This window comes from Micromonospora sp. NPDC047467 (assembly GCF_040643095.1).
Classification (GTDB): domain Bacteria; phylum Actinomycetota; class Actinomycetes; order Mycobacteriales; family Micromonosporaceae; genus Micromonospora.
This window is the reverse complement of sequence record NZ_JBEYTO010000002.1, coordinates 785836-843506: the sequence shown is the minus strand read 5'-3', so window position 1 is coordinate 843506 and position 57671 is coordinate 785836. Positions and strand designations below refer to the sequence as shown.

General features: G+C 71.7%; 48 protein-coding genes and 3 pseudogenes (2 of these 51 only partly in view). 22 read left to right on the top strand and 29 right to left on the bottom strand.

Annotation, left to right across the window (positions count from 1 at the left end):
- Together ABZ780_RS08140 and ABZ780_RS08135 are read left to right on the top strand one after the other, a co-directional pair.
- Window positions 1–383 carry the 3' end of a serine/threonine-protein kinase gene (locus ABZ780_RS08140; RefSeq protein ID WP_357485158.1) on the top strand. It extends 1675 nt beyond the left edge of the window, so only the last 383 of its 2058 coding nucleotides appear in the window; the start codon falls outside the window, past its left edge; its stop codon occupies window positions 381–383.
- Window positions 384–431: 48 nt separating this feature from the next.
- A complete protein-coding gene (locus ABZ780_RS08135) occupies window positions 432–2099 on the top strand; it encodes a phospho-sugar mutase (RefSeq protein ID WP_357485155.1) in 1668 nt (555 codons plus the stop codon).
- Between the two features lie 12 nt (window positions 2100–2111).
- Here the strand turns inward: ABZ780_RS08135 and ABZ780_RS08130 are convergent, their stop codons facing one another.
- Together ABZ780_RS08130 and upp are read right to left on the bottom strand one after the other, a co-directional pair.
- Window positions 2112–2789, bottom strand: coding sequence for a GPP34 family phosphoprotein (locus ABZ780_RS08130; RefSeq protein WP_357485153.1), 678 nt, complete (start codon window positions 2787–2789; stop codon window positions 2112–2114).
- Window positions 2790–2862: 73 nt separating this feature from the next.
- Window positions 2863–3495 carry a uracil phosphoribosyltransferase gene (gene upp / locus ABZ780_RS08125; RefSeq protein ID WP_357009184.1) on the bottom strand — a complete coding sequence of 211 codons (633 nt, stop codon included), beginning with the start codon at window positions 3493–3495 and terminating at the stop codon, window positions 2863–2865.
- 134 nt (window positions 3496–3629) lie between these two features.
- On the opposite strand from upp, the gene deoC reads away from it, so the two are divergent.
- The 10 genes from deoC to ABZ780_RS08075 all read left to right on the top strand — a co-directional run bounded on the left by deoC (window position 3630) and on the right by ABZ780_RS08075 (window position 15335).
- Window positions 3630–4658: a deoxyribose-phosphate aldolase gene (deoC, locus tag ABZ780_RS08120; protein ID WP_357009187.1), complete on the top strand. Its 1029-nt coding sequence runs from the start codon at window positions 3630–3632 to the stop codon at window positions 4656–4658.
- A 6-nt stretch (window positions 4659–4664) separates the two neighbouring features.
- Entirely contained in the window at window positions 4665–6095 is a 1431-nt protein-coding gene (locus tag ABZ780_RS08115) for an aldehyde dehydrogenase family protein (protein ID WP_357485150.1), read from the top strand.
- Complete coding sequence (locus ABZ780_RS08110; protein ID WP_357485147.1) at window positions 6088–6912, top strand: aldehyde dehydrogenase family protein; 825 nt, start codon at window positions 6088–6090, stop codon at window positions 6910–6912. Before ABZ780_RS08115 ends, ABZ780_RS08110 begins: the two co-directional genes overlap by 8 nt.
- 207 nt (window positions 6913–7119) lie before the next feature.
- Window positions 7120–7584: a BlaI/MecI/CopY family transcriptional regulator gene (locus ABZ780_RS08105; protein WP_357485144.1), complete on the top strand. Its 465-nt coding sequence runs from the start codon at window positions 7120–7122 to the stop codon at window positions 7582–7584.
- 6 nt (window positions 7585–7590) lie between these two features.
- Window positions 7591–8496 carry a M56 family metallopeptidase gene (locus tag ABZ780_RS08100; protein ID WP_357485141.1) on the top strand — a complete coding sequence of 302 codons (906 nt, stop codon included), beginning with the start codon at window positions 7591–7593 and terminating at the stop codon, window positions 8494–8496.
- A gap of 354 nt (window positions 8497–8850) precedes the next feature.
- Window positions 8851–10101: a cytochrome ubiquinol oxidase subunit I gene (locus tag ABZ780_RS08095; RefSeq protein ID WP_357485139.1), complete on the top strand. Its 1251-nt coding sequence runs from the start codon at window positions 8851–8853 to the stop codon at window positions 10099–10101.
- Between the two features lie 10 nt (window positions 10102–10111).
- On the top strand, window positions 10112–11119 hold the full coding sequence (locus ABZ780_RS08090) for a cytochrome d ubiquinol oxidase subunit II (RefSeq protein WP_357009205.1): 1008 nt from the start codon (window positions 10112–10114) through the stop codon (window positions 11117–11119).
- Complete coding sequence (gene cydD / locus ABZ780_RS08085; RefSeq protein WP_357485136.1) at window positions 11116–12780, top strand: thiol reductant ABC exporter subunit CydD; 1665 nt, start codon at window positions 11116–11118, stop codon at window positions 12778–12780. The genes ABZ780_RS08090 and cydD overlap by 4 nt, the downstream gene beginning before the upstream one ends.
- Complete coding sequence (cydC, locus tag ABZ780_RS08080) at window positions 12777–14585, top strand: thiol reductant ABC exporter subunit CydC (RefSeq protein WP_357485133.1); 1809 nt, start codon at window positions 12777–12779, stop codon at window positions 14583–14585. Before cydD ends, cydC begins: the two co-directional genes overlap by 4 nt.
- A 69-nt stretch (window positions 14586–14654) precedes the next feature.
- Window positions 14655–15335 carry a permease prefix domain 1-containing protein gene (locus tag ABZ780_RS08075; protein ID WP_357009214.1) on the top strand — a complete coding sequence of 227 codons (681 nt, stop codon included), beginning with the start codon at window positions 14655–14657 and terminating at the stop codon, window positions 15333–15335.
- 17 nt (window positions 15336–15352) lie between these two features.
- On the opposite strand, the gene ABZ780_RS08070 is transcribed toward ABZ780_RS08075, so the two are convergent.
- Complete coding sequence (locus ABZ780_RS08070; RefSeq protein WP_357009217.1) at window positions 15353–15694, bottom strand: helix-turn-helix transcriptional regulator; 342 nt, start codon at window positions 15692–15694, stop codon at window positions 15353–15355.
- A 109-nt stretch (window positions 15695–15803) separates the two neighbouring features.
- Here ABZ780_RS08070 and ABZ780_RS08065 point away from each other — a divergent pair, with 109 nt between their 5' ends.
- Together ABZ780_RS08065 and ABZ780_RS08060 are read left to right on the top strand one after the other, a co-directional pair.
- Window positions 15804–16805, top strand: a complete 1002-nt coding sequence (locus tag ABZ780_RS08065; protein WP_357009219.1) for a DNA primase — start codon at window positions 15804–15806, stop codon at window positions 16803–16805.
- 39 nt (window positions 16806–16844) lie between these two features.
- Window positions 16845–19280, top strand: a complete 2436-nt coding sequence (locus ABZ780_RS08060) for a transposase (RefSeq protein ID WP_357485332.1) — start codon at window positions 16845–16847, stop codon at window positions 19278–19280.
- A 252-nt stretch (window positions 19281–19532) separates the two neighbouring features.
- On the opposite strand, the gene ABZ780_RS08055 is transcribed toward ABZ780_RS08060, so the two are convergent.
- From ABZ780_RS08055 to ABZ780_RS08040, 4 genes are all read right to left on the bottom strand, one after another.
- Entirely contained in the window at window positions 19533–20126 is a 594-nt protein-coding gene (locus ABZ780_RS08055) for an ATP/GTP-binding protein (protein WP_007455465.1), read from the bottom strand.
- Between the two features lies 1 nt (window position 20127).
- Complete coding sequence (locus tag ABZ780_RS08050; protein WP_355592580.1) at window positions 20128–20505, bottom strand: DUF742 domain-containing protein; 378 nt, start codon at window positions 20503–20505, stop codon at window positions 20128–20130.
- A 97-nt stretch (window positions 20506–20602) separates the two neighbouring features.
- On the bottom strand, window positions 20603–21007 hold the full coding sequence (locus tag ABZ780_RS08045) for a roadblock/LC7 domain-containing protein (protein WP_007455462.1): 405 nt from the start codon (window positions 21005–21007) through the stop codon (window positions 20603–20605).
- Entirely contained in the window at window positions 21004–24645 is a 3642-nt protein-coding gene (locus tag ABZ780_RS08040; RefSeq protein ID WP_357485129.1) for a nitrate- and nitrite sensing domain-containing protein, read from the bottom strand. Before ABZ780_RS08040 ends, ABZ780_RS08045 begins: the two co-directional genes overlap by 4 nt.
- Before the next feature lie 460 nt (window positions 24646–25105).
- Between ABZ780_RS08040 and ABZ780_RS08035 the strand changes: the two genes are divergently transcribed.
- Window positions 25106–25441: a hypothetical protein gene (locus ABZ780_RS08035; RefSeq protein WP_357485126.1), complete on the top strand. Its 336-nt coding sequence runs from the start codon at window positions 25106–25108 to the stop codon at window positions 25439–25441.
- Window positions 25442–25444: 3 nt separating this feature from the next.
- Here the strand turns inward: ABZ780_RS08035 and ABZ780_RS08030 are convergent, their stop codons facing one another.
- Window positions 25445–26524 (bottom strand): adenosine deaminase, encoded by a 1080-nt coding sequence (locus ABZ780_RS08030; protein WP_357485123.1) that lies wholly within the window; start codon window positions 26522–26524, stop codon window positions 25445–25447.
- A 99-nt stretch (window positions 26525–26623) separates the two neighbouring features.
- On the opposite strand from ABZ780_RS08030, the pseudogene ABZ780_RS08025 reads away from it, so the two are divergent.
- A pseudogene (locus ABZ780_RS08025) lies at window positions 26624–26884 on the top strand (putative RNA methyltransferase); the annotation flags it as partial.
- 168 nt (window positions 26885–27052) lie between these two features.
- Window positions 27053–27622, top strand: a pseudogene (locus tag ABZ780_RS08020) (methyltransferase domain-containing protein); the annotation flags it as partial.
- Between the two features lie 13 nt (window positions 27623–27635).
- Here the strand turns inward: ABZ780_RS08020 and ABZ780_RS08015 are convergent.
- The 9 genes and pseudogenes from ABZ780_RS08015 to ABZ780_RS07975 all read right to left on the bottom strand — a co-directional run.
- Window positions 27636–28316, bottom strand: a complete 681-nt coding sequence (locus ABZ780_RS08015; protein ID WP_357009233.1) for a DUF4272 domain-containing protein — start codon at window positions 28314–28316, stop codon at window positions 27636–27638.
- A gap of 112 nt (window positions 28317–28428) precedes the next feature.
- A complete protein-coding gene (locus ABZ780_RS08010) occupies window positions 28429–29709 on the bottom strand; it encodes a thymidine phosphorylase (RefSeq protein ID WP_357485120.1) in 1281 nt (426 codons plus the stop codon).
- A 34-nt stretch (window positions 29710–29743) separates the two neighbouring features.
- A complete protein-coding gene (locus tag ABZ780_RS08005) occupies window positions 29744–30448 on the bottom strand; it encodes a cytidine deaminase (RefSeq protein WP_357485118.1) in 705 nt (234 codons plus the stop codon).
- 73 nt (window positions 30449–30521) lie between these two features.
- Window positions 30522–31802: an ABC transporter permease gene (locus ABZ780_RS08000; RefSeq protein ID WP_357009246.1), complete on the bottom strand. Its 1281-nt coding sequence runs from the start codon at window positions 31800–31802 to the stop codon at window positions 30522–30524.
- Between the two features lie 3 nt (window positions 31803–31805).
- A complete protein-coding gene (locus ABZ780_RS07995; RefSeq protein WP_357485115.1) occupies window positions 31806–33167 on the bottom strand; it encodes an ABC transporter permease in 1362 nt (453 codons plus the stop codon).
- A gap of 156 nt (window positions 33168–33323) precedes the next feature.
- On the bottom strand, window positions 33324–34988 hold the full coding sequence (locus ABZ780_RS07990) for an ABC transporter ATP-binding protein (protein ID WP_357009253.1): 1665 nt from the start codon (window positions 34986–34988) through the stop codon (window positions 33324–33326).
- Window positions 34989–35110: 122 nt separating this feature from the next.
- Entirely contained in the window at window positions 35111–36178 is a 1068-nt protein-coding gene (locus tag ABZ780_RS07985) for a BMP family ABC transporter substrate-binding protein (RefSeq protein ID WP_357009578.1), read from the bottom strand.
- Window positions 36179–36453: 275 nt separating this feature from the next.
- On the bottom strand, window positions 36454–36795 hold the full coding sequence (locus tag ABZ780_RS07980) for a hypothetical protein (RefSeq protein WP_357009580.1): 342 nt from the start codon (window positions 36793–36795) through the stop codon (window positions 36454–36456).
- A gap of 434 nt (window positions 36796–37229) precedes the next feature.
- Window positions 37230–38570: pseudogene (locus ABZ780_RS07975) on the bottom strand (hypothetical protein); the annotation flags it as partial.
- Between the two features lie 415 nt (window positions 38571–38985).
- On the opposite strand from ABZ780_RS07975, the gene ABZ780_RS07970 reads away from it, so the two are divergent.
- Window positions 38986–39705, top strand: a complete 720-nt coding sequence (locus ABZ780_RS07970; protein WP_357009256.1) for a DUF305 domain-containing protein — start codon at window positions 38986–38988, stop codon at window positions 39703–39705.
- A gap of 29 nt (window positions 39706–39734) precedes the next feature.
- On the opposite strand, the gene ABZ780_RS07965 is transcribed toward ABZ780_RS07970, so the two are convergent.
- Genes ABZ780_RS07965 through ABZ780_RS07950 form a run of 4 tightly spaced genes read right to left on the bottom strand, consistent with a single transcriptional unit; the run spans window position 39735 to window position 45377 of the window.
- On the bottom strand, window positions 39735–41561 hold the full coding sequence (locus ABZ780_RS07965) for a glycoside hydrolase family 13 protein (RefSeq protein ID WP_357009258.1): 1827 nt from the start codon (window positions 41559–41561) through the stop codon (window positions 39735–39737).
- A gap of 5 nt (window positions 41562–41566) precedes the next feature.
- Entirely contained in the window at window positions 41567–42448 is an 882-nt protein-coding gene (locus tag ABZ780_RS07960) for a sugar ABC transporter permease (RefSeq protein ID WP_357009583.1), read from the bottom strand.
- Window positions 42449–42492: 44 nt separating this feature from the next.
- Window positions 42493–44130, bottom strand: a complete 1638-nt coding sequence (locus tag ABZ780_RS07955) for an ABC transporter permease subunit (protein ID WP_357009261.1) — start codon at window positions 44128–44130, stop codon at window positions 42493–42495.
- Entirely contained in the window at window positions 44130–45377 is a 1248-nt protein-coding gene (locus tag ABZ780_RS07950; RefSeq protein WP_357009264.1) for a maltose ABC transporter substrate-binding protein, read from the bottom strand. The genes ABZ780_RS07955 and ABZ780_RS07950 overlap by 1 nt, the downstream gene beginning before the upstream one ends.
- A 198-nt stretch (window positions 45378–45575) precedes the next feature.
- Between ABZ780_RS07950 and ABZ780_RS07945 the strand changes: the two genes are divergently transcribed.
- A complete protein-coding gene (locus ABZ780_RS07945) occupies window positions 45576–46622 on the top strand; it encodes a LacI family DNA-binding transcriptional regulator (protein WP_357009267.1) in 1047 nt (348 codons plus the stop codon).
- A 32-nt stretch (window positions 46623–46654) separates the two neighbouring features.
- Window positions 46655–48274, top strand: a complete 1620-nt coding sequence (locus ABZ780_RS07940) for a glycoside hydrolase family 13 protein (protein ID WP_357009270.1) — start codon at window positions 46655–46657, stop codon at window positions 48272–48274.
- Window positions 48275–48432: 158 nt separating this feature from the next.
- On the opposite strand, the gene ABZ780_RS07935 is transcribed toward ABZ780_RS07940, so the two are convergent.
- The 6 genes from ABZ780_RS07935 to ABZ780_RS07910 all read right to left on the bottom strand — a co-directional run bounded on the left by ABZ780_RS07935 (window position 48433) and on the right by ABZ780_RS07910 (window position 53260).
- Window positions 48433–48870: a hypothetical protein gene (locus ABZ780_RS07935; RefSeq protein ID WP_357009272.1), complete on the bottom strand. Its 438-nt coding sequence runs from the start codon at window positions 48868–48870 to the stop codon at window positions 48433–48435.
- Window positions 48871–49070: 200 nt separating this feature from the next.
- On the bottom strand, window positions 49071–49439 hold the full coding sequence (locus tag ABZ780_RS07930; RefSeq protein WP_357009275.1) for a GntR family transcriptional regulator: 369 nt from the start codon (window positions 49437–49439) through the stop codon (window positions 49071–49073).
- Window positions 49440–49458: 19 nt separating this feature from the next.
- The gene (locus tag ABZ780_RS07925; protein WP_357485112.1) at window positions 49459–50382 is read right to left on the bottom strand and encodes a YhjD/YihY/BrkB family envelope integrity protein; all 924 of its coding nucleotides are present in this window, start codon (window positions 50380–50382) and stop codon (window positions 49459–49461) included.
- 78 nt (window positions 50383–50460) lie between these two features.
- The gene (locus tag ABZ780_RS07920; protein WP_357485109.1) at window positions 50461–51030 is read right to left on the bottom strand and encodes a 2'-5' RNA ligase family protein; all 570 of its coding nucleotides are present in this window, start codon (window positions 51028–51030) and stop codon (window positions 50461–50463) included.
- A gap of 25 nt (window positions 51031–51055) precedes the next feature.
- Window positions 51056–52081, bottom strand: a complete 1026-nt coding sequence (trpS, locus tag ABZ780_RS07915; protein WP_357009283.1) for a tryptophan--tRNA ligase — start codon at window positions 52079–52081, stop codon at window positions 51056–51058.
- A gap of 33 nt (window positions 52082–52114) precedes the next feature.
- The gene (locus tag ABZ780_RS07910) at window positions 52115–53260 is read right to left on the bottom strand and encodes a hemolysin family protein (protein ID WP_357485106.1); all 1146 of its coding nucleotides are present in this window, start codon (window positions 53258–53260) and stop codon (window positions 52115–52117) included.
- A gap of 188 nt (window positions 53261–53448) precedes the next feature.
- Here ABZ780_RS07910 and galE point away from each other — a divergent pair, with 188 nt between their 5' ends.
- On the top strand, window positions 53449–54435 hold the full coding sequence (gene galE, locus ABZ780_RS07905; RefSeq protein WP_357485104.1) for a UDP-glucose 4-epimerase GalE: 987 nt from the start codon (window positions 53449–53451) through the stop codon (window positions 54433–54435).
- Window positions 54432–55601 carry a galactokinase gene (gene galK, locus ABZ780_RS07900; RefSeq protein ID WP_357485101.1) on the top strand — a complete coding sequence of 390 codons (1170 nt, stop codon included), beginning with the start codon at window positions 54432–54434 and terminating at the stop codon, window positions 55599–55601. The genes galE and galK overlap by 4 nt, the downstream gene beginning before the upstream one ends.
- Before the next feature lie 161 nt (window positions 55602–55762).
- On the opposite strand, the gene ABZ780_RS07895 is transcribed toward galK, so the two are convergent.
- Both ABZ780_RS07895 and cysD read right to left on the bottom strand, forming a co-directional pair.
- Window positions 55763–57016 (bottom strand): GTP-binding protein, encoded by a 1254-nt coding sequence (locus tag ABZ780_RS07895; RefSeq protein ID WP_357009585.1) that lies wholly within the window; start codon window positions 57014–57016, stop codon window positions 55763–55765.
- A gap of 74 nt (window positions 57017–57090) precedes the next feature.
- Window positions 57091–57671 carry the 3' portion of a sulfate adenylyltransferase subunit CysD gene (gene cysD, locus ABZ780_RS07890; protein ID WP_357009293.1) on the bottom strand. Its footprint extends 331 nt past the window's final position, so 581 of the gene's 912 nt are visible here — the last part of the coding sequence; its start codon lies beyond the right edge, outside the window — the gene reads right to left on this strand; its stop codon occupies window positions 57091–57093.

Sequence of the window (57671 nt, the reverse complement as noted above, 5' to 3'; positions counted from 1 at the left end):
AGGCCACCGGCGGCTCGTACACCGACTACATCGACCCGGAGGACAGCGGCCGCAAGGTGCGGATCATCACCGAGAAGTGGTCCAGCAGCTCCACCCGGTGGGCCGAGACGGCCGAGAACGGCCTCAAGACCAAGAGCACCTCCTGCGTCAAGCCGTACAACCAGGTCTCCTCCACGGAGACCGAGCTGGCCAGCAAGCCGGCCGCCGAGTTCGAATACACGTGCGGCGAGGGTGACGCCATGCGGCACGGCGTCTGGCGTGGCGTCGCGCAGGACGGCAAGGCGTACTCGTTCTACCTCACCTCGACCGACGCCAAGTTCGCCGAGAGCAAGCCGATCTTCGACGAGATGGTGCGGACGTTCCAGCTCACCGGGAACGGCTGAGCCGGAGGGAACCGACAGCGGTGATCCGCCGCCGTGCTATCAAGGGGCATGGCGGCGGACACCTCTGAGATCGACGACATTCGCGAGCAAGCCCGACGCTGGCTGGCCGACGACCCCGACCCGGCCAGCCGGGACGAGCTGACGGCGGTGCTCGACGGACTGCCGGCGAGCGCGCCGGAGCTGGCCGACCGGTTCGCCGGGCCGCTGACCTTCGGCACCGCCGGCCTACGCGGCCCGCTGCGCGCCGGCCCGAACGGCATGAACCTCGCCGTGGTCACCCAGGCCGCCGCCGGGCTGGTCGGCTGGCTCGCGGCCCAGGGTGGCACCGGCCCGCTGGTGATCGGGTACGACGCCCGGCACGGCTCCCGGCAGTTCGCCGAGCGCACCGCCCAGGTTGCCACCGGCGCCGGCCGACCGGCCCTGGTGCTGCCCCGCCCGCTGCCCACCCCCGTGCTCGCGTACGCGGTGCGCCAGCTCGGCGCGGTGGCCGGCGTGATGGTCACGGCCAGCCACAACCCGCCGCAGGACAACGGCTACAAGGTCTACCTCGGCGCGGAGCTGGGCGGTGCGCTGGGTGCCGGCGCACAGATCGTGCCGCCGGCCGACGCCGGCATCGAGGCGGCCATCCGATCGGTCGGCCCGCTGACCCAGGTGCCGCTAGGCCCACCCGGGCAGGTGCTCGGTGACGACCTGGCCGCCTCGTACGTCGAGCGGGCCACCGCGGTGATCGACCCGGACGGGCCCCGCGACCTGACGGTGGCGTACACGCCGCTGCACGGGGTGGGCGCGGCGGTGCTCACCGCCGCCTTCGCCAGCGCGGGTTTCCCGGTCCCCGGTGTGGTGCCCGACCAGGCCGAGCCGGACCCGGCGTTCCCCACCGTGTCGTTCCCCAACCCGGAGGAGCCGGGGGCCGTGGACCGGCTCATCGCGCTGGCCGACTCCACCGGCGCGGACCTGGCCATCGCCAACGACCCGGACGCGGACCGCTGCGCGGTGGTGGTCCGGGAGAGCGCCGGTGGCTGGCGGATGCTGCGCGGCGACGAGGTGGGCGTGCTGCTGGCCGACCACCTGATGCGCCGTGGGGTGACCGGGCTCTACGCCACCACCATCGTGTCGTCGTCGCTGCTGCGGGCGATGTGCGCGGCGCGGGGCCTGCCCTACGACGAGACGCTGACCGGCTTCAAGTGGATCGTCCGGGCCGGCGGCGGGAGCGCGCCCCTGGTCTTCGGCTACGAGGAGGCGCTGGGCTACTGCGTCGCCCCCGAGCACGTCCGGGACAAGGACGGCATCACCGCCGCGCTGACCGTGGCCGAGTTGGCCGCCGGCCTCAAGGCGCAGGGCCGCACGCTGGCCGACCGGCTGGACGAGTTGGCCGCCGAGTTCGGCGTGCACCACACCGACCAGCTCTCCGTCCGGGTGGACGACCTGCGGGTGATCGCCGACGCGATGGCCCGAATCCGGGCGGCCACCCCCACCACCCTGCTCGGGCAGCAGGTCGACAGCGTCCGGGACCTGCTTCCGGAGTCGGATGTGGTGATCCTGCGTACCGGAACGGCCCGGGTGGTGATCCGCCCCTCCGGGACCGAGCCGAAGCTCAAGGCGTACCTGGAGGTGGTGGAGCCGGTGCCCGACGGCGAGGTGGCCGCCGCACGCGCCCGCGCGGGCACGGCGGTCGCGCAGCTCCGCGCCCAGATCGCCGCCGCCCTCGGCGTCTAGCCCCTCCTGACGTCAGCGGCGGGGGCCGAGCGCCTGGTCGACGGCCCGTCCCAGGGCGGCCACGACCAGGCCCACCGACGGGCGGACCACCGAGTCGTCGATGCTCACCTCGCCGGAGAACCCGGCGCCCGTGGCGATCTCCTCCAGCCGCCGGCGGGCGTCGGCGGCGGCAGCGCCGCTCATCCCCAGCGCCGCCTCCATCCGCAGCACCACGACCAGGGTGGCCAGCGCGGCGGTCCGCTCGTCCGGCGCCACCGAGCCGGTCAGCGCCCCGGTCAGCCGCTGACGGGTGTCGGCCTCGACGGAGGTGTCCACCACCGGGTAGCGGTGCACGTGGATGAAGCCCAACTCGGTCTCGTCGACGTCCCGCACCACGCCCTGCCGGCACAGGTCACCGAGGATGCGGTCGCGCAGGCCGTGCCGCAGGCGCTGCACCCAGGAGGCCGGGGTGTGCGGAGTGTCGGCCGCTATCCGGCCGAGCACCTCGTCGGCGACGGGCTCGCCGGTGGGCGTCGGGTCGACCACGGTCAGGGACCCGTCGGCGTACGCGAGCCGCCCGGCCAGGGCCAGCTCGACCAGCACCGCCGCGGCCATGCCGAGGTCCAGGCTGATCCGCGGCATGGTCGCCTTGCCGGTCGTGTCGTCGTAGGCGAGGAGCAGCAACTCCTCGGCGAGCGCAACACCAGTCATGGCCGGAGACGGTAGCGGGTCCGTGCACCACCGCGCACGGACCCGCCGGAGGGGGCACCAACCGGGTAACGCCTCAGAACCGGGGCATGCCACCGAACTGACGGTCACCGGCGTCGCCGAGCCCGGGGACGATGAACATGTTGTCGTTGAGCCCCTCGTCGATCGAGGCCGTGACCAGGCGCAACGGCAGGCCGGAGCGTTCCAGTCGCTCGATGCCGACCGGCGCGGCGAGCACGCAGAGCACGGTGATGTCGGTGCAGCCGCGGTCGGCCAGCAGCCGGCAGCAGTGCTCCAGCGAACCGCCGGTCGCGAGCATCGGGTCGAGGACCAGCACCGGCAGGCCGGCCAACTCCCGGGGCAGCGACTCCATGTAGGCGCGCGGCTCGTAGGTCTCCTCGTCGCGGGCCAGGCCGACGAAGCCCATCGACGACTCGGGCAGCAGGCCGAGCGCGGCGTCCGCCATGCCCAGGCCGGCCCGCAGCACCGGCACCAGCAGCGGCGGGTTCGCCAGCCGGGTGCCGACCGTGCCGGTGACCGGCGTCTGCACCGGGTACCGCTCGACGGGGAAGGAGCGCGCCGCCTCGTACACCAGCATGGTGGTCAGTTCGTGCAGCGCCGCCCGGAACGTCGAGGAATCGGTGCGCGCGTCCCGCATGGCGGTCAGCCGAGACTGGGCCAGCGGGTGGTCAATGACGTGTACGTCCACGATCGCTCAACCTACCGGGCGGGCCGGCCCGGTGGTGCGGGTGCGGTCGGACCAGCGACGCCGCTCACCTGAGCCGCCCAGCCCGACCGACGTGAGCAAGATCACGCAGTCGTTCCGTGCGTAGACTTCGGGGCATGACGGCGACAACGACGTCGGCCCGGTCGGACCTCTCCGAGCTGGGACGATCCGAGACCGCTCTGCGGACCTTCCTGCACGGCCTGCCCGGCGTGGACCAGGTCGGCGCTGAGCAGCGGGCGGCACAGCTCGGCACCCGCTCCATCAAGACCACCGCCAAGGCGCAGGCGATCGACCTGGCGATCCGGATGGTCGACCTGACCACCCTGGAAGGGGCGGACACTCCGGGCAAGGTTCGCGCGCTGGCCGCGAAGGCGCTGCGCCCCGACCCGGCCGACCCGTCCTGCCCGCACGTCGGCGCGGTCTGCGTCTACCCGGCCATGGTCCCGTACGTCGCCGAGGTGCTGCGCGGGTCCGGTGCCGGGTCCGGGCGGCCATCCGGCGGACCGGGACATGCGGGCGGCGCCGCGCCGGCCGGACTTGGCATTGTGCACCTGGCGAGCGTGGCGACCGCCTTCCCGTCGGGCCAGGCGCCGCTGGAGATCAAGCTGGCCGACACCCGGGCCGCCGTCGCGGCCGGCGCTGACGAGATCGACATGGTGATCAACCGGGGTGCGTTCCTGGCCGGTCGGTACAAGGAGGTCTACGACGAGATCGTGGCCACCAAGGACGCCTGCGGGGACGCCCACCTCAAGGTGATCCTGGAGACCGGCGAGCTGGCCACCTACGACAACGTGCGCCGTGCCTCCTGGCTGGCGATGCTGGCCGGCGGCGACTTCATCAAGACCTCCACCGGCAAGGTCCCGGTCGCGGCGACGCTGCCGGTGACCCTGGTGATGCTGGAAGCTGTCCGTGACTTCCGCGCGGCGACCGGGCGGCAGGTCGGCGTGAAACCGGCCGGCGGCATCAAGAACACCAAGGACGCGATCAAGTACCTGGTGATGGTCAACGAGACCGTTGGCGCCGACTGGCTCGACCCGGACTGGTTCCGCTTCGGCGCGTCCAGCCTGCTCAACGACCTGCTGATGCAGCGCACCAAGCTGACGACCGGCACCTACTCCGGTCCCGACTACTTCACCCTGGACTGAGAGCCGATGTTCGAATACGCACCCGCCCCCGAGTCCCGCTCGGTGGTGGACCTCAAGCCCTCGTACGGGCTGTTCATCGACGGCAAGTTCGTCGACCCCACCGACGGCGGCAGCTTCAAGTCGATCAATCCCGCCTCCGAGGAGGTGCTGGCCGAGATCGCCGAGGCCGGCGCGGCGGACGTGGAGCGTGCGGTGCGCGCCGCGCGGAAGGCGTACGACAAGGTCTGGGGTCCGATGCCGGGCCGGGACCGGGCGAAGTACCTGTTCCGGATCGCCCGCCTCATCCAGGAGCGCTCCCGCGAGCTGGCCGTGCTGGAGTCACTCGACAACGGCAAGCCGATCCGGGAGTCCCGCGACGTCGACCTGCCGCTGGTCGCCGCGCACTTCTTCTACTACGCGGGCTGGGCCGACAAGCTGGAGCACGCCGGGTTCGGCCCGAACCCGCAGCCGATCGGCGTGGCCGCGCAGGTCATCCCGTGGAACTTCCCGCTGCTCATGCTGGCCTGGAAGATCGCCCCGGCCCTCGCGGCGGGCAACACTGTGGTCCTGAAGCCCGCCGAGACCACCCCGCTGACCGCGCTGCTCTTCGCCGAGATCTGCCAGCAGGCCGACCTGCCGGCCGGCGTGGTCAACATCGTCACCGGCGCCGGCGACACCGGCCGCGCCCTGGTCGAGCACCCGGGCGTGGACAAGGTCGCGTTCACCGGCTCCACCGAGGTCGGTCGCGCCATCGCCCGATCCGTCGCCGGCACCCGCAAGAAGCTCACCCTTGAGCTGGGCGGCAAGGCCGCCAACATCGTCTTCGACGACGCCCCCATCGACCAGGCCGTCGAGGGCATCGTCAACGGCATCTTCTTCAACCAGGGGCACGTCTGCTGCGCAGGCTCGCGCCTGCTGGTCCAGGAGAACGTGGCCGACCGCGTGCTGGAGTCGCTGAAGCGACGGATGGCTCTGCTCCGGGTCGGTGACCCCCTGGACAAGAACACCGACGTCGGCGCGATCAACTCCGCCGCCCAGTTGGAACGGATCCGCGAGCTGTCCGACGCCGGCTCGGCCGAGGGCGCCGAGCGCTGGTCGCCGCCGTGCGAGCTGCCCGAGCGGGGCTTCTGGTTCGCGCCCACCATCTTCACCGGCGTCACCCAGGCGCACCGGATCGCCCGCGAGGAGATCTTCGGCCCGGTGCTGTCGGTGCTCACCTTCCGCACGCCGGCCGAGGCCGTCGAGAAGGCCAACAACACGCCGTACGGGCTGTCGGCCGGGATCTGGACCGACAAGGGCTCCCGGATCCTGTGGATGGCCGACCGGCTGCGCGCCGGGGTGGTCTGGGCCAACACGTTCAACAAGTTCGACCCCACCTCGCCGTTCGGTGGCTACAAGGAGTCGGGCTACGGTCGCGAGGGCGGCCGGCACGGGCTGGAGGGATACCTCAATGTCTGAGCGGGTCGCGGTACGCAAGACGTACAAGCTCTTCATCGGCGGGAAGTTCCCGCGCAGCGAGTCGGGACGGTCGTATCTCGTGCAGTCCTCGAATGTGTCACTGGCCTCCCGCAAGGACGCCCGGGACGCGGTGGTCGCCGCCCGCGCCGCCGTGAAGGGCTGGGCCGGCGCGACCGCGTACAACCGGGGTCAGATCCTCTACCGGGCCGCCGAGATGCTGGAGGGCCGCCGCGAGCAGTTCGTCGCCCTCGGCGTGCCCGGCGACGAGGTGGACGCCGCGGTGGACCGCTGGGTCTGGTACGCCGGCTGGGCCGACAAACTCGCCCAGGTGTACGGCGGTGCCAACCCGGTCGCCGGCCCGTACTTCAACATCTCCGCTCCCGAGCCGACCGGCGTGGTCGCGGTGGTCGCCCCGGAACGCCCGGCGCTGCTCGGCCTGGTCAGTGTGATCGCCCCGGCGATCGTCACCGGCAACACGGTGGTGGTGGCAGCGTCGGCGACCGAGCCCCTCGCGGCGGTGACGCTGGCCGAGGTGCTGGCCACCTCCGACCTGCCCGGCGGGGTGGTCAACATCCTCACCGGCGCGATCACCGAGACCGCGCCGACGCTGGCGGCGCACATGGACGTCAACGCGATCGACCTGACCGGGGTGAGCGACCCCTCGCTCGCCACCGACCTGGAGGTCAAGGCGGCGGAGAACCTCAAGCGGGTGCTCCGGCCGGCGCTGGCCGAGCAGGACTGGTCCGCCGACCCGGGCCTGACCCGGATGACCGCCCTGTTGGAGACGAAGACGGTGTGGCATCCCAAAGGGGTGTGATCGGTCGCGGCCTGTTGGTTTTCCGGGGGAGCCCGCCCACTCCGGGCGGTCAGGGTTGATCCCTGCGTGGGCGGGCTCCCCCGGAAAACCTGACCTGGGTCCGGTCCGTCGTGATGGTGGATCTCGGGGGTCCTGCCTCGGGGGGAGTTGATCCTGGGGGTGCTGCCTCGGGGAGGGTTGATCTACTACCGGGGGTAGGATTGTGGCGTGACTCGGTTGGGCGATCTTGAGCGTGCGGTGATGGACGTGCTGTGGGACGTGGTCCCGGGCACGTCGGACGGTGTGACCGTGCGCGAGGTGGCCGACGCGCTCGAAGGCCGCGAACTGGCGTACACCACGGTGATGACCGTGCTGGACCGGCTCGCCGGCAAGGGCATGGTGCAGCGGGAGCGGGAGGGTCGCGCCTGGCGCTACCGGCCCGCGGCCAGCCGTGAGGCGCACATCGCCCAGCTCATGCTCGACGCCCTCGACCTGGGCGGCAGCCGGGACGCGGCGCTGGTGCGCTTCGCCCGCTCGGTGACCGGCACCGAGGCAGAGGTGCTGCGGGCTGCCCTCGGCAGCGAGGCCGGCCTGACCGGGCCTGCCTCCACGGGTGGGGCGGATGCGGAACTGACGGACCGGGTGGACGGGCCGACTGGCCGGCGACCGGCCGGCGAGGCAGCGGAGCGGTAGCGCGTCATGGCCTACGCCGCGCACTTCGCCGCCACCATGCTGGCCTGCTATCTGACCGCTCAGGTGCTGGCCCGCTCCACCTGGACGTGGCGCAGCCCCCGGGTGGCGATCATCTGTTGGCAGGCCGTCGGGTTGGCGTTAGGCCTCTCCGCGATGGGTCTACCGATGGCGCTCGGTCTGTCCGCGTACGACCTGCCGACCGGGCGCGCACTGCTCGCCCTGACCAGCGACCTCGTCCACGGCACCCTGCCGGCCGGCGAGACCGCGTTCCACCTCGCCGGGGTCGGGGTCGGCTTCGGCATCGGGGCGGTGCTGCTCGGCACGACCCTGCGCAGCATTCACGGCGCCGTCCTCGCCCAGCGCCGGCACCGGGACCTGCTCACCCTGGTAGCCCGCAACGACCCGGCCGCGCCCGGCGCGCTCGTGCTGGATCACCCGAGTGCCGCCGCGTACTGCCTGCCAGGTGTCCGGCCACAGGTGGTGGTCAGCGCCGGCACGCTCAGCCTGCTGGATCGGGCCGAGTTGGCGGCGGTGCTCAGCCACGAACGCGCGCACGCCAACGAACGGCACGACCTGGTGCTGCTGCCGTTCACCGCGCTGTGCCGCGCGTTGCCGTGGTTCGGCTGGGTGCGTGACGCGCACGAGCGGGTCGCCCTGCTGGTCGAAATGCGCGCTGACGACAAGGCGCGCGAGCTGCACGCCGAGGCGCCCCTGGCGGGTGCGCTACGCCGGTTCGCCGCCGCCGGCCACCGGATCACACCGGCCGGCGCGCTGGGCATGGGCGATCGGGACCTGGACGTACGGATGCAACGCCTCCTGATCAGCGACCAACCGCCCCGGGTGCTGGGCGCCATCGCCCTGGCGGTCGCCACCACCCTGGTAGCCCTCCCGATCAGCCTCTTCCTGAGCTGACCCCCGGCACACACCCGCACACCCCACACCGCGCGACTCCATACCGGGCGCAGCGCGCCCCACACCGCGCGCCCCCACACCGCGCAGCGCGCCCCCACACCGCGCCGCGGGACTCCGCACCTGCCGCAGCGCGGCCGGACCGCGCCCCGCGTCTGACCGCGCGGCCCTCCCTCAAGATCGCGCTCGATCCAGGATCGAGTGGCATCTCGCGGCCCACGAGGCCACTACATCCAGGATCGAGCGCGATCTTCAAAGCCATAACCACTACATGGTGTCATCGACGCTGGATCGATAGGTAGAGAGGCTACGTGTAGGGTTGCTATCTCAAGGGAGACTATCTACGGGGAGCTGGCCATGGACACGCTGCTCATCGCCCGCCTGCAGTTCGCCACCACCACCTCGATCCACTTCCTGTTCGTGGTCGTCACGCTCGGGCTGGTCACCCTGCTGGTCGGGATGCAGACCGCCTGGGTGCTCACCGGCAACCCGAGGTGGGAGCGGCTCACCCGCTACTGGGGTCAGCTCTACGTGATCAATTACGTGCTCGGCATCGCCACCGGCATCGTGATGGAGTTCCAGTTCGGGCTGAACTGGAGTGGGCTGTCGCGCTACGTCGGCAACGTCTTCGGCGCTCCGCTGGCCATCGAGACGCTTGTGGCGTTCTTCCTGGAGTCCACGTTCCTCGGGATGTGGATCTTCGGCTGGCACCGGCTCCGCAAGGGTGTCCACCTCGCGCTGCTCTGGGGCGTGGCGCTCACCGCGTACGCCTCGGCGTTCTGGATCATGGTGGCCAACTCCTGGCTCCAGAACCCGGTCGGCTACGAGGTCCGCGACGGGATCGCCCACCTCACCGACTTCGGCGCGCTGCTCACCAACCCCAGCCTCGGCATGGCGTTCGGGCACGTGGTGTCCGCCGCGCTGCTGGTCGGCGGGATGCTGATGGCGGCCGTGAGCGCCTGGCACCTGATCCGGCGTACCCCCGACTTCCTGCTCTTCCGCACCTCGCTGCGGATCGGCCTGGTCACCTCGGCGCTGGCGATCACGCTGGTGCAGGGCTTCGGCTTCGCCCAGTTCGGCCCGGTCGGCGACGTGCAGCCGACCAAGTTCGGCCAGGGTCCCGGGGCGCAGGCGCTGATCGCCGACTGGACCGCGCGGTTCGGTCCCGGCGACTACACCCCGCCCGTGCTGGCCAATGTCGGGCTGGGCTTCATGATCCTGATCGGCTTGACCCTCGGCTGCGTCTGGCTCCTACTCCCCCTGCTCTTCAAGGACTGGATCATCCGGCTGCGCTTCCCGCTCTGGCTGATCCTGCTCGCCCTGCCGCTGCCGTTCGTCGCGGTGATCCTCGGCTGGATCGCCCGGGAGGTCGGCCGCCAGCCCTGGGTGGCGTACGGGCTGCTCCCCACCGAGCAGGCGGTCTCCCCGGTCGGCGCGCCCATCATGCTCGCCTCGCTGATCGGCTTCAGCCTGCTGCTGGGCACCCTCGCTGTCACCAACTGGGTGCTGCTCGCCCGGCACGCGGCGCGCGGCGCGGCCGACCCGGCTCTCGGCCGCCCACCGGCGCCGACCGACGAGCCGGCCCACCCCGAGCCCACCCTCGTCTGAGGAGATCACCGTGGCCCTCGCCTGGTACGCCCTGCTCGGCCTCTTCTTCGCCACCTACCTGGTGCTCGCCGGCTACGACTACGGCGTCGGTCTGCTGCTGGCCCGCGGCATCGGGCCCGCCGGTCGGCGCGGCGCACTCAACGCCCTCGGCCCGTTCTTCCTCGGCAACGAGGTCTGGCTGGTCGCCGCCGTCGGCATCCTGTTCGGCGCGTTCCCGCTGCTGGAGGGCGAGCTGCTCGCCGGCTGTTATCCGGCCGTCGCCGGCGCGCTGGTCGGGGTCGTCCTGGTCACCGCCGGGGTGCAACTGCGCAGCCGACCGGGCGACCAGCGGACCCGCGCCCGCTGGGACCGGGTCGTGATCGTCGGCAGCACGCTCGCCGCGCTGGGCTGGGGCGTGCTGCTGGCCGCCCTGCTGCAGGGCGTACCCCGCCAGGCCGACGGGCACGTCGCCGGAGTGTCCCACCTGGCCACCCCGTTCGCCGCCGCCGCCGGGCTGGCCATGGTCGCCCTCGTCGCGGTGCACGGTGCGACGTTCCTCACCCTGCGACTGCCGGTGGCCGACGCCGCCGTGGTCGGCCGCACGGCCCGCCGGCTGGTGCCGGTGGCACTGTCCGCGATCGCCCTGGCCACCGTCGTGGGCCTGCTCTCCGCTCGGGTACGCGACACCGTGCAGCGGCCGGCGGTGGGCGTACTCCTGCCGGTGTTGCTGGTGGGGGCGCTGCTGGCGGCCCGCGCGGCGCTGGCGCGGCGGCGGCCGGGGTGGGCCCTGGTCGCCACCGGCGCGGCCCTGGCGCTGCCGGTGGTGCTGGTGGGTGCGGCGCTCTGGCCCTACGTGCTGGTGTCCACGGCCGACCCGAATGCCTCGCTGACGGTGGCCGACGCCGCCGCGAGCACACCGACGTTGCGGCTGCTCGGCTGGGTGGCGCTGCCGCTGCTGCCGGCCCTACTAGGCTTCCAGGCGATGTGCTGGTGGGTTTTCCGGGGACGGACCGACGGCAGGGCACCGGTGTACTGGTGAACCGTCGTCCCTTCGACCCGCGTCTGCTGCGTCGGGTCCCTGCGGCCCGGCGCGACCTCGCCGTGCTCGCCCTCCTCGGCGTGCTCGCCGCCGGGTTGATCATCGCGCAGGCCACCGCGCTGGCGGCGGTGCTGGCCACCGCCTTCGACGGGCGGCTGAACCGGCCGGCGCTGGCGGGGTTCGTGGTCGCGGTCGCCGCCCGTTCGGCGCTGGTCTGGGCACAGGGCACGGTCTCCGCGCGGGTCGCCGCCACGGTCAAGGCCACGCTGCGGGCCGACCTGTTCCAGGCCGTGGGCCGGCACGGGCCGGGGTGGGTGGCCGGTCAGCGGGCCGGTCAGCTCGCCACCCTGGCCGGCCGCGGGCTGGACGCGCTGGACGCGTACTTCACCGGGTACCTGCCGCAGCTGGTGCTCAGCGTCACGGTGCCCGTGGCGGTGCTGGCCCGGGTCGTCTTCGCGGACTGGAGTTCGGCGCTGATCATCGCGCTGACCCTGCCGCTGATCCCGATCTTCGGCGCGCTGCTCGGCTGGCAGGCGCAGGCCGCCACCGAACGGCAGTGGCGGCGGCTCTCCCTGCTCGGCGGGCACTTCCTGGACATGGTCGCCGGGCTGCCCACCTTGCGGGCGTTCGGCCGGGCGCGGGCGCAGACCGAGGTGGTGCGCCGGATGGCGGACGGGCACCGGGTCGCCACCATGAAGACGCTGCGGATCGCGTTCCTCTCCGCTCTGGTGCTGGAGCTGGTCGCCACCCTGTCGGTGGCTCTGGTGGCGGTGCCGGTCGGCATCCGACTGCTCGGCGGCGGGCTCGCACTGCAGACCGCGCTGCTGATCCTGCTGCTCACCCCGGAGGCGTACCTGCCACTGCGGGCGGCCGGCAGCCGTTTCCACGCCAGCATGGAGGGGCTCACCGCGCTGGACGAGGCGCTCACCGTCTCGGCCGCCCCCGCGGCCCCCCGCGCCAGCGAGGGCGCAACCACCCCGCACGGGCGAGGCGAGATCCGGTTCGAGGGCGTGACCGTGGCGTACGAGCGGACCACCGCACTGCGCGACGTGACCCTGACCATCCGGCCCGGCGAGCGGATCGCCATCATCGGGCCCAGCGGCGCCGGCAAGAGCACCCTGCTCGGCCTGTTGCTCGGCTTCGTGACACCGACCAGCGGCCGGGTCACCGTGGACGGCGTCGACCTCGCCAGCGCCGACCCGGACGCGTGGCGTCGACAGGTCGCCTGGGTGCCGCAGCGAGCCCACCTCTTCGCCGCCTCGCTGGCCGACAACATCCGGCTCGGCGCGCCGGACACCCCACCGGAGGCGCTCGCCTCGGCGGTGCACGACGCGGCCCTGGACGACGTGGTGGCCGGCCTGCCGGACGGGCTTGACACGCTGCTCGGCGAGCGCGGGCACGGACTCTCCAGCGGGCAGCGGCAACGTGTCGCCCTGGCCCGGGCGTTCCTGCGGGACGCCCCGCTGGTGCTGCTCGACGAACCCACCGCGCGACTGGACACGGCCGCCGAGACGGTGGTTCTCGACACCACCCGCCGGCTGGTCTCCGGGCGGACCGCGCTGCTGGTCGCACACCGGCCGGCGCTGCTGGCCGACGCCGACCGGATCCTGCGCATCGAGGACGGCCAGGTCACCGAGCTGACGCCGAAGGTGGCCCGATGAGCGCGGCACCAGTGCCACCGGCGACCGAGCCGGCCCCCGCCGACGCGACCCCGGCCGGGCGGATCGCCGCCGAGCGGGCGGTGCTGCGGCTGGCCCGCCCGTACCTGAACCGGCTGGTCGGCGCGGGGTTGCTCGCCGCCACCACGGAGTTCGCCGGGCTCGCGCTGATGGCCACGGCGACCTGGCTGCTGATGAGCGCCGCGGGCCAGCCTCCGCTGGACCGGCTCACCGTGGCGATCGTGGCGGTCCGGGCGCTGGCGATCAGCCGGGGCGTGTTCCGCTACACCGAACGGCTCGCTGGGCACGATGCCGTCCTCCGCATGATCACCGACGTCCGGGCCCGGGTCTTCGCCACCCTCGCGGCCCGCCGCACCACCGGGCACCGCTCCGGGGACGTCCTGAGTCGACTGGTCTCCGACGTCGAGGCGGTCCAGGACCTGCTGCTGCGGGTGCTGGTGCCCGGTGCGGCGGCGGCCCTGGTCGGTGTGCTGGCCGTGGGTGGCGCGGCGCTGATCTCGCCGCCGGCCGCCGGGGTGCTCGCCATCGGCCTGCTCGTCGCCGGGGTGGCGCTGCCCGCGCTGGCCACGGCGGTCACCCGACGCAGCGCGGCAGAGGTGGCCCCACTGCGTGGTGCGCTGGCCACCGACGCGGTCGACCTCACCCACGGCGCCGCCGACCTGGCCGCGTTCGGCGCGACCGACGCCGCGCTGCGCGCCGCCGAGCACCGCGCCGACCGGCTGGCCCGGCTGGAACGCCGGCTGGCCGCCACCGGATTCGCGGTGGACGCGGCCGGGGTGCTGACCGCCGGGTTGACGGCCGCCGCCGTGGTGCTGGTCGCGCTCGCCGCCGACGTGCGGGGGGTACTGATCGGCGTGCTGGCCGTCGGCTCACTGGCCGCCGTCGAGGTGGCGCTGGCCCTGGTCGCGGCGGCCCGGCAGTGGACCCAGCTGCGGCCCGGCCTGGCCCGGGTGGCCACCCTGCTCGACGCCGAGACGCCGGCTCCCGAGCCCGTCGAGACGGATGGCGGCGTCGCCCGCGACGTCCCGCACGAGCTGCGGTTCACCGACCTGACCGTGCGGTACCGGGCCGGTGCCGCACCCGCGCTGGACCGGCTGAGCCTGGACCTGCCGGCCGGCCGGCGGATCGCGGTCGTCGGCCCGAGCGGCGCCGGCAAGAGCACCCTGGCCGCCGTGCTGACCGGCGCGGTCCGGCCCACCTCCGGCCGCGTCACCCTGGCCGGCCGCGACCTGTCCACGTACGCCGAGGAGGACCTGCCCCGCACGGTCGGTGGGCTGCTCGCCGAGGCGTACGTCTTCCACGCCACGGTGCGGGAGAACCTGCTGCTCGGTCGGGCCGGTGCGAGCGACGACGAGCTGGCCGCGGCGACCGCCGCCGCCGGCCTGCTCGACTGGGTACGCGCCCAGCCGGCCGGCTGGGACACAGTCGTCGGCGAGGAGGGTGGTCAACTCTCCGGCGGCCAGCGGCAGCGGCTCGCACTCGCCCGGGCCCTGCTCGCCGCGCCCCCGGTGCTGGTGCTCGACGAACCCACCGAAGGGCTGGACCCGGCCGCCGCGGACTCGGTGCTCGCCTCCGCCCTCGCCGCCACCCCCGCCGGGCACTCGGTGCTGCTGATCAGCCACCGGCTCAGCGGGCTGGCCGAGCTGGACGAGATCGTCGTCCTGGACGGCGGCCGGGTGATCCAACGCGGCCGACACGCCGAACTCGTCGCCTCCCCCGGCTGGTACCGGGACCAGTGGCTGCTCCAGGCGGCGGCCGAGCGCGGATATCTGGCGCTCGCCCCCTGAGCCGGCTCGGGGACGGACCAGGGTTCTCCCCGACGTGAGGACGTTGCCGTCCGTGGCAGGGTGGTTGTCATGCCACGCGCTGAGGACGTCCTGGTGGAGGAACACCTGCGGGAGTTGGCCTCCCGATTGCACGGGCCGGCGCGGCTGAAGTCCGACCTGCTGACCGAGGCGCGACACGACCTGCTGGACGTCGTCGACGCGTACCGCGAAGACGGGGTGCCGCCCACGGAGGCGCAGCGGCGAGCGGTGATCGAGTTCGGCTCACCGGCGCAGCTGCTCCCCTCCTGGCAGGCCGAACTGGCGGTGGCGGCCCTGCGCGGGCTCTCCCTGCGGATGCTGGCCGTGGCCGGGGTGGCGGTGGTGGCCGGCGACCTGACCTGGCGCGGGTCGAGTTGGAGTGACGGCGCGCCGCCCCCGCCGGCCGCCTATCGTCTGCTGTCCACATCCGTCGACTGGATCTGGATGGGCGCGCTGCTGCTCGCGGTGGCCGGCCTGCTGGTGGTGGCGGCGAGCGCCCGGTCGCCGCGACCGGGTCTGGCGGCCGCGCAGCGGGCGGTGGGTGCCGGTCTGACCGGCACGCTGGTGCTCGGCATGCTGTCCGGTGGCGCACTGTTCGCCTGGTCGCTCGACCGGTGGGACGCCGCACTGACCTGGCCGCCGATGATCATCGGGCTGGTGCTGGCCGGCGCGGCGTACTTCTCGCTGACCCGCGCGGCGCGCGGCTGGCTGCGGGCCGCCGTCGCCCGCTGACCCGCGGCTCGGTGCGTTCAGGCCGGGGTGGTGGGCGGGGTGCCGGGGTCGAGGAACCTGCCGACCGTCACGCGGAACTCCTGCCACCCGGCCCGCTCCCCGGCCAGCGCCCGACGGCCGGAGTCGGTGAGCTGGTACGTGCGCCGCTCCCGCCCGTTGACAGTGCTCCAGGTGCTCGCCACATGCCCGGCGCGCTCCAACCGGCGCAGCGCCGGATAGATGGTGCCGGTGGGCAGATCGAGACTGCCGTCACTGCGTGCACGCAGCGACTCGATGATCGCGTAGCCGTGCAGCGCACCCTGTTCGAGAACGGCGAGCAGAAGGGCGTCGAGGTGGCCGTGCAGCGACTGGGCCTTCATGCGTAGCAACGCTACTTGTCAGGCGGCCTGCGCGCCACCGCCACTCACCCGCAGGCCCGGCCGGTCATCGGGGTGCGGGCTCCAAGCTTCCCGAGCCGCCGACTAGGGTATGTGCCCAGAGTCACTCGTCGGTTCGAGACGCCGACGGGTCAGCAACCCGAAGCACACGGAGGTCAGCGTGGCCCGCCAGTCGCCCCAACGGCCCGACGCCGACGAGCCCGAGCTCGACGACACCACCGGCCCCGAGCCCGACGAGGCCGACGAGGCCGACACCCCCCGCGCCGCGATCGACCGGGCGCTCTGGGAGGAACTGCGGATCGACCCGGTGGAGATCGCCCTGCCCGCCGGCACCGGCTTCACGCTGCGGGCGTACCGGCCTGCGGGGTCGCTGACCCCGACCGACGTGACCGAGCGCGACCAGGACGACCCGTTCCTCGCCCGCCGCCAGGCCATCGAGGAGGAGGACGACGAGGAGGTCGTCATCCTCGACGAGGAACTGGCCGAGGAGTTCGCCGACAGCGACGAGGACGAGCCGTCGCGTCGTCGCCGGGGCGGCACCACGGACGCCGACGCGACCGACGACGACGAGGCCGACGACGAGGACGCCACCGACGAGGCGGACGACGAGGAGGTGCCGGCCTTCCTCAGCCACCGGGGCAAGCTGCTGCTGTTCAAGACCCCCGAGTCGTTGGTGAGTTTCATCCGTTCCGGCGCACCGAACGACCTGTCCCAACTGGACAGCTGGAATGAATTGTCCGAACGGGTGGAGCCGGCCGATATCGTGCCGCTCGACGAGGACACCTACGAGCTCGACCTCGTGGTGGAGAACCTGCGCGGCGGGCACGACGCCTGGGATTCGACCCTGCTCATCGAGGCCGGCGAGGTCGCCCGTGACCTGGCGTACGCGTTGCGGCTGCCCGCGGTCCTGGACATGCTCTCCGCCGGTTCCAGCCTCGACAACCTGGACGAGGCACTGCGGGCAACGGTCAACGGCGGGATCGGCGGTTTCATGGGCCGGCGGCGGTTGAAAAAAATCGGGGCACAAACCGCAAGTCTGGGTTGGCGCACCATTGTCGGCAAGATCTCTGCGGTCGTGGACTGGCGCGACTGACCCGTACCGGGGAGCATCAGTTGCTGGCAGTAGAAAGACCTGTCCCGGGAGGAGGACGACGCCTTGGCGCTCGTGCGCGTGTACTGCGGTCTGGCCTCGGCGGATTCGGCTGACCGACCGGCTCCGGTCAGGTCGACGCTGACGTCCGCGGTGGTTGACGACGCAGGCCGTCTGCTTCATGTCAGCGAGATCAGTGATGACGCGGCTGGCTACGCCCAGCTCGTCGCGCTGCTCGTGGAGCGGTCGGGCGGGCCGAGTGGTGCGGCCATCGCCGCCGACAGCGACGACCACACGGTCACCTCGCTGTTGAGCGCGGCGGGTCGCCCCCTGGCGATCGCGGACGACGACTCGGTGGACGACTTCGCCGAGCGGTTCGCCGACGACGACTCGCTGGAGGAGATGCAGTCACCGCCGGCCGAGCGGCGTGCCGTCGGTCTGGCCCGTGCGTTGCAGGCGGGTGCGCTCTCCGCTGTCACGCTGCCGGCGCCCCGGGACCTCGCCGGCTACAAGCAGGTGCTCGCCGCGCACGCCGCCCTGGCCAGCGGTCGGCACTCCGCCGCGGTGGCGCTGCGTGAGGTGCTGCGGGAGCTCTACCCGGCGGCGCTGCGCGCGTACCCGGATCCGGCCGAACCGGTCTCGCTGGCGGTGCTGGACGCACTGCCCGAGCCGGGCATGCTCGGCGGCACCGTCGCCCGGGGTCGTGAGGTGTCCGTCGCCGCCGACGCCATTGCCGCGCACCTCGCTGCGGACGGGGTGGCCGACGCCGAAGAGATCAACGAGGCGGTCACCGCGCTGCGGGTCGCCATCTCGGAGACGCCGCGCCGCGCCACGGTCAACCGGGCACTCACCTCCGCCGTGGCCGAGACGGTCCGGCAGGCCGTCGCCTCCGTACGCGCCTGCGACGCCGGTTGCGAGGCGCTGGTGAGCGCGCTCAGCGCGCGGGTCAGGACGCCCGCTCCGGCTCCCGGTCGCCGGGCCGCCACCCGTCGTGGCGACTCGATCGGCGAGCTGGCCGGCCTGACCAACGCCGACACCGGCCTGACCAACACCGGCGCCAGCCTGACCAACACCGGCGCCGGCCTGCGTGCCGTCCGACCGACCCCGACCGCCGCCGAGCCCACACCCGTCGTCGGCCGACGCAGCCGCCCCGAGCCGGCCCCGGGCAGCGCCCCGCTGGCGTCACCGCGTCCGCTCGGCCCGCCGCCGGTCGCCCCGGCCCCGATCACTCCGCCGCCGGTCGCACCCGCACCGATCGCACCGGCCGCCGCGATGGCCGGCCCGCCGGTGTCGGCGCTCCCCGGCCGCGCCGAGCCGCTCCCGAGCCGGATCGACGGCCCGACCAACCGCCCGGTCTCCTCGCCGCCGCCCCCGCCGCCCGGGATCACCCCGATCGCTCCGGCGCAGCGTGGCACCGTCCCGCCGGCCGAGGCGGGCGAGCCGTTCCGGCCGACCCTGACCACCGCCGCGATCAACAACGCGCGGGCCGAGAGGCAGCGCACGGTCATCCCGCCCCGCCCAAAGACCAACGGCGAACGGCCGAGTCACCTGCAGCGGCCGGTCGACGAGCCGCCCACCGGCGGGTTCAGCGCCACCGACCTCAGCATCCCGGTGCCCGCCCCCCGGCCGGGCCAGGAGCAGGCGCCTCCGGGCTCCCGGGCGAACTGGCCGCTGGTCAACAATCCGGAGGACCCGGCCGACAGTTCGCCGAACAACCCGGCCGCCTACTCGTACGGCGGCGGCCGTGGCATCGACGCCCCGACGGACCCGGGGCGGGCCGACGGTCGGGTCACCCCGCCCTGGCTCGCCGACGACCTGCCGCAGGAGCCGCCGATGTTGCGGCTCGTCGAGCCGCCACCGCTGGCCGACCGGGCGCTGCGGGAGGGGCTCAACCCGTCGACCGACCCGCGCCTGGAGACGCCGCCGCTGCGGCTCGTCGACCGGGAGCAGGCCGCCCGCAACGGCCGCCCCGCGCCTCGCGTCGACCGTGCCCCCGAGCACCGGCCGGCACCGCCGGTCGAGCACCGGCCGCCGCCGGTGGCCGACGAGGGCGACGGTGACCTGCTGATCTTCGCGCAGGCCAAGTCCGCCTGGTTCGTCGGGCAGGCCGAGGAGTCCGACCTGGACTGGTCGACCACGGCCGACACCGGTTGGCAGGCCGCCGAGCAGGCCGCACGCCCCTTGGTGGGCGCCGAGACCAACGCCGGGCTGCCGAAGCGGGTGCCGCAGGCCAACCTGGTCCCCGGTTCCCCGATACGCGAGGAGCGTCCGCTGCGGATAGTGCGTGACGCGGCAAGCCTCGCCGAGAACACCACCGGCTACTTCCGCGGCTGGCGTCGCGGGCAGGAGATCGGCGGGTTCGCGGTGGGCGGCCGGCCGGGTCGCGAGGCTGCCGGCGGCTGGGATTTCAGCCGCGACCACGGCGACCGCGACGACGACCGCGAGTACGAGTACCGCTCCGCCGGCTACCAGTCCTGACCGACCGGCAGTCCCGGCTCCGCCACACGTGCCCGTCCCGCCCTCAGACATCGAACCTGAGGGCGGGGCACCGGGTTCGGCACCTCTCCCCCACCAACGCAAAAGATCTTGGACATGAGTGGCCCCTGTCGGGGCGGCTCCCATCCAAGATCTTTTTGCGTTGCGCAGGCGCGCCCGGGAGGGGTGTCGGCTCGGGCAGCACTCAGCGCCCGGTGGCGGCCAGGGCCACCACCGGGCGCGGGATCGTCCCGGTCAGGCCGGGGCGACGGCGCGCGTACGGCGCATGGTGAGCACGTACTCGACCAGCGAGATCAGCACGTGCTTCGTCGACTCCCGGTTACGGGCGTCGCAGGCCACCACCGGCACGTCGCTCGAGATCGCCAAGGCGTCCCGAACGTCCTGCGGGTCGTGGTACTGCATCCCGTCGAAGCAGTTGATGGCCACCAGGTACGGCAGCCGCCGGTGCTCGAAGAAGTCGATCGCCGCGAAGCAGTCGGCCAGCCGGCGGGTGTCCACCAGCACGACCGCGCCGATCGCGCCCCGGACCAGTTCGTCCCACATGAACCAGAATCGGGTCTGACCCGGCGTACCGAAGAGGTACAGGATCAGGTCACGGTCGATCGAGATCCGGCCGAAGTCCATGGCCACCGTGGTCGTCGTCTTGCCCGGCACCTGCCGGGTGTCGTCGACGCCCACGCCAGCGGAGGTCATGATGGCCTCAGTGGTCAGCGGCGTGATCTCCGAGACCGAGCCGACCAGCGTCGTCTTACCGACGCCGAACCCACCGGCAATAACGATCTTCGCCGACGTCACGCGCCCGCTCGGGTTCGGCGGGCGGTGCGACATGTCAGAGCCTGCGAAGTCCACTCAGCACCCTCTCCAGCAGTTCAGTGCCCACCGCGTCGTCGGAGTCGTCCAGGATGGTCGGCTCGTGGACCGCGACCAGGCCGTCCGTCGCCATGTCGGCGATGAGCACCCGGGCCACACCGAGCGGGAGCTGCATCCGCGCCGCGATCTCAGCGAGCGATTGCACGCGTCCGTCACACAGCGCGGCGATGTACTGGTGTTCGCGGCCCTGGCCACCGTTGCCATGAGCAGCGGCCCGGCCGCGCACCGTCGTCTCGACGAGCGCCTCCAGCGCGATGTCGAGCCGGGGACGGGTACGACCACGGGTCACGGCGTATGGACGGACCAACGCTCCGGTCGGTTCGTCACGATCGGCCATGTCGCCGCTCACCTCCTTCGCACCCGGTACCGGCTCCCACCGGTGAAACTCGTCGTTGTTGTCGTTGCAGTTGCGCCAACCTCAGGTTGGTGGGACGTCAGCCCAGCATGCCCGCGGCCGCACGCGGCTGCGGGGTCAGGGCGTCGCCCACCCGGTCGACCAGTAGTGCCATCTCGTAGCCAACCTGCCCCACGTCCGAGCTGCGGGCGGCCAGCACCGCGAAGGACGAGCCGTCCGAGATGGACATCAGGAACAGGAAGCCATTGTCCATCTCTACGACGGTCTGGAGTACGGCGCCTCCCTCGAAGCAGCGGGCCGCCCCCTGGGTCAGACTGACCAGACCGGACGCGATCGCGGCGAGCTGGTCGGCCCGGTCCCGCGGCAGATCCCGTGACGACGCGAGAAGCAGGCCGTCCGCCGAGACGGCGACCGCATGCGCGACACCGGGCACCCGGTCGGCGAAGTTGGCCAGCAGCCAACCAAGATCCTGCGTAGTTGTCATCCTTCTTGCTCCTTCTGCCCGCTCCCGGCCGCTGGGCCTGAGCCAGACTGCGAGGATTGCTGCCCTCCCGGAGTCGCCTCCGGGCTGGTCGGGGTGTCCGAGGTGTTACGCCCTCGCTGCACGCCCCGGTGGTAGGCGGAGAGCAGGCCACGGACCGCCTCCGGGGAACGCCGCTGGACCGAGGTGGCAGGCTTCTCAACCGCGCCCGGCACCAGCTGCGCCATCGGCTTGCGCTTCGGCAGACCGGTCGTGGTGGTCTCGTTCACCGGGGCCGCGCTGGCCGCTGCCGAGGCGGCACGCCAGCCGTCGTCGGCGGCGGTCTGCCAACCGTTGGTCTGCGGCTGGGGCCGGCGGTTCGGCAGGCTCTCGGCGAGACTGGGGCGCGCGCCCCCGTTCGCTGTCGACCCGTTGTCCCGCGGCGCTCCTCCGGTCGTCGGAGTCTCTGCCATCGGCGTGTTACCTGTCGTCCCGGGTGGTGTCTTGTGGACTGTCCGACCGGTGGCCTCGACCGTGGCGAGCTGCTGGGTCGCGTCGCCGCCGTTCGCCGCCGGCTTGGCGGCGGCAGCCGCCTCCTCCGGACCCGGACGGCGGGTACGGAACCAGGCCGACTCGAGCTCCCGGAAGATCGGCAGCTCCATGGTCTCGTCCGCGTACCGCTGCCGGTTCTGGGCCTGCGGCTGCTGGGGCGCCGGACGGCTCTGTGCCGGCGCGGGAGTCGCCGGTGGCTGAGCCGCGGCGGTCTGCTGCTCGGCGCGCGGCACCCGGGGCAGCTCCGTCGTCATGTCCAGGGCGGCGGCGAGCCGCTCGGGCACCGGCGGGGTCTGCGTGTCCCGCTCGCCGCCCGGCACCGGCGGCCAGGCCGGCGGCGCGGGGGCGCTCGGCCCAGGGTCGGGCGGGGCGGACCGGGGCGTGAAGCCGCTGAACGACTGGCCGGCTGCCGGCGGCGCCGAGTACGGCTGCGCCGAGGCGGGCGGCGCCGAATACGGCTGCCCAGAGTACGGCTGCCCGGAGGCGGGTGGCGCCGAGTACGGCTGGCCGGAGTACGGCTGGCCCGAGGACGGCGACGCGGACACCGGCGGGCCGGCGTACGGCTGGCCGGAGGCCGGAGCGGCGGACACCGGCGGGCTGCCGTACGGCGCACCCGAGTAGGGCTGCCCGGAGTACGGCTGGCCGGAGGACGGCGAGGCGGAGACCGGCGCGCCGGAGTACGGCTGCGCGGAGACCGGCGGCGCGGAGTACGGCCGCGCTTCCGGGCTGCTGGGCAACTGCCGGGGGATGCCCGGCTGCTGCTGACCGGTGGTCGTGGGCTCGTCGCCGGCCCGGCGCTGCGGCAGCGGATCGATCGACTGGCCGTTGGTCGTCCGGGGGGTGAACCCGTCGCCGCCGTTGGCGCCGTTCGTCGCGCTCGCGCCGGTCAGGTCGGACCAGGCCGGCATCGAGCGGTACGCACCGGTGTTGGCGGGCGTGCCGGCGCCGTTGCGCGAAGCCGGGTCGAACGGCCGACCGCCCAGGGTGACCTGGTTGCCGGACTCGCTGGGACGGGGGCCGTTGCCGAGCGCGGGCAGCGCGCCGAGCGCCGACGGTGGCCCGCCGTACTGTGGGCCAGCCGCGGGCAGGGCCGGTGGCTGCTGCTGCCGGCCGGAGAGCGCCCGGGGCACCAGCACCGAGGTCGGCAGGGTCACGTCCGCGACCGTGCCGCGGTCGGCGCCGGGACGCAGCTCGACACGGACCCCGTGCCGCGACGCCAGGCGGGCGACCACGACCAGGCCCATCATCCGGGACACGGCCACGTCCACCTGCGGGGGCGTCGCGAGCCGCTCGTTGAGCTCGTGCAGCTGCTCACGGCTGATGCCGATGCCGCGGTCCTCGACGTAGAGCGAGGCGCGGTCGCCGACCCGGCGGGCCTCGACCATCACCTGCGAGTCCGGAGGGGAGAACGCGGTGGCGTTGTCGAACAGCTCGGCGACGAGGTGCACCAGGTCGTTGACCGCGTGCGCGGCGACCTCGATGTCGCGGTCGATGACCCCGAACTCGATCCGGGTGTAGTGCTCGACCTCGGACTGGGCGGCGCGCAGCACGTCGATGAGAGCGGCGGGCTCGCGCTGCACGCGGGTGGAGTCGGCGCCCGCGAGCACGAGCAGGTTCTCGTCGTTGCGGCGCATCCGGGTGGCCAGGTGGTCGAGCTGGAACAGCTCGGCCAGCCGGTCCGGGTCCTCCTCGCCGCGTTCCAACCGGTCGAGGTGCCCGATGAGGCGGTCGACCAGGATCTGCGAACGGCGGGCGAGGTTGACGAACATGGTCGCGACGGAGGCGCGCAGTGCGGCCTGCTCGGCGGCCGTCCGGACGGCTTCCAGGTGGACGGCGTTGAACGCCTCGGTCACCTGACCGAACTCGTCCTTGCTGCGGACCGGCAGCGGCTCGGCGATCTGGTTGGCCAACTGCACCGGGGAGAGCTGGCCGACGACCTGCGGGTCACGGAGTCGGGCCACCGCCTGCGGTAGGCCGTACTGGGCGACCGCGAGGGCACCCTGGCGCAGCTCGCGCAGGGAGCGGGCCATCGAGCGGGCGACCAGGTACGCGAAGAGGATGGCCAGCAGCAGCATGCTGAGCAGCAGGCCGGTCTCCAGGAAAACCTGGCGCTGGACGTCCGCGCGCAGGTTGTCGGCCTCGGCGACCACGTCGCCGTCGAGCTTCATCTCGACGGTGCGGATCAGCTTGGCGTTGGCCGTCATGGCCGAGTCCCACTGGTCCGGGCCGAATGGCGCGCCGCGCATGTCGCCGGTGGTGTTGCCGTCGATCCAGCCGATGTAGTTCTGTGCCTCGCGGCGGTCACCGCCGGCGACCGTCTGGTCGTGGAACTTCGCCTCGTCGGGGCTGGCGGCGGCCTTGAAGCTCTGCAGCGCCTGCTGCTGGCCGGTGCCGCTGGCGATGTATTCGGTGCGGAGCGCCGGGGTCAGCCGCTGCCCGCCCTGTACGCCCAGCGCGCGGTGCACGACGACCCGGCGGACGGCGAGGAATTCCTTCTCGCGGGCGACCGCCGCGGCGGCGCGCATCCGGTCGCTCAGGTCGTTGTCGCCCGCGAGCTGGGTGGCCGAGTCACGGATGGCGAGCAGATCGTTGATCAGGCCTTCGTACGCCTGGGTGGCCTCGGCGAGCTTGAGCTTGCCGCTGAACACCTGGCTCCGGACGCCCGGCAGGTCCTTCAGGCTCTGGTCGATGCCGTCGAGCAGACCGTCCAGGCTGCCCGTCAGGTCGTCGATCTGGCCACGTTGCTGCCGGTAGGTGCCGGTCGCCCGGTCAACCCGGGTGTTCACCCGGTTGTAGGCCTCCTGGTACTGCGCCTTCGGCTGCGTCCCGGTCGCCTGGAGCAGCAGCACGGCGGTGGTCCGCTCATCCTGCAGTGTGTCGACCAGGTCACCGGAGTAACTCGACAGGCTAGCCAGGTCGCCAGCGCGGTTGGCATTGTCGAGCGTCTCCAGGTGGTCGACGAGACCACTGGTGCCCACCACGATCGTGGCGATGGTCGGCACGATCATGATGAGACCGAGCTTGGACCAGATCGGCATGTCCCGGAGCCGGCTGGCCGGCCGGCCGAGCCGCGACAGGAAGGAGCCCGCCGTCTTTGGCCGTTTGCTCACGTCACCGCCCTCGCGATTACAGCTTGAACGCGTTGCCCCGGGCAACGCCCAGCGACCGACCCGGCGGGTCGGACCCCCGAGATTCCATCACGCCGCTCGGCAAGAAGAAAGCCCAGGTTGTCACCCGCCGAAGGTGTGATGAGATGTTGATACGTTTTGATAGCAGTCCGTCTGGTCGGAGTAACTGAAGGTAATGGAACATCGGCATCGTGTTGTCCTGCTCGCCGGCCCTTCTGGCTCCGGAAAGTCGTACATAGCACGGCAAACTGGCCTGCCAGTGCTTTGTCTGGACGACTTCTACAAGGACGGCGATGACCCTACGTTGCCGCGACGAAACGGCCAGGTCGATTGGGATTCACCTCAGTCCTGGGACGCGGGGACGGCCGTCGAAACGATTGCCCGACTGGCCCGCGAGGGTCGAGCCGATGTGCCGGTTTATGCGATCGGCGCAGATCGTCGGGTGGCCACCCGGACATTCGATGTCGACGGATCGCCACTTTTCGTAGCCGAAGGGATTTTCGCCGCGGAGATCGTCGAGGAGTGCCGGCGGCGAGGGCTGCTTGCCGGGGCGTACGCGCTGCGCCGGCCGCGGGGCGCGACCTTCCTGCGCCGGCTGGCCCGCGACCTGGCCGAGCAGCGCAAGGCACCCCGGGTGCTGGTCCGACGTGGGGTGGCCCTGCTGCGGGCGGAGCCCGCGGTGCTGCGCCGGCAGACCGGGCTGGGCGCCGAGGCGGCCCGCGCCCGGGAGGTGCTGCACCGGGTGGCCGGCCTGCTCTCCGGCCACCCGCACGGCTGACGGTCAGGCGAGCAGCTTGGCGTACGCCGGCTTGATCACCTCGTCGATGATCCGGAGTCGTTCGTCGAACGGGATGAAGGCGCTCTTCATCGCGTTGATGGTGAACCACTGCAACTCCCGCCAGCCGTAGCCGAACGTCTCCGTCAGCAGGAACATCTCCCGCGACATGGAGGTGCCGCTCATCAGCCGGTTGTCGGTGTTGACGGTGACCCGGAAGCGCAGATCCCGCAGGAGGCCGATCGGGTGGTCGGCGATCGAGTCCACCGCACCGGTCTGCACGTTCGACGAGGGGCACAACTCCAGCGGGATGCGCTTGTCGCGGACGTACGCGGCCAGCCGGCCGAGCACCGGCGTCCCGCCGGGGGTGATGTCGTCCACGATCCGCACGCCGTGACCGAGCCGGTCCGCGCCGCACCACTGGATCGCCTGCCAGATCGACGGCAGACCGAACGCCTCACCGGCGTGGATGGTGAAGTGGAAGTTCTCCCGCTGGAGGTATTCGAAGGCGTCGAGGTGTCGGGTGGGCGGGAAACCCGCCTCGGCGCCGGCGATGTCGAAGCCGACCACCCCGGCGTCCCGGTGCCGCACGGCCAGCTCGGCGATCTCCTGTGAGCGAGCGGCGTGCCGCATGGCGGTGAGCAGTGTGCCCACCCGGATGCCCAGGCCCGCCTCGGCGGCCTGCGCGGTGCCCTCGGCGAACCCGGCCAGCACCGCCTCGACCACCTCGTCCAGGCTCAGGTCCCGTTCCAGGTGCTGCTCCGGCGCGAAGCGCACCTCGGCGTAGACCACCCCGTCGGCGGCCAGGTCCAGGGCGCACTCGCGCGCCACCCGGCGCAGCGCCGGCCCGGTCTGCATGACCGCGACGGTGTGCGCGAACGTCTCCAGGTAGCGCTCCAGCGACCCGGAGTCGGCGGCCTCGACGAACCAGCGCCCGAGCGCCTCCGGATCGGTGGTGGGCAGTTCGTGGCCCACCTCCGCGGCCAGCTCGACGATCGTCGCCGGCCGCAGTCCGCCGTCGAGGTGGTCGTGCAGCAGCGCCTTCGGGACCTTGACGATGTCCTCGTATCGGATAGTTGCGACCATGCTCAGACCCTAGTCAGCGACCCTCCTGGGCCGGGACGGGACCGGCCTAGACTTGATCCCGTGGACACAGCTCGGTGGCTCGACGAGCGGGCCGGGCGCATCCTGGAACGGCTGCGCTGCCCGGTCTGTGGCGAGCCGCTGAGCGAGACCGCCGCCGGCACCAGCCGGGCGCTGCGCTGCCCGCGCCGGCACAGCTTCGACATCGCCCGACAGGGTTACGTCAACCTGCTCGCCGGTCGCGCCCCGCACGTCGGGGACACCGCGGAGATGGTCGCCGCCCGGGCGGACTTCCAGGCCGCCGGGCACTACGACGTCATTTCGGCAGCTCTCGCCGCTGCCGCGACGGAGGCCGCCGCCCGGCTCGGCGCGACGGCCGCGACGCGGCCGGCACCTGCCCCGCCCACCCTTTGCTCTGCTTACCCCCACGCACCAATGTCCGACCAGAACCGGCGCGTAGAGGTAAGCAGAGCAAAGGACACAACAGCGGGGGTACGGGCCGAACCGCCCGCGCCGGACTCCGGGGCGTACCCCCTGGTGGTGGATGTCGGCGCCGGCACCGGCCGGCACCTCGGCGCGGTCCTGGCGGCGCTGCCCGACGCCGTGGGTCTGGCCCTGGACGTGTCCAAGCCGGCGCTGCGCCGCGCGGCCCGCGCGCATCCCCGGGCCGCCGCGGCGCTCGCCGACACCTGGCAGCGGCTGCCGCTCGCCGACGCCTCGACCGCAGTGCTGCTGAACGTCTTCGCCCCGCGCAACGGCCCGGAGTTCCACCGGGTGCTCGACCCGACGGGCACGCTGCTGGTGGTCACCCCCGCCGCCGACCACCTCGCCGAGTTGGTCGACGCCCTCGACCTCCTGCGGGTCGACCCGGAGAAGGCCGACCGGGTCGCCGCCAGCCTGGGCGGGCACTTCACCCCGGCCAGCTCGACGGTGCACCGCGCGGAGCTGACCCTGACCCGGCCGGAGGTCGCCACCCTGGTCGGAATGGGCCCGAGTGCCTGGCACACCGACCCGGGCAAGCTCGCCGAACGGCTGGCCGCGCTGCCCGAGCCGATCCGGGTGACCCTGGCGGTCCACCTGGACGCCCACCTGCCGCGCTGACGGCAGCGCGGGCTCAGGTGGAGAGGTCGACCTCTTCCCAACCCGGCGGCTCGTCGTGGTACGGCCCGCGCAGGATCACCGCCCACTCCAGCGCCCAGCGCCGCTGCCCGATCGCGTTCGCGTCGACCAGCCCCGGCGCCCGATGACCGCTCCGCTCGGTCTCCAGGTACGCCCAGTCGAGGCAGTAGTGCAGGTCGAGCAGGGCAGCCGCGTCGGCCGGGTGCTGCGGGGCGGCGAGGATCCTGGTTCGCCAGTGGGCGAACGTCTCCCCCTCGGCGATGTGCGGCAACCGCTCCACCAGCCGCTCGTCCACGGCCAGGGTCGGATCGAGCTGCTTGCTCAACCCCAGCACCCAGGCCAGCGCGAAGAGCGCGTCGTGATGCAGCACGAACGAACGGTGGTCGCCCTTGCCGCCCATCACGAACTGCCACTCCGGCGGCGTGACCATCTCGACCAGGTGCGAACCGAGCAGCCAGCTCATCGCCGCCTGCGGGGGCATCCCGAAACAGCGGGCCAGGATCAGGTGCAGCACGGCGATCCGCGCCTCGATCTCCGCCCTCGGACGCAGCTCAATCTCGTCACCCGGCTCCCAGACGAGCGGGAACTGGGCCGGCGGCAACGGCAACCCGAGCCGGGACAGCTCGTCCAGGCTCGCCTCGCGCACCTCACGTGGGTCGGGGGCAGGTACGGTCACGGCGGATCTTCCTGTCTGCTCGCGACGGCCCAAGGCCGATCGTCCCCCCTTGGCCTGCGACAATAGCGCTCCAAGATGACCGGCACCATGCCGACCCGACCGCCCGACCGGGTCAGCCGATCCGCTCGATGACCAGCGGCGTCGCGGCCGGCGCGGCCGGCGCGATCCGTACCGCGCGAGCGGCCTCCGCCAGCGCCGCCGGGATCCGCTCCGCGTCGTCCGCGCGCAGCTCGTAGAGGGGGTCGCCGGCCCGCACCGCGTCACCCGGCCGCTTGTGCAGCACCACCCCGGCCGGCACGCTGACCGGGTCCTCCTTGCGGGCGCGGCCCGCGCCGAGTCGCCAGGCCGCAACCCCCATGGCGTACGCGTCGACGGCCGCCACGTGCCCGTCCCGCTCGGCGCGGACCACCTCGACCTCCGGCGCGCTCGGCATCGGCGCGTCCGGGTCGCCGCCCTGCGCGCGGATCATCGCCCGCCAGGAGTCCATCGCCCGGCCGTCGCGCAGCGCCGCCGCCGGGTCGGCGTCCGGCAGCCCGGCCGCGTCGAGCATCTCCCGGGCCAGGGCCAGGGTCAGCTTTACCACGTCGGCCGGCCCGCCGCCGGCCAGCACCTCGATCGACTCGGTCACCTCGACCGCGTTGCCGATCGCCAGGCCGAGCGGGGTGGACATGTCGGTGAGCAGGGCGACCGTCCGCACGCCGTGCGCGCCGCCCAACTCGACCATCGTGCGGGCCAGCTCGCGGGCCTGGTCGACGGACTTCATGAAGGCGCCCGAACCGACCTTGACGTCGAGGACCAGCGCGCCGGTGCCCTCGGCGATCTTCTTGCTCATGATCGAGCTGGCGATCAGGGGGATCGCCTCCACGGTGCCTGTCACGTCGCGCAGCGCGTACAGCTTGCGGTCGGCGGGGGCGAGCCCGGCACCGGCCGCGCAGATCACCGCACCGACGTTGCCGAGCTGGGCGATGAACTCGTCGTTGCTCAGGTTGGCCCGCCAACCGGGGATGGACTCCAGCTTGTCCAACGTGCCGCCGGTGTGCCCGAGACCCCGCCCGCTCAGCTGCGGCACGGCAGCGCCGCACGCCGCCACCAACGGCGTGAGCGGCAGGGTGATCTTGTCGCCGACGCCGCCGGTGGAGTGCTTGTCCACGGTCGGCCGGCGTACCGCCGAGAGGTCGAGCCGCTCACCGCTGGCGATCATCGCGGCGGTCCACCGGGCGATCTCCGGGCCGGTCATGCCGTTGAGCAGGATCGCCATGGCCAGCGCGGACATCTGCTCGTCGGCGACAACCCCCCGGGTGTACGCGTCGACCACCCAGTCGATCTGCGCGTCCGACAACACACCGCCGTCCCGCTTGGCCCGAATGACATCAACAGCAGCAAAACCACTCATCAAGATCTCTCTCAGCTATGGGGCGCAACGACGATCAAGCCCAGCGAACAGGGATCTCCGCGGGCGGCTCACCCTCGCCGGCCCAGAAGATCGTGCCGGTGGCGTCCACCACCACGACCCGGGGCGTACGGGCCGTTCCCCAGGTGATCGCCTCCGCCGGGTCGCCCCAGCTGGGCGCCTCCTCCAACACACCGGTTTCGGCGCCCGCGTCGTCGCCGGCCGACCGCTCCCAGTACGCCGTCCAGACCTGCTGCCCGGCGGACATGTCCGGGTGCACGAAGACGGTGCCGCGTCCACGCCAGGCGGCCAGCCGCTCCGGGACCACCGGCAGCGGCGTCTCACCGGTGACCGCCTCCAGGTCCTCCACGCCGAAGGCGTGCGGCAGCAGCTCGGCCATCCGCAGCGGGTGGGTCTTCGTCTCGATCAGGCACTCCGGCCCGCCGTGTTCCCACAGCAGTTGCCGGCACCGGCCGCACGGCATCAGCGGCTCTCCGGTGGCATCGACGCAGGAGAGCGCGACGAGGCGGCCGCCACCGGTCGCGTGCAGGCTGGAGACCACCCCGCACTCGGCGCAGAGCGTCACCCCGTACGCGGCGTTCTCCACGTTGCAGCCGACCACCACGCGGCCGTCGTCGACCAGGGCGGCCGCGCCGACCGGGAACGTCGAGTACGGCGCGTACGCGTGCCGCATCGCGTCGATGGCGGCGGCGCGCAACCGCGCCCAGTCAATGTCGGTCATGTCATCATTCTGCCGAAGTAGCCCAGTTCGGAAGCGGGCAGGGCCGCCCCACCCGCCGGGACAGCTCCGAGGGTCAGCCCTTGATGTACGGCTTACCGTCGGCGGCCGGCGCGCGGACCTTGCCGACCAGCCCGGCCACCGCCAGGATCGTCGCCAGGTAGGGCAGCATGGCCAGGAACTGGCTGGGGATCGAGCTGCTGATCGCGCCCAGGTAGGTGGCGAGCTGGTCGGCGAAGCCGAAGAAGAGCGCGGCGAGCAGCGCTCCGGTCGGGTTCCACCGGCCGAAGATCAGCGCGGCCAGGGCGATGAAGCCCTTACCGCCGATCATGTTCTTGGTGAACGAGTAGAGCGCCAGCGTGTAGGAGGCGCCGCCGATGCCCGCGACCACGCCGGCCAGCAGCACGTTGCGGTAGCGCACCCGCAGCACCTTGACGCCGAGCGTGTCGGCGGCGGTCGGGTGCTCACCGACCGAGCGGGTGCGCAGCCCCCACCGGGTGCGGAACAGCGCGATGTGGATCACCAGCACCAGGAGCAGGCCGAGGTAGAGGAAGATGTTGCCGCGGAACAGCGCCGGCCCGAGCACCGGGATGTCCTTCAACAACGGGATCTCCCAGTTGCTGAAGCGGGGCGCGCTGTTGTATTTCGCGGCGTCGGTCTGCATCAGCCGCTCGTAGAGGAAGCCGGTGACACCGACCGCCAGCAGGTTCAGCACGATGCCCATGACGACCTGGTCGACCAGGTAGCGGATGGCGAAGACGGCCAGCAGCAGCGAGATGAACGCGCCACCGAGAGCAGCAGCGACCAGACCCACCCAGACGCTGCCGGAGATGCTGCCGAACAGCGCGCCGCTGAACGCACCCATCAGAAGCTGGCCCTCGATGGCCACGTTGACCACGCCGGACCGCTCGCAGAGCACCCCGGCGAGCGCGCCGAAGATCAGCGGCAGGGCCAGGATGAAGGTGCCCCGGATGATGTTGACCAGCGGCATGAAGTTCTGCCCGGCCGGCGCGGAGGAGACCTGCCAGCAGAGGAACGAGAGCACGAAGCCGACCAGCCCGACAGCGAGCACGGGCAGGAACCAGCGCTTCGGCACCCCGGCGAGCAGCGCCGCGCCGGCGGCGATCGCGATGATCCCGAACAGGATCGCGCCGATCGTGCCGTTGATCTCCAACGCGGTACCGGCCGCGTCGTCGCTGAGCGTGAAGCGGGCCTGCTCGTCGGTGGCGAGCGCACCGAAGAGCACCGCCGCCAGCAGCCCGAGCGCCAGCAGCGTGAGGCCGACCTTGCGGCTACGGGTCCAGAAGCCCTCGTCGACCGGGGCGACCGCGATGTCGGGGACAGCCATGGTGGACATGAGTTACCAGCCCTTCGCCAGGCTCGTCTGCAACCGCGCGGCCCGCGCGGCCCGGAGCTGGAAGATCGCCTTCACCAGTGCCGGCGCGGCGATGAAGATGACGATCAGCGCTTGGAGCACGGTCACCAACTCCAGCGAGATCCCGGAGTACGACTGCATCCGGTTGCCACCGGCCTGTAGCGCCCCGAACAGCAGCGCGGCCAGCAGCACCCCCCAGGGCTTCACCCGGCCGAGCAGCGCCACCAGGATGCCGTCGAAGCCGACCTGCGCGACCACCAACGGGGTCAACGCGCTGGCGGTCGAGCCGAGCACCATGTTCGAGCCGCCGAGCCCGGCCAGGATCCCGGCGAAGACCATGATCAGGATGTACGTCCGGGTGACGCTGATACCGGCGGTGCGGGCGGCGTCCGGGTTGGCGCCGACCGCTCGCAGCTCGAAGCCGAGCGTCGAGCGGTTCAGCAGCCAGGCGACCGCCCAGGTGGCCAGCACGGCGAGCAGGATGCCGGCGTGCACCCGCAGGTTGTCGCCGAGCAGTCGGGGCAGCTGAGCGGAGGTGTCCACCGCCTTGCTGATCGCGTCGGTACGTTTCGGGTCCTGCACGCCGTTCTGCACGATCAACCAGGTGAGGAAGTACGTGGCGACGTAGTTGAGCATGATCGTGTTGATCACCTCGTGCGCGCCGGCGCGGGCCTTGAGGATGCCGGGGATGAAACCCCAGATCGCCCCACCCAGGGCACCCGCCAGCACCGCCACCAGCAGGTGCAGGCCGGGCGGCAGCGGCAGCAGGAAGCCGGCCAGCGCCGCCATGATCACGCCGATCGTGGCCTGGCCCTGTGCGCCGATGTTGAACAGGCCGCCACGGAAGGCCAGCGCCACCGACAGGCCGGTGAAGACCAACGGCGCGGCGTAGGTCAGCGTCTCGGAGATCGGCGCGAGCGCGGCCTGCCAACTGTTGGTGCCGTTCAGCCAGCCGGAGAACGCCTCGGGGTCGAAGATCGAGCCCTTGAACAGGTTCGCGTACGCCTCGCTGACGAGCGTCCAGCTGGAGTTGATCGCGTCGGACGGGCGGGAGGTGATGTACGAGTAGGTGGAGAGCACCGCCGGATCAGAAATGATCATCAGCACCGCGCCGACCACGATCGCCAGCACCAGCGACAGCAGGGTCACCGTGAAGGTGTTGGCCGCCCAGAGGTTGTCCAGGAAGAGCCGGCCCAGGCTCGGCTTCGGCTCCGGCTTCGGCTCCGCCGGGCCCGGCTCGGTCGCCAACTCGGCCCGTTCGGTGTTGGCGAGCGCGTCCTGCGCGGCCTGCGCCTCGCTCGCCGGCTCCTTGTCCGGGGAGCCCGACTGCGGGCTGGTGTCGCTCATGCCGTCACTCCGCTTCGCTGCGTGACGCCATGAGGCACCGACGCCCTGTAACGATGATTCGCTCGCTGGGGCTCGCTCATGCCGTCACTCCGCTTCGCTGCGTGACGCCATGAGGCACCGACGCCCTGTAACGATGATTCGCTCGCCGGGGCTCGCTCATGCCTTGTCCTCGTTCGCGGGGCCGTCGGCGCTCGCCGGGCCCTCGTCGGTCACCGTGTCGTCGGCAGCGCTGGGCTCGGCGGTGGCGTCCGGGCTGATGCCGGCCATCAGCAGGCCGATCGCCTCACGCGGGGTGTCCGGGCCGACGATGCCGATGATCCGGCCGCGGTACATGACCGCGATCCGGTCGGCCAACCCGATCACCTCGTCGAGTTCGCTGGAGACCACCATGACGGCGGTGCCGACGTCCCGCTCGCGGATGATCCGGCTGTGGATGAACTCGATCGACCCGACGTCGACGCCGCGGGTCGGCTGGGCGGCGATGAAGAGCTTCAGCGGCCGGGACAGCTCCCGGGCCACGATCACCTTCTGCTGGTTGCCGCCGGAGAGGGTGCCCACCGCCGCGTCGGCCGACGAGGTACGGACGTCGAACTGCTCGATCCGCTCCTTCGCCGAGGCGGCGATCGCATCCGGCTTGAGCGCGAGCCCTGCGCCGAACGGCGGCCGGTCGTAGATGTCCAGCACCAGGTTCTCCGCGACGCTGAACTCCTTGACCAGGCCGTCCACGCTGCGGTCCTCGGGCACGTAGCCGACGCCGGCGCGGAGCACCTTCTTGGTCGTCCAGCCGTCGATCCGGTCGCCGCCCAGGCTCACCGTGCCGGCGAGCACCGGGCGCAGGCCCATGATCGCCTCGATCAGCTCGGTCTGACCGTTGCCCTGGACGCCCGCCACGCCGAGCACCTCGCCCGCGCGCACGGTCAGGTCCACGCCGTCGACCGCCCGAACCTGCCGGTCGTCGTCGACGACCAGCCCGGCCACCTCGAGCACCGGCTCCCCCGGCGTGGCCGGGGACTTGTCCACGGTGAGCCGGACGTTGCGCCCGACCATCAGCGCGGCCAACTCGTCCCGGCTGGCCTCGGGTGAGGCGGTGCCGACGGTCTTTCCGCGCCGGATCACCGTGATCCGGTCGGCGATGGCCTTGACCTCGCCGAGTTTGTGGGTGATGAAGACGATCGACTTGCCGGCGGCCTTGAGGGACCGCATGACCGTCAACAGTTCTTCGGTCTCCTGGGGGGTGAGCACGGCGGTCGGCTCGTCCAGGATGAGCAGGTCGACGTCGCGGGTGAGCGCCTTGACGATCTCGACGCGTTGCTGGATGCCGACCGGCAGGTCCTCGATCACCGCGTCCGGGTCGACCCGGAGGTTGTAGCGCTCGGACACCTCGGAGACCTCGCGCCGGGCGCGGCGTCGGTCCAGGAAGCCGGCGATGCCGCCCTTGACCTGCTCGGCGCCGAGCATGACGTTCTCCGCCACGGTGAAGACCGGCACCAGCATGAAGTGCTGGTGCACCATGCCGATCCCGGCGCCGATCGCGTCGGACGGGCCCTTCAGCTTCAACGGCTTGCCGTCGACCAGGATCTCGCCCTCGTCGGGCTGGTAGAGCCCGTAGAGCACGTTCATCAGGGTCGACTTGCCCGCGCCGTTCTCGCCGAGCAGGGCGTGAATCTCTCCAGGCTCCACCGTCAGGTCGATGTGGTCGTTGGCGACCAGATCACCGAACCGCTTGGTGATGCCGCGCAGTTCGAGTCTCAGCGCAACCTCCTGGAGTGCGAGCGATGGTGCAGCGTAGCTGCCGCTGACCCAGCCGGCCGGCTGGGTCACCGTGGCGCGCGATCGGCCGCTCCGGCGCCGCGGGTCAACCCGCGGCGTCAGAGCGGCCGGATCGGTCGTACCTGTCCCCCGCCGACCCTCCCGATGATCTCATCGGACGGGCCGGCCGGTTGTCACTTGGTCGGCTGGGCCTTCGAGGTGACGGTGATGGTGCCAGCGGCGATGTCCGCCTTGATCTTGTCGACCTCGGCCTTCAGCTCGGCCGGAACCTTGCTGTCGAAGTCGTGGTACGGGGCGATCGAGACACCGTTGTTGGCCAGGGTGCCGACGAAGCCCGGGTTGGCCGGCAGCTTGTCGCCAGCGGCGGCCTTGACCACGGCCTCCTTGACGGCCTCCGGGATGTTCTTGACGACCGTGGTGATGATCGCGGAGCAGTCCGGGGTGCTCTCGCAGCCGTCGACGTCCACCCAGATGGTGTTGTACTTGCCGCCCGAGGCCTTCGCCGCGGCGGTGGTGCCGAGACCGGCGCCACCGGCGACCGGCATGATGATGTCCGCACCCTGGGCGACCAGCGCGTCGGAGACCTTCTTGCCCTCGTCCTGCTTGCCGAAGTCGTTGGTGAAGGAGCCCTTCTGGGTCTCCTTGTTCCAGCCCAACAACTGGACGTCCTTCTTCTTCGTGGTGTTGTAGTACGCCACGCCGTCGGCGAAGCCGTCCATGAAGATCGTCACCGGCGGGATCGGCAGGCCACCGTAGGTGCCCACCTTGCCGGTCTTGCTCATCCCGGCGGCCAGGTAGCCGGCCTGGAACGCGGCCTGGGCGGTGTCGAACTGCATCGGGTAGATGTTGGCGTCACCCGGGTTCGCGTCGACGATGCCGAACTCCTGGTTCGGGTTCGCCTTGGCGATCTTCGAGGTGGCGTCGGCCATCAGGCCACCGACCGCCAGGATGAAGTCGCACTTCTGGTTGACGTACTGCGTCAGGTTGGGCTCGTAGTCGGCCTCAGCCTTCGACGCGACGTACTTGATGTCGATGTTGTCGTTGGCGGCCTTGGCCTCCTGCAGACCCTTCCAGGCCGAGGTGTTGAACGACTTGTCGTCGATGCCGCCGGTGTCGGTCACCATGCAGGCGCTGAACTTCTTGGCGCCACTGCCGGCGTTCTTGTCATCATCGGGGGCCTCGCCACAAGCGGCGACGGAGAGCGCAAGCCCACCCACCGCGACGATCGAGGCGATCCGCATCCCACGCACCGAGCGCAAGACGTCTCCTTCCCATTGCACACCGCGCCTAGTGCGGTGGCAGCCCATCAGCCGACCTGCGGGTGCCGCCGGCTGTCCCACGTTACGGACGGGAGCGTACGCCCGCGCCCACCCACCGGCCGACAATCGTGCACGACTGTTGAGCGCCTGTTACCCGGGTGTAACCCTTGCGTGGGGCAAGTCACTCTTTGTGCTGCTAATCGCGTCCACGGGCGTCACGAAAGTCCGGTTCGCGGGAGGCCGCTCCCTCTCGGACGTTACCGCCAGAAGACCGCCACTGCCGCGTTGACCAGGGTCAAGCCGGCGATCGTGAGGAAGTGCCCCCGGTTGATCGAGTCACGCTTCCGCGAGAAGAAGACCATGACGAAGATCAGCAGCGCGAGCGTCAACTTCGTCACAAGTTTTGCCGGTGCCGGCTCGTCACCGTCGCGCAGCGGGGCGGCGAGCCCGATCCCGGTCAGCAGACCGATAACGGAGCCCCACAGCATCGCGGGGTTGATCCGAAGCCGGCCGCTGATGTATTGCGCGATCGTGCCGCCGAGCAACAGGGCGAAGCCGATCAGGTGGACATAGAGAAGAATCAGTCGAGTCGTTTCCACGCCAGCCATTCTCCCCCATCAACGACACTTTGTAGTAGGGCCCGCCCGGGGGATGGGGCGAACGGGCGAGGCGCCCGGCCGGAATGTCCCGACCGAGCGCCTCAACGAACTGTCCGCCACCGTGGGGCGGCGGTGCCGTGCTGTCAGCTATCGATCTTCACCGAGCCGTTGATCTTGCTGTCCCGCACCGACGCCTTGGCGCCGAGGGCGGTCAGCCCACCATTGACCTGGCTCTCCACGACCGACACCACCGAGGCGCCGTTCGCCTTGACACCGCCGTTGATCTTGGCGTTGAACGCAATCAGGCTGGCCCCCGGCGCGACGTTGACGCCACCGTTGACCGTCGCCCCGTCCAGGCAGACGACGCCGGACTTGACGGTGAGCCCGCCGTTGCGCCGCTCGGTGATCACCTCGGTGCAGGTCGGGTAGCTGGGCTGGCTCTGCACGTTCAGCTCACCGAAGGCGATCGCGCGGGCGTTGTCGGTACGCGGGTCGGTCAGCTTCAGGACGTCCAGGCCCTTCTGGATGTCGCTGGAGTAGATGTACCCGTTGTGGTAGTACGTCGACCAGGCGCCGCCGAGGACCAGGCGGGTCGCCGAGAGCGGCCCCCGCTCCCAGTAGGCGATCTCCTGCGGGTTGGCCGAGTCGGTGAAGTCCCAGACCGAGATGCCACCCTGGTACCAGGCCTGGACCATGATGTCGCGGCCCATCGCCGGGATCAGCGAGCCGTTGTGCGCCACGCAGTTCTCGGTGCTGGTGTTCTGGCGCGGGATCTTGAAGTAGCTCTTGAACTCCAGGGAGCGGTTCGCGCCCGAGCCCACGATGTCGAAGATCGCGTCCGCGCCACGCTTCGGCCCGATGGTCGCGTTGCAGGTCGCGCTGCTGCCGCCACCGAGCTCGTCGGTGAAGACCACCTTGGTGCCGGCGTTGTTGAACGTGGCCGAGTGCCAGAACGCGAAGTTGGCGTCCCGGACCCGGCTGAGCACCACCGGGTTCTCCCGGTCGGAGATGTCCATCAGGATGCCGTCACCCATGCAGGCGCCGGCCGCGAGGTCCAGCTCCGGGTAGACGGTCACGTCGTGGCAACCGCTCGTCGAGTTCGCGCCCACCGTGTCGGGGAACAGGTTCGGCGTGGCCACGACGGCGGCCGCGGTCGGGTTGGCAAGCGGCACCTTGATGATCGACAGCTTGTCGTGCGGCGGCTTGCAGTCCGCGGCGTTTGTCGACGGGCTGTACGACTGCACGTAGACGTAGAGGTTGCCGTCGTTCTTGCCCGGCACGAGGGTGTGGGTGTGCGAGCCGCAGTCGGTCTCGATGGCCTTGATGTAGGTCGGGCTGGCCTTGTCGGTCACATCGAAGATCCGGACGCCCTCCCAGGAGCTCTTGATGTTCGCCGACTGGCTGGTGCTGTTGCACGAGTCGTCGTTGCGCGACGAGTCAACCGAGAGGAACACCAGGTTGCCGAAGACCGAGAGGTCGTTCTGCGAGCCGGGGCAGACGACCTGGCTGGTGATCTGCGGCGCGCTGGGCTTGCTGACGTCGTAGATGGTGAAGCCGTCGTAGTTGCCGACGAAGGCGTAGTTGCCCTGGAACGCCATGTCGGTGTTGTACGACGCCTCCCGGGCGAACGCCCCGGACTTCGGCAGGTTCGCGATCTGCTTGAGGTTCGGGGTGCTGGCGATCTCGTCCACGCCCGGGGCGACGTACTCGGCCTGGGCACCGGTCTCCTCGGCGGAGAGGCAGAGCTCGGCGAAGTTGTCCCCGGCCTCCCGCAGCGACTCACAGTTGTCGGCGGTCTCGCTGGTGTCGACCGCGCCGATGGCCGGAGCCCCCGCGACAGCCGTGAAGAGAACAGCGGTGGCGGCGGCGAGGCTGACGGCCCCGACTCTGCGTACCCCTCGTGATTTCTGTCTGAACACTGGGTCACGCCCTTTCTAGCAAAGGGTGGATCATGAAGTAGCCGGACCATATCCAGTGCCCAGGATGTTCATTGTGATCTACGACACGATCGGGAACCGATCAAGGTAACGATCAGATAACGAAAGCTCGAAAAGGGCGTCACCAAAAACCCAAGCTGGGGCCTATGGTCCATTTCCCGGCACGCCTTTTCGCCCAGGTCAGCGCCGCGCTACGATCCCCGCCAACCTGATCAGCGGCGGGAGTCAACTTGTGCTAAGTGAGCGGATTCGGATGATCTCTCCCCGGCTTCGGGTGATCCTCCTGGTGGAGTTCGCCGTCCTGCTGGTGCTGGCCGCTGGCGCGGCGGTGGCCCTCGGACTGCGCGAGGACGCCCCGACGCCGACGGCACGGGCCAGTGCCAAGGCCACGCCGCCGGCACCCCTCGCCCAGCCCGGCGTGCCGGACTCCACCGCCCCGGTGGTGCTGCCCGGACGGCCCGGCGAGGTCGCCCGGACCGCGCGGGCGAACGAGGTGACGCCGGGACCGAGCCCCGCCTACAACGCCACGGACGTCCGGTTCGTCACGATGATGATCCCGCACCACGAGCAGGCACTCGTGATGGCGCGGTACGCCCCCGGCCGGGCCGAGAGTTCGACGATCCTCGCCATCGCCGACCGGATCCTGGCGGCGCAGGGGCCCGAGATCGGAGCACTGGAGGGCTGGCTGGCGGCCCGGGGCCTGGACCGGAATTCGGGAAGCGGCGGCGCGCACCAGCACGAGATGGCGGGCATGCAGTCGGCCGAGGCCCTGCGGGGGTTGGAGGCCGCCCGTGGCGCCGCCTTCGACCGGATGTTCGTGGCCATGATGAGCGAACACCACCAGGGCGCCATCGACATGGCGCGGGAGGCGTTGACCCTCGGCGTCGACAGCATCGTCAACGAGATGGCGACCAGCGTCGGCTTCGAACAGGCGGTGGAGATCGAACGGATGCGCGAGGCGCTGACCGGCTGACCCGACCGCTCACCTCAGGCCGGCTCCCGTCAGCCGAGTCGCCAGACCTGGAAGGTCGGGCCGTCGGCGGGGAGGACGACCACGCCGTCGGCGTCCGGGCGCAGCGCGGGAGCGCCGCCGTAGGCGTTCTCCCCCGACGGCAGGCCGGCGATCCGGACCGGGGCACCGGCGGAGCGCCGGGCCAGCACGAGAACCGAGCCGGCCGGCGTCTCACGGAGGAAGACCAGGGTGTCCGCGTCGGCGTACACCCGGCGCAGGCCGCCGTGTCGCAGCGCCGGCTCGGTACGGCGCAGCGCGACAAGCGCCCGGTACGCCGCGAAGGTGCCGGCGTCCCAGCTCTGCGGCCGATGCCACGGCATCGGAGTGCGCGACTCCTCCCCGTTCACGCCGGTCAGCCCCAGCTCGTCCCCAGCGAAGATCACCGGGGTGCCCGGCATGGTGGCGAGTAGGCCGGCTGCCACCTCCTGCCGGGCCGCGTCGCCGACCACCGTGCGGATCCGGGCCGAGTCGTGCGAGCCGAGCAGCTGCCACGAGTGCACGTACGACCGCCAGGAGACCAGCGACCGGTAGGCATCCATGGTGGACAGCACCGCGGCGGTGTCCCGCCGTTGGGCCCCGCCCGGGGTGCCGAGGAAGTTCGGCACCGGTGCGGCACCGTGCCGCAGCCAGGACCAGACCGGGTCGGTGAAGCCCACGTAGTTCATCGTGCCGTGCCAGCCGTCGCGGTCGAGGTCGCCGGTGTGGTCGTGGCCGTGCTCGGCGAGCACCAGCCCGTCGGCCCGGGTTTCGGCAACCACCTCGCGCAGCAGTCGGGCCACCTCGTGGGTGTAGGAGTCGGCACCCCGACGGCCGGTCATGTTCGCCACGTCCACCCGCCAGCCGTCGAGCGCGTACGGGGGGCGCAGCCAGCGGCGCAGCGGCGCGTCGTCGGCGGTGGCGAAGCGGCGGCGCAGGTCGTCGCTACCCCAGTTCAGCTTCGGCAGCGACTTCACACCGTTCCACGACTCGTAGTCCCCGGTGATCTCGTCGAAGTAGTACAGCCCTCGCTCTGGCGCGCACACGTCAGAGGTGGCGGCGGTGAACCACTCGTGCGCGTCGCCGGTGTGGTTGCTGGTGATGTCGCCGAGCAGCCGCCAGCCCCGGGCGCGGACCGCCTCGGCGAGTCGGGCCAGCGCGGCGTCCCCGCCGAGCAACGGGTCGACCCGGTCGAAGCTGGCCGCGTCGTAACGGTGGTTGGATCGGGCCGGGAAGAACGGGGTGAGGTAGACGGTGTTCACCCCGAGCCGGTCCAGATGGTCCAGCCGCTCGGCGATGCCGTCCAGGTCGCCGCCGTAGAGCTGGCGCGGCGTCTCGGGGCCACGCCCGATCACCGGGGTGTCCCAGTCGCACGGGATCGCCCAGTCCGGCAGCGGTCGGGCGTCGGCTGCCGACGAGCGGGCGAACCGATCGGGGAAGATCTGGTAGATCACCGCGTCCCGCGCCCAGGCCGGCGGTGGTGCGTGGGTGACCAGCTTGAAGTCGCTGTTGTCCGGCACGTCGTGGTCGACCAGCCCGGCGGCGTTGAGCCAGCGGTAGCCATCGGCGCCGGTGAGCATGAACCGGTAGTTGCTCACCGGGTTACGCACCTCGACGTCGGCGCGCCACCAGACGTCCCCGCCGGCGCGGCGGTCGACGACGGCCTCGACGAAACGCGGCTCGCCGTCCGGGGTGGTGCGGACGTGCACGGTCCGCACGTCCGCACCAGCGGGAACCCGGACGAAGACCGGGACGCTTCGCCCGAGGGCGGGCTCCTGGTCGGGGACGTAGGTGGCCGAGCCGTCGTGGTGCGGGCGCTGCGCGGCCACGGGCGGGGTCACGGGGCTCATCCCTTGACCGCTCCGGCGGTGAGGCCGGAGACGATGTAGCGCTGGAGGAACTGGAAGACCAGCACGGTGGGGATCGCGGTGAGCAGGGTGCCGGCCGCGAAGATGCCGAAGTTGTTGTTGCGCTCGTTGCCCTGCAACATGCCGTACATGCCGACCGCCAGGGTCTTCGAGTCGGTGCTGGTGAGGAACACGTTGGCCATCAGGAACTCGTTGATGGTGCCGATGAACGCCAGCAACCCCGTCACCGCCAGGATCGGCGCCACCAGCGGCAGCATGATCCGGAAGAAGACCTGGGCGTGCGAGGCGCCATCCATGGTGGCCGACTCGTCCAGCTCCCGGGGCAGGGTGTCGAAGAAGCCCTTCATGAGCCAGGTGTTCACACCGAGCGCTCCACCCATGTAGAGCAGCAGCAGCCCCCACGGAGTGTTGAAGCCGATCGCGGGCCACAGGTCGGTGATCGCGCCGAAGATCAGGTAGATCGCCACGATCGCCAGGAACTGCGGGAACATCTGGATCAGCAGCAGCGAGAGCAGCCCCACCCGCCGGCCGCGAAACCGCATCCGGGAGAAGGCGTACGCGGCCAGCGCCGAGAGGAGCACCGACGCGAACGAGGCCACCCCGGCGATCAGCAGCGAGTTGAGGAACCATCGCTCGAAGGCGGTCCGCTCGAACAGCCCGGTGAAGTTACCCAGCGACACCCCGCCGGTCGGCACCAGCTCGGTGGTGGAGAGCGTGCCGAGCGGGTTGAGCGCGGCGGAGAGCACGAACACGATCGGGAAGAGGCTGAACAGCACGCCGAGCACGGCGACCAGGTGCCGCCAACCGACGTCGGCGAACCAGCGGTTGCGCCGCCGGCCGGTGACGTTCCGGTTGGTCACGGGTGGGCGACCGGCCGTGTCGCCGGTACGCGCGGTGAGGGTGGTCACGAGTACACCTCCTCCTGCTTGCGGGTCCGCCGGAAGCTGACGATCGAGACCACGGCGACGATGGCGAAGATGAACAGGGAGATCGCGGCGGCGAAACCGAACTCCGCGCCCTGCCCGCCGAAGGCCAGCCGATAGGTGTACGTGATCAGCAGGTCGGTGGCGCCGTTGGTCGGGTTGTCGGCCGGGAAGGGCGCGCCCTCGGTGGTCAGGTAGATCGCGTTGAAGTTGTTGAAGTTGTACGCGAACGACGAGATCAGCAGCGGGGAGAGCGCGACCAGCAGCAGCGGCAGGGTGACCGCGCGGAACGACTGCCAGGGCGACGCCCCGTCGACCGAGGTGGCCTCGGTCAGCTCACGCGGAATGGCCTGCAACGCGCCGGTCGCCACCAGGAACATGTACGGATACCCGAGCCAGAGCTGCACGAGGATGACCGCGAGGCGGGCCGTCCACGAGTGACCGAACCAGTCGACGTCCAGCCCGAACAGGTTGTTGATCAGCCCGAAGTCGGCGTTGAACATGTCCCGCCAGGCCAGCAGCATCGCGAACGACGGCATGGCGTACGGCAGGACCAGCAGCACCCGGTAGAGGTTGGTGCCACGCATCCGGGGCGAGTGCAGCGCGAGCGCGATCAGCATGCCGAGCAGGAACGTCCCGCCCGTGGAACCGATGGCGAAGGCGAAGTTCCAGACCAGCGTGCTGAGGAACGGGCCGGAGATGTCCCGGTCGGTGAGCACCCGGGTGAAGTTGCTGAGCCCGACGTTGACCTTCCAGCCCTGGGCCAGCCGCTCGCCGTCGGCGGCGACGAAGGCGCCCACCTCATCGTCGGCGGTGAAGCTCTGCCCGGTCGCGGTGTCCCGGATGCAGTCGCAGTCGGCGTCGTACGCCCGCACCGCCTTGCCCTCGTAGGCGCGGGACAGGCCGCTGGAGCGCAGCGCGCCACCGGCGGTCGGCACGACCAGGTCAGTGATCTCCTCGCTGCGGGCGCTGGCCTGGCCGAAGTTCAGCACCGTGTAGCCGTCGGCGGCGGTGACCTTGCCGCCCGCGCTGACGGTGACGTCGGCGGCGTCGAGTCGCCGCAGCCCTCCGGCGTCGCCGGCGGAGACCTCGCCGGTGGCGGGGTCGGTGACCAGGAAGACCAGGGGGGCGGACGCCGGGTCACCCTTGGTGGCGATCGACAGTGCGTACTCGGCGGACCCGGGCACCTGGGTGACCGACGAGGTCTGGATCGCGACGATCGCCTCGTCCTTGCTGCCCCGGTGCCCGTCACCGAAGTTGGTGAAGGCGGTGCTCGCCGTGTAGAGCACCGGGACGACCTGGAAGGCGATCAGGAACAGGGTGCCCGGGACCAGGTACTTGGCCGGGATGTGCCGACGGGTGAGGTACAGGTAGAACAGTCCGGCGGTGGTCGCCGCCAGCAGGGCCAGGCCGGTCCACTTCGCACCGTCGATGAGGGGGAATGCCGCCCAGACCGCGATTCCGGCGGTCAGGCCGAGCAGGAGCACCTTGCCGACGAGGCCGGTCAGGGTGATCGGCGCGTGGTCACGCGCGGTACGGGAGCGCGAGGGCCGGGAGCCGACGGGCTCCCGGCCCGGGGCCTGCGGGGCAGGCTCCGGGCCGGACAGCGGCGTACTCATTACTTGATCTGGCCGGAGATGGTCTTGCCGGCGGCGGTGATGGTGCTGGTCGGGTCGGCCCCGCCGATGACGGCGGCCTCGGCCTTGCCGAACGGGTCCCAGATGGCGGCCATCGCCGGGATGGCCGGGAGCACCTGGCCGTTCTTGCCGGCCTCCTGGAACTTGGCCAGGTCCGGGTCACCGCCCTTGACCTGTTCCAGGGCGGCGGTCAGCGCCGGCGGTCGGGCCTCGGCGTTGTAGAGCGCGACGGCCAACTCGGGGGTGGTCGTGTAGTTGGCCACGAACTCCTGGGCCAGGGCCTTGTTCTTGCCCTTGGCGGCGACGTAGAACGCCTGCACGCCCACGAACGGCTGGGCCTCCTTGGCACCGGCGAAGCCGGGGATGGCGGAGATGTCGTAGGAGATGTTGGCCTTCTTCACGTCGGCCACCGCCCACGGGCCGGAGACCAGGAACGCGCACTTCTTACCGGTGAAGGTGGCGATCGAGTTGGTGTCCGAGATGGAGCGCTTGAGCACGCCCTCGCCCTTCTCGCCCAGCGCGCCGATCTTCTTGAACGCCTCGATCGACTCGGGCTTGCCCACGCCCAGGTCCTTCGGGTCGTAGTCGCCGTTCGCGCCGGTGCCGAAGAGGTAGCCGCCGGCCGAGGTGTAGAGCGGGTAGATGTGGTACGCGTCGCCGTTCTGGCCGACCTGGAGGCAGAGCGTCTCGGTGGCCTTCTTCGACGCCTTGAGCTGCTTGCCGGTGGCGACCAGATCCTCGATGGTCTTCGGCGCCTCGGGGGCCAGCTCGGTGTTGCGGATCAGCGCCAGGTTCTCCTGCGCGTACGGCACGCCGTAGAGCTGACCGTTGAAGGTGACCGCCTTGATGGCGGTCTCGTTCAACGCGCTCTTCTGCTCGGCGGCGAGCTGCACGGGGTCGATGGCGCCGTTCTGCACCAGGTTGCCGATCCAGTCGTGCGCGCCGACGACCACGTCGGGGCCGCTGCCCTGCTGCGAGGCGGTGACGAAGTTGGTCTGCAGGTCCTTGCTGACGGCCTGGACCTCGACGGTGACGCCGTTCTCCTGGCCGAACTTCTCGGCGAACGGCTTGAGGGCGGCGGTCCGCTTGTCGTCCGCCCAGATCACCAGCTTGCCGCCGGCGGCCTTGGGGGATTCCTTCGCGGCCGGCTCGTCGCTGTCGCCGCCACACCCGGAGGCAGCGAGCGCCAGGGTGAAGAGGGCGACCACACCCGCGGTACGGATGCGCATCGGTACTCCTGTCGTCATGGCGGGACCGCCGGGGGAAGGGCGGCTCCACCGATGGGATCTCTGGAAGTTCTTGCCACCGGCGCGTGAATACTGCGCCGCTGCTCTCGCATGTTGCGGGGACGTTAGCAAGAGGTTGCAGATTATGGAAGCACTTGCAGAGCGCCCCGCAAGAACTTGCCGGTGGGCTAAAGTGCCGCCATGCGCGCTCGACTGTCCGACATCGCCCAGCAGGCCGAAGTCAGCGAGGCCACGGTGTCGCGGGTGCTCAACGACCGCCCCGGGGTGGCCCCGGAGACCCGGCAGGCCGTCCTCACCGCTCTCGACGTGCTCGGCTACGAGCGCCCGGCTCGGCTGCGCAAACGCAGCGCCGGGCTGGTCGGTCTGGTGGTTCCGGAGCTGGACAACCCGATCTTCCCCGCGTTCGCGCAGGTCATCGAGTCGACCCTGGCGCAGAGCGGGTTCACCCCGGTGCTCTGCACGCAGACCGCGGGCGGCGTCACCGAGGACGAGTACGTGGAGATGCTGCTGGACCGGCAGGTCTCCGGGATCGTGTTCGTCTCCGGCCTGCACGCCGACACCGCCGCCAACCACGACCGCTACCGGGCGCTGATCGCCCGACCGCTGCCCGTCGTGATGATCAACGGCTACGTGCCCGGCATCGGCGCGCCGTTCGTCTCCTGTGACGACCGGGAAGCCGCCGAACTGGCCGTGGCCCACCTCGTCGCGCTCGGGCACCGGCGGATCGGCCTGATCACCGGCCCGGACCGGTTCGTGCCGGTGCAGCGCAAGGTGGCCAGCTGGCGGGCGGCGATGACCCGGCTGGCCGGCGTAGCCGAGGCCGATCTGGGCCCGCTGGCCGAGCTGTCGCTGTTCGGTGTGGAGGGTGGCGAGGCAGCGGCCAGCCGCCTGCTGGACCGGGGCGTCACAGGCGTGGTCTGCGGCTCCGACCTGATGGCGCTCGGCGCGATCCGGGCCGCCCGGCAGCGCGGCATGACCGTCCCCGAGGACCTCTCGGTGGTCGGCTACGACGACTCGCCGCTGATGGCCTTCACCGACCCGCCGCTGACCACGATGCGTCAGCCGGTCACCGCGATGGCGGTCGCCGCGGTCCGGGCCCTGGTCGACGAGATCAACGGGCACGGCGCCCCGCACTCGGAATACCTGTTCCGCCCCGAGCTGGTGGTGCGCGGCTCCACCGCGGTCGCGCCGGCTGCCGCGCGACTCTCTTACGCAAGATCTGCTTGACTCTTGCAGCAGCGGACCGGCATATTGCTCAGATGATCAGGACCGCCTCCCTGCCCCACACCGACGACGACTGGTGGCGCTCCGCGGTCGTCTACCAGGTCTACGTGCGCAGCTTCGCCGACAGCGACGGCGACGGAGTCGGTGACCTACAGGGCATCCGGCAGCGCCTGCCGTACCTGCGCGACCTCGGTGTGGACGCGCTCTGGTTGACCCCCTTCTACACCTCGCCCATGGTCGACGGCGGGTACGACGTCGCCGACTACCGGGACGTCGACCCGATGTTCGGCACGCTCGCCGACTTCGACGCGATGATCACCGACGCGCACGCCCTCGGCCTGCGCATCATCGTCGACCTGGTGCCCAACCACACCTCCAGCGCGCACCGCTGGTTCACCGCCGCCCTCGCCGCCGGCCCCGACTCTCCCGAACGGGCCCGCTACCTGTTCGCCGACGGCCGCGGCGCGCACGGCGAGCTGCCGCCGAACGACTGGGAAAGCATCTTCGGCGGCCCAGCCTGGACCCGGATCGCCGACGGCCAGTGGCACCTGCACCTGTTCGACCCGGCCCAGCCGGACCTGAACTGGCGCCACCCGGAGGTCCGCGCCGAATTCGAGGACGTGCTGCGGTTCTGGCTGGACCGGGGCGTGGACGGCTTCCGGATCGACGTGGCGCACGGGATGATCAAGGCCGAAGGGTTGCCGGACGTCGGCTTCAGCACGATGACGACCGGCCAACGCCAGGTCGAGCTGCTCGGCAAGGGCCGGCTGCCCTACTTCGACCAGGACGGGGTGCACGAGATCTACCGCGCGTGGCGGCCCATCCTGGACAGCTACGAGGGCGGTCGGATGGCGGTCGCCGAAGCGTGGGCCGAGACCCCCGAGCGGCTCGCCCGCTACATCGGCCCGGACGAGCTGCACCAGGCGTTCAGCTTCGACTTCCTCGACGCCACCTGGTCGGCCGACTCGTTCCGCAAGGTGATCGACACCGCGCTGGCCGAGGCGACAGTGGTTGGCGCGCCCACCACCTGGGTGCTGTCCAACCACGACAAGCAGCGGCACGTCACCCGCTACGGCGACGGCGCCGAGGGGCTACGCCGGGCACGCGCCGCCAGCCTGTTGATGCTCGCCCTGCCCGGCTGCGCCTACCTCTACCAGGGTGAGGAGCTGGGCCTGCCCGAGGTCCTCGACCTCCCCGACGAACTGCGCCAGGACCCGGCGTTCCTGCGTACCGGCGAGAGCCGCGACGGCTGTCGCGTCCCCATCCCGTGGAGCGGCGAGCTGGCCCCGTACGGCTTCGGGCCGGCCGGCAGCGAGGCGAGCTGGCTACCCGCCCCGGCGACCTGGCGTGCCCTGTCGGTCACCGCGCAGACCGGCGTGCCCGGCTCGACGCTGGAGCTGTACCGGGCCGCCCTGCGGGTCCGCCACGAGCACCCGGCGCTGGCCATGGACGCCGACGGGGTCACCTGGCTGGAGAGCGGACCGGGCGTGCTGGCCTTCTCCCGCACGGCCGGTGCAACCGCCCTGACCTGCGTAATCAACCTCAGCAGCGCGCCGGTCCCGATCGACGGGTACGGCGAGCCGATCCTGGCCAGCGAGGCGCTCACCGGCCAACTGCTGCCCGTCGACGCGGCTGCCTGGTTGGAACGGCGCTGAGCGGGTAACCCGATCTCGACCTGGTCGTCCGTCGTGCCCCGCGCCAACGGGCGACTGGGCTACCAGCCCCTTGTGGTGGGGGGTGAGGTGCACCGGCGCCACGCGGAGTTACCTCCGCGTGGCGCCGGTGTCCGTCTGATGCCGGCGACCCCTGCGGGTCACTTGGCGGTGAGCAGCGCCGCGATCCGGGTGAAGCCGGCGCGGACCTCGGCCTCGTCCGGCGGTTCGGTGGGCTCACCGTGGCCCGCCTCGTCGGCCTCGGCGTCCAACTCCTCGTCGATCACGTCCTCGAAGTCGCCGTACAGATCGGCCCCCTCGACCTGGCGGGCCTCGTCCTCGGCGGCGACCTGGGCGGCGGCGATCTCGCTGCGGATCTCGTCGGGCGACAGCGCCGGCAGCAGCGGCTCCACCACGGCCATCAACTGCTCGTCGGCCACGACCGCCTCGGCCAGCGCCAACGCGTGCGGTCGCTCATAGGGCCCGCAGACCACCGGCTCCCACTCGTCGAGGTCACCGAGCGGACCGAAGGTGATGATCCACGGCAGGCCGAGCATCGGCGAGTCGGACGGCAGGTCCAGTGTCATGAGTGCGCCCACCGGCTCATCATGGCCGCTCCCGACCGGAAGGTGGGCGTCATTCGCCTTAACGTACGCCGACGTGGCCCCACCGGCGGCCCCGTGAGCCACGCCGGGCGGTCATGCGAGGGGCCGCCATTGGGAGCGTGATGTCTCAGAGGCATAAATATGTCGCAGAGACATCAGCCGTTTCAGGGGAACCAGCGGCATCCCGTCCGCGCTCAGTCGTGGCGGATGGCGTCGAGGGCGGCGCGGACCAGGGCGACGGCACGATCCGGGGAGACGCCCAGCCGCCGCGACTCGGCGGCGTACTCGGCGGCAGCCCGGTGCAGCCGGTCCACGGCGTCGTCCCGGCCGGGGGCGACGAAGGTGCCGTTGCGCCCCCGCGTCTCCAGCAGCCCGGCCGCCTCCAGTTCCCGGTACGCCCGGGCCACCGTGTTCGCGGCCAGCCGCAGGTCGGCGGCGAGCTGCCGGACGGTGGGCAGTCGGCTGCCCACCGGGAGCCGGCCGTCACCGATCAGCTCGGCGAGTTGCCCGCGCACCTGCTCGTACGGGGGCACCGGGGAGTCCTGGTCGACCGAGATCAGCACCTGCGCACCTTCCACGCCGTCAGCCCGCACCGCCCGGCGTACCGGGATCGGTGTCCTCTTCGAGATTCGTCACCCGCTGCCCCTCCGCCAGATCCACCACCCGCCCTTTCCCACTGGTCGCGAGGAGCGCCGCCCCGAACAGCACCAGTTGGTTGAGCAGGTAGAGGTAGAGCAGCAGCCCGACCGCACCGGCCACCACGGTGTACGCCGGGTTCCGCTCGGTGCGTACCACGTAGTACCGCCCCACGGTGTTGAGCAGCGTGATGCCGATCGCGACCAGCACCACCACCGGGCGCAGTCGGGACCGGCTCATCCGCAGCCGGGGCACGGCGACCAGCAGCGCGGCGGCGAGCACCGCGTTGACCAGCACGCTGAGGATCGCGCTGATCGTGGTCAGGCCGACCGAGCCGGTGCTGCGCAGCAGGAAGCGCAGCACCGACTCCAGCGCGTCCACCGCCGCCACCGAGACGCCGAGCAGCACGAAAACGCCGATCATCACGCCGAGGTCGACCAACCGCCGGACCACCAGGTTGCCTGGCTGCTGGTTGAGCGCGTACATCAGCCGTTGCGAGGAGCGGATCGACTCGACCCAGCCGATCCCGGTGAAGACCAGGATGATCAGGCCGACCACGCCGACCGTGCCGCTGGAGTTGGCGATCTGCTCGGCGTCCAGGAACGGCAGATTTTCCTTCAGGAACCCGGCCGCCGCCTCGCTGACCTCGTCGTTGTCCTCCAGGATCGCGCCGAAGATGGAGTACGCGACCAGAGCGAGCGCGAAGACCGCGAAGAAGCCGTAGTAGGCGATCGCCGCGGCCAGTCGCCCGGCCAGCACCTCGGCGTAGAGCGCACCGGCACGCCACACGTGGTCGAAGTGCCGCGATCGGCGGCGCGCGGCGGTCACCCCGCGGTCGATGCCCGCCTCGATCGCCCCGATCACGTTCACGCGGTCATCCTCGCCGATCTCCCACCGCCGTCACGGCAACCGACTCCGATTGCTCGCCACTCGGCGCGTCGCCGGCGGTCAGTTGCCGAGGCGGAAGTCCCGGCGGGGCTGCCACCGGGCCTGCCCGCTGTGCGAGAAGAGAGTGAACGCCTCGACCTGGAACATCGCGGAGAAGTCCGCCAGATCCTCGTACACCTTGTCCAGTGCCTCCGGTGACACGTCCTGCGCCACGGTGACGTGCGGATGGTAGGGAAAACGCAGCTCACGATGCACGCCTGGCGCGGCGGCGATGGCGGCGGCCAGCAGCTCGCACTCGCTGATCCCGGCGGCGACCGCGACGAACACCACCTGGGTCACCGGCCGGAACGTGCCGGTGCCCCGCAGGTGCAGCGCGAACGGCAGGTGCGCGGCGGCGACCGCGCCGAGGTGGCGCTCGACGGCCGGCAGGATGGCGGTCGGGATCTCGGTCGGACCGAGCAGCGTCACGTGGGCGGGCACCGCGAGGGCGTCGCCCGCCTCTATCCGCCGCTGGGTGAGCTGGGTCCCCCAGGGCTCCGGGATGTCCACCGCGATGCCGATCTGAATGGTGTCGCCGGACGGCGTCACCCCGCCACTGCGATCCACGCTCCGTGCCGCCTCTTCGGCCACCGACCCGACCACCTGTCCCGCGGCGCTATTCGCCGCGCACCGGCGGGAAGAACCCGACCCGTTCGTACGCGGACCGCAGCGTCGCCCCGGCCACCGACCGGGCCTTCTCCGCGCCGGCGGCGAGCAGCTTGTCCAGCTGCGCCGGGTCGTCGAGGTAGGTGCGGGTGCGTTCCTGGATCGGGCGGACGAAGTCCGCCACAACCTCGGCCAGGTCCTTCTTCAGGTCGCCGTAGCCACGGCCGGCGTACGCGGCGACCAACTCGTCGATGCCGCGCCCGCTGAGCGCCGAGTGGATGGTCAGCAGGTTGGACACGCCCGGCTTGGTCTCGGCGTCGAAGACGATCTCCCGGCCGGTGTCGGTCACCGCGGAGCGGATCTTCTTGGCGGACCGGGCCGGGTCCTCCAGCAGGTCGATGATGCCGGCCGGCGAGGACGACGACTTGGACATCTTCGCGGTCGGGTCCTGCAGGTCGGTGATCTTCGCGGTGTCCTTGACGATGTGCGGGGCGGGGACGGTGAACGTCGCGCCGAACAACGAGTTGAACCGCTGGGCCAGGTCCCGGGAGAGCTCCAGGTGCTGCCGCTGGTCCTCACCGACCGGCACCGCGTTGGCCTGGTAGAGCAGGATGTCGGCGGCCTGCAGGACGGGATAGGTGAACAGCCCGACGCTGGCCCGCTCGTTGCCCTGCTTCTGCGACTTGTCCTTGAACTGGGTCATCCGGCTGGCCTCGCCGAAGCCGGTGATGCAGCCCAGCACCCAGGCCAACTGCGGGTGCTCGGGCACCTGCGACTGCACGAACAGGGTGCTGCGATCCGGGTCGAGACCGACCGCGAAGAGCTGTGCGGCCGCCACCCTCGTCCGCTGGCGCAGCAGCGCCGGATCGTGGCCCGCGGTGATGGCGTGCAGGTCCACGACACAGTAGAACGCGTCGTGCGTCTCCTGCAGGGCCACCCAGTGCCGCACGGCGCCGAGGTAGTTGCCGAGGTGGAACGAGTCGGCCGTCGGCTGGATGCCGGAGAAGACGCGCGGGCGGGCGGGAACGTCGGACATGGCGACAATTCTGTCAGCAAGCAACCGGGTCCGTCATGACGGGCCGGCGGGTCGGCCGCGGCCCGCCGGTGTCGGGGCGCTGACCTCGCGCGGCTCCCCCACTCCGATCCGTCGCGTCGGGCCCGGCCCGGCCCCACTCGGCCGCCCGCCGCCGCTCTCCCGGGGCTGCCCCGTCACACCGTCACGCGCCTGACTGGCGGCGGCGTCGCGGCGCTGTTCCGGCGTCCGTACGGCCGAGACCGCGAGCCGGGCCACCCGACGCCCCTCCAGGGCCAACACGCGCAGCAGCCAGCCGCCGGGCGGGTCCCCCGGATCGGGCCCGCCGTCGTCGGCCGGCTCGGCGGGCACCGGCACCTCGTCGCCGGTCAGCGGCAGGCGGCCCAGCGCGGCCATCACGTACCCGCCGACCGTCTCGTACGGGCCGACGGGCAGCGCCACTCCGGTCCGCTCGGCGAAATCGGCGAGGTTGAGCCGGCCGTCCACCACCGCCGGAAGGCCGGCGTGCACCGGGTCCGGCTCGGCGTCGTACTCGTCGTGGATCTCCCCGACGAGTTCCTCGATCAGGTCCTCCAGGGTGACGATCCCGGCGGTGCCGCCGTACTCGTCGATCACCACCGCGAGGTGCTGGCCCTCCCGACGCATCTCGGTGAGTGCGGCCAGGACGCGTTTGCTGCCGGGCAGCCGCTTGACCTCGCGGGTCAGCTCGCCGACGGTGACGCACGGGTCGATGTCCGGACGCAGCAGCACGTCGCGCAGGTGCACGAAACCGACCACGTCGTCATGGGTGCCGTCGGTGACCGGGTAGCGGGTGTGCGTCTCGGCGCGGACCAGCCGGGCCGCCTCGGCGATGGTCAGCCGGGCCGGCAGGAAGACCACCTCGGTGCGGGGCATCATCACCTCGCGGACCAGGCTGGCACCTGCCACCAGGACCTCGTCGATGATCCGCCGCTCGTCCGGGTCGAGCACCGTGTTCGCCGCGACCAGGTCGCGCAGCTCGGCCTCGGAGATGCGCTCCCGACCGGCCGCCGGGCCGGCCCCGAGCAGGTCGGTGACGAGGCGGCTGGCACCGTCGGCGGCGCGGACCAGCACCCGGGCGACGGCCCGGGCGAGCGGGCCCGGGTCACGGCGGGGCCGCCCCCGCACGCGTCGCCGGAGCCCGGTACGGGCCGCTTCCCGCATGACAGAGATGGTAGACACCGTTGGCCCGTCGCACCCGGGGATCGCGCGGAGTCGTCATGTTCGGCTCTGTTTAAACGTGAGAGATTATGATGGAATGGGTTGACGGTGGGGTCGGCCGAGGCGCCCGCCGCAGCCGTAGGGTGATCACCGAGGGCCACGTCCCGGCGGGCCAGGCAGGAGGCAACGACGTGAAACTGCTCGTCACCGGGGGCGCCGGCTTCATCGGCAGCGTGGTGACCCGCATGCTGCTCGACGCCGGCCACCAGGTCGTCGTCCTGGACGACCTGCGCACCGGCCACCGCGAGGCACTCGCCCCGGACGCCACCCACGTCCAGGCGTCCATCCACGACGCCGCCCAGGTCGTCACCCCCGACGCCGGGTTCGACGGGGTGTTGCACTTCGCAGCCCTGATCGCCGCCGGTGAGTCGATGGTCAAGCCGGAGCTGTACTGGCAGAACAACACCGTCGGCACGTTGGCCCTGATCGACGCGGTCCGGGCCGCCGGGGTGCCCCGGATGGTCTTCTCCTCCACCGCCGCCGTCTACGGCAACCCCACCGAACTCCCCATCCCGGAGACCGCGGTCAAGGCGCCCACCAACACGTACGGCGCCACCAAGCTCGCCGTCGACATGGCGCTCACCTCCGAGGCCATCGCCCACGGGCTGGCCGCCGTCTCACTGCGCTACTTCAACGTCGCCGGCGCACACCTCGCCGGTGACGTCGCGCTCGGCGAGCGGCACGACCCGGAGACGCACCTGATCCCCATCGCGCTGGAGGTCGCCGCCGGCCGGCGGGACAAGCTCCAACTCTTCGGCGACGACTACCCCACCGCGGACGGCACCTGCGTCCGCGACTACATCCACGTCGCCGACCTGGCCCGCGCGCACCTGCTGGCGCTGGACGTCGCCACCAGCGGCCAACACCGGATCTACAACCTGGGCAACGGCAACGGCTTCACCAACCGGCAGGTCGTCGACGTCGTCCGCGAGGTCACCGGGCACCACCTGCCGGTCGAGGTGGCGCCGCGCCGCGAGGGCGACCCCGCCGAGCTTGTCGCCTCCTCCGCGCTGGCCCGCGACGAGCTGGGCTGGGTGCCGCAGAAGCCGACCCTGCACGACATGGTCGGTGATGCCTGGGCCTTCTACCGCACGTACGTCCTGGAGCAGCAACCGTGACCCACCTCAGCGGTGACGTCGCTGAGCGGGCCGCCGCCGGCTTCACCGACCAGTACGGCGGCCGGGCCACCGGCCGTTGGGCGGCACCGGGTCGGGTCAACCTGATCGGCGAGCACACCGACTACAACGACGGTTTCGTGCTGCCCTTCGCGCTGCCGCTGCGTACCGTCGTCGCCGCCGACCGGCAGGACGGCGACACCTGGACGGTCTGGTCCGAGCTCTCCGGCGAGACCATCACCTTCGGCGCGGACGACGTGGCCGAGCCGGGCCGGGTCACCGGCTGGGGCGCGTACGTGGCGGGGGTGGTGTGGGCGCTGCGTGAGGCCGGTCATCCGGTGCCGGGCGCCCGGCTGGCGATCGCCTCCGACGTCCCGCTGGGCTCCGGGCTCTCCTCCTCGGCCGCGCTCGAGTCGGCCGTGCTCGCGGCTCTGCTCGACCTCGGTGGGCTGGAGCTGCCGGCCGAACAACAGCCCCGGCTGGCACAGCGGGCGGAGAACGTCTACGTGGGCGCTCCGACCGGGATCATGGACCAGTCCGCGGTGATCCGCTGCCGTGCCGGGCACGCGCTCTTCCTCGACTGCCGTGACGAGTCCGTCGAGCACATCCCGTTCGACCTGGACGCCGCCGGGCTGGCCGTGCTGGTCATCGACAGCCGGGCGCCGCACCGGCACGCCGACGGCGAGTACGCCGCCCGCCGCCGGTCCTGTGAGGCGGCGGCCAAGGCGCTCGGCGTCCCCGCGCTGCGCGACGTGGCCGTCGACCAGCTCGACACCGCGCTGGCCCGCCTCGACGACGAGGTGACCCGGCGACGGGTCCGACACGTGGTCACCGAGGACCAGCGTGTGCTGGACACTGTCGCGCTGCTACGCGCCGGGCGGGCCCGGGACATCGGCCCGCTGCTCACCGCCTCGCACGTCTCAATGCGCGACGACTTCGAGATCACCGTGCCCGAGGTGGACACCGCGGTCGAGGCGGCGCTGGCGGCCGGGGCGCTGGGCGCCCGGATGACCGGCGGCGGCTTCGGCGGCTGCGTCCTCGCCCTGGTCGACGCCGACCCCGCCGAAGCGGTGGCGACCGCCGTCAGGACGGCCTACGCCGAGCACAACTTCACCGCACCAAGCGCCGTGACCGTCCTCCCGGCCCCCGGCGCAACCCGCCTCGACTAACCCCCGCCCCGCCCCGCCCCACCCCGGCCCGCCCCACCCCCGCCCCACCCTGGCGATCTTGCAGTTCCTGTCGCGACAATTCCCCCACAAGGAGGCAGAACGGCGACCAAAAGTGCAAGATCGCGGAGGGCGGGGGCGGGGGCGGGGGCGGGGGCGGGGCGTTAGTTCGCTTCGACGATCATGGCTGCGCCGACCGTGCGGTTGGTGGCCTCGTCGATGATGACGAAGCCTCCGGTGGTGCGGTTGCGGCGGTACTCGTCGGCCAGCAGCGGCACGGTGGTGCGCAGTCGCACCCGACCGATCTCGTTGAGCCGCAGCTCGTCGGCCGACTCGTCGCGGTGCAGTGAGTTGATGTCCAGCCGGTAGTGCAGCCCGCGCACGATCGCCCGCGCCGAGCGGGTGGTGTGCTTGATCGCGTACCGGCCGCCGACCCGCAGCGGGGCGGTCTCGTCCATCCAGCAGACCATCGCCTCGATGTCCTGGGCGACCGCCGGCGCGTTGTTCGGCCGGCAGATCAGGTCGCCCCGGGAGATGTCGATCTCGTCGGCCAGTCGTACCGTCACCGACATCGGCGGGAACGCCTCCGCGACCGGCCCGTCGGCGGTCTCCACGGCGGCGATCCGGCTGGTGAAGCCGGACGGCAGCACCATCACCTCGTCACCCGGCTTGAGGACGCCGGAGGCGACCTGACCGGCGTAGCCGCGGTAGTCGGTGACCGTGGTGGACTGCGGCCGGATCACGTACTGCACCGGGAACCGGACGTCGACCAGGTTGCGGTCGCTCGCGATGTGCACCCGCTCCAGGTGGTGCAGCAGCGAGGGGCCCTCGTACCAGGGCATGTTCTCCGACCGAGAGACGATGTTGTCACCACGCAGCGCGGAGACCGGCACCACGGTCAGGTCCGGTACGTCGAGCTTCGCGGCGAAGGCGGTGAACTCGTCGGCGATCTGCTCGTAGACCTCCTGCGACCAGTCCACCAGGTCCATCTTGTTGACACAGAGGACCAGGTGCGGCACCCGCAGCAGCGAGCAGAGGAACGCGTGCCGGCGGGACTGCTCGACCAGGCCCTTGCGGGCGTCCACCAGGATCAGCGCCAGGTCGGCGGTGGATGCCCCGGTCACCATGTTGCGGGTGTACTGGATGTGGCCCGGGGTGTCGGCGATGATGAACTTGCGCCGGGGGGTGGCGAAGTAGCGGTACGCCACGTCGATGGTGATGCCCTGCTCCCGCTCGGCGCGTAGACCGTCGGTGAGCAACGCCAGGTTGGTGTATTCGTCACCGCGGGCCGCGCTGACCGCCTCCACCGCGGCGAGCTGGTCGGTGAAGAGCGACTTGGTGTCGTAGAGCAGCCGCCCGATCAGGGTCGACTTTCCGTCGTCCACGCTGCCGGCGGTGGCGAACCGCAGCAGGTCCATAGCCCGGGCCTCCGGCCCGGCCCCGGTAACAGCCCGGGCCTCCGCATTCGCGGATGCCACGATCTCGGTGCTCATCAGAAGTAGCCCTCCCGCTTGCGGTCCTCCATGGCGGCCTCGCTGACCCGGTCGTCACCGCGGGTCGCGCCACGCTCGGTGATCCGGGTGGCCGCCACCTCCTCGATGACCTTCTCCACGGTGTCCGCGTCGGAGCGGACCGCGGCGGTGCAGGACGCGTCGCCGACGGTGCGATAGCGCACCTGGGCCTTGAACCGCTCCTCACCCGCGCGGGGGCGGAAGAACTCGTTGACCGCGTAGACCATGCCGTCGCGCTCGATCACCTCGCGCTCGTGGGCGTAGTAGATCGAGGGCAGCGGGATCCGCTCCCGGGCGATGTAGTGCCAGACGTCCAGCTCGGTCCAGTTGGACAGCGGGAAGACGCGGATCGACTCGCCCGGGTGGTGCCGGCCGTTGTAGAGCGACCACAGCTCCGGCCGCTGGTTCTTCGGGTCCCACTGACCGAACTCGTCGCGGAAGCTGAACACCCGCTCCTTTGCCCGGGCCTTCTCCTCGTCCCGGCGGGCGCCACCGAACAGGGCGTCGAAGCGGTGCTTCTCCACCGCGTCCAGCAGCACCGGCGTCTGGATCCGGTTGCGCA

Bases quoted from the DNA above. Each gene is read 5' to 3' on its own strand.
- ABZ780_RS08070 (WP_357009217.1), bottom strand. From the start codon at position 15,694: ATGAAGGCCCAGTCGCTGCACGGCCACCTCGACGCCCTTCTGCTCGCC.
- ABZ780_RS08030 (WP_357485123.1), bottom strand. From the start codon at position 26,524: ATGGTCGCAACTATCCGATACGAGGACATCGTCAAGGTCCCGAAGGCG.
- ABZ780_RS07910 (WP_357485106.1), bottom strand. From the start codon at position 53,260: ATGCGGGAAGCGGCCCGTACCGGGCTCCGGCGACGCGTGCGGGGGCGG.
- ABZ780_RS08050 (WP_355592580.1), bottom strand. From the start codon at position 20,505: ATGGCCGATCGTGACGAACCGACCGGAGCGTTGGTCCGTCCATACGCC.
- ABZ780_RS08110 (WP_357485147.1), top strand. From the start codon at position 6,088: ATGTCTGAGCGGGTCGCGGTACGCAAGACGTACAAGCTCTTCATCGGC.
- ABZ780_RS07955 (WP_357009261.1), bottom strand. From the start codon at position 44,130: ATGAGTACGCCGCTGTCCGGCCCGGAGCCTGCCCCGCAGGCCCCGGGC.
- ABZ780_RS08000 (WP_357009246.1), bottom strand. From the start codon at position 31,802: ATGTCCACCATGGCTGTCCCCGACATCGCGGTCGCCCCGGTCGACGAG.
- ABZ780_RS08135 (WP_357485155.1), top strand. From the start codon at position 432: ATGGCGGCGGACACCTCTGAGATCGACGACATTCGCGAGCAAGCCCGA.
- ABZ780_RS08130 (WP_357485153.1), bottom strand. From the start codon at position 2,789: ATGACTGGTGTTGCGCTCGCCGAGGAGTTGCTGCTCCTCGCCTACGAC.
- ABZ780_RS08055 (WP_007455465.1), bottom strand. From the start codon at position 20,126: ATGTCGCACCGCCCGCCGAACCCGAGCGGGCGCGTGACGTCGGCGAAG.
- ABZ780_RS08075 (WP_357009214.1), top strand. From the start codon at position 14,655: ATGCCACGCGCTGAGGACGTCCTGGTGGAGGAACACCTGCGGGAGTTG.
- ABZ780_RS07995 (WP_357485115.1), bottom strand. From the start codon at position 33,167: ATGAGCGACACCAGCCCGCAGTCGGGCTCCCCGGACAAGGAGCCGGCG.
- ABZ780_RS08045 (WP_007455462.1), bottom strand. From the start codon at position 21,007: ATGACAACTACGCAGGATCTTGGTTGGCTGCTGGCCAACTTCGCCGAC.
- ABZ780_RS07950 (WP_357009264.1), bottom strand. From the start codon at position 45,377: ATGCGCATCCGTACCGCGGGTGTGGTCGCCCTCTTCACCCTGGCGCTC.
- ABZ780_RS07940 (WP_357009270.1), top strand. From the start codon at position 46,655: ATGATCAGGACCGCCTCCCTGCCCCACACCGACGACGACTGGTGGCGC.
- ABZ780_RS07945 (WP_357009267.1), top strand. From the start codon at position 45,576: ATGCGCGCTCGACTGTCCGACATCGCCCAGCAGGCCGAAGTCAGCGAG.
- ABZ780_RS08100 (WP_357485141.1), top strand. From the start codon at position 7,591: ATGGCCTACGCCGCGCACTTCGCCGCCACCATGCTGGCCTGCTATCTG.
- ABZ780_RS08095 (WP_357485139.1), top strand. From the start codon at position 8,851: ATGGACACGCTGCTCATCGCCCGCCTGCAGTTCGCCACCACCACCTCG.
- trpS (WP_357009283.1), bottom strand. From the start codon at position 52,081: ATGTCCGACGTTCCCGCCCGCCCGCGCGTCTTCTCCGGCATCCAGCCG.
- ABZ780_RS08065 (WP_357009219.1), top strand. From the start codon at position 15,804: ATGTGCCCAGAGTCACTCGTCGGTTCGAGACGCCGACGGGTCAGCAAC.
- cydC (WP_357485133.1), top strand. From the start codon at position 12,777: ATGAGCGCGGCACCAGTGCCACCGGCGACCGAGCCGGCCCCCGCCGAC.
- ABZ780_RS07970 (WP_357009256.1), top strand. From the start codon at position 38,986: ATGATCTCTCCCCGGCTTCGGGTGATCCTCCTGGTGGAGTTCGCCGTC.
- ABZ780_RS08005 (WP_357485118.1), bottom strand. From the start codon at position 30,448: ATGACCGACATTGACTGGGCGCGGTTGCGCGCCGCCGCCATCGACGCG.
- ABZ780_RS07895 (WP_357009585.1), bottom strand. From the start codon at position 57,016: ATGGACCTGCTGCGGTTCGCCACCGCCGGCAGCGTGGACGACGGAAAG.
- ABZ780_RS07985 (WP_357009578.1), bottom strand. From the start codon at position 36,178: ATGCGGATCGCCTCGATCGTCGCGGTGGGTGGGCTTGCGCTCTCCGTC.
- ABZ780_RS08010 (WP_357485120.1), bottom strand. From the start codon at position 29,709: ATGAGTGGTTTTGCTGCTGTTGATGTCATTCGGGCCAAGCGGGACGGC.
- ABZ780_RS08115 (WP_357485150.1), top strand. From the start codon at position 4,665: ATGTTCGAATACGCACCCGCCCCCGAGTCCCGCTCGGTGGTGGACCTC.
- deoC (WP_357009187.1), top strand. From the start codon at position 3,630: ATGACGGCGACAACGACGTCGGCCCGGTCGGACCTCTCCGAGCTGGGA.